The organism is Pandoraea iniqua (assembly GCF_902459685.1).
Lineage (GTDB): Bacteria > Pseudomonadota > Gammaproteobacteria > Burkholderiales > Burkholderiaceae > Pandoraea > Pandoraea iniqua.
Genome location: NZ_CABPSF010000001.1, coordinates 630,842 through 687,752, shown reverse-complemented (window position 1 = coordinate 687,752; position 56,911 = coordinate 630,842). Strand labels below are relative to the sequence as shown.

General features: G+C 64.0%; 55 protein-coding genes (2 of these 55 cut by a window edge). 22 read left to right on the top strand and 33 right to left on the bottom strand.

Features of this window, described 5'->3' with window-relative positions:
* Positions 1–520, top strand: the 3' portion of a protein-coding gene (locus PIN31009_RS03015; RefSeq protein ID WP_150789253.1) for a TlpA disulfide reductase family protein. The gene continues 5 nt to the left of window position 1, outside the view; only the last 520 of its 525 coding nucleotides appear in the window; the start codon falls outside the window, past its left edge; the stop codon is at positions 518–520.
* Positions 521–594: 74 nt separating this feature from the next.
* Here PIN31009_RS03015 and PIN31009_RS03010 read toward each other — a convergent pair whose 3' ends face one another.
* From PIN31009_RS03010 to PIN31009_RS02955, 12 genes are all read right to left on the bottom strand, one after another.
* On the bottom strand, positions 595–1,941 hold the full coding sequence (locus PIN31009_RS03010; protein WP_174996911.1) for a sigma-54-dependent transcriptional regulator: 1,347 nt from the start codon (positions 1,939–1,941) through the stop codon (positions 595–597).
* Positions 1,938–3,923 (bottom strand): sensor histidine kinase, encoded by a 1,986-nt coding sequence (locus tag PIN31009_RS03005; RefSeq protein ID WP_150789252.1) that lies wholly within the window; start codon positions 3,921–3,923, stop codon positions 1,938–1,940. Before PIN31009_RS03005 ends, PIN31009_RS03010 begins: the two co-directional genes overlap by 4 nt.
* 196 nt (positions 3,924–4,119) lie before the next feature.
* Positions 4,120–5,406, bottom strand: a complete 1,287-nt coding sequence (locus tag PIN31009_RS03000; RefSeq protein WP_150682940.1) for a dicarboxylate/amino acid:cation symporter — start codon at positions 5,404–5,406, stop codon at positions 4,120–4,122.
* Positions 5,407–5,450: 44 nt separating this feature from the next.
* Positions 5,451–6,245 (bottom strand): ABC transporter ATP-binding protein, encoded by a 795-nt coding sequence (locus PIN31009_RS02995; protein WP_058377057.1) that lies wholly within the window; start codon positions 6,243–6,245, stop codon positions 5,451–5,453.
* 10 nt (positions 6,246–6,255) lie between these two features.
* Positions 6,256–7,089 (bottom strand): ABC transporter permease, encoded by an 834-nt coding sequence (locus tag PIN31009_RS02990; RefSeq protein ID WP_174996909.1) that lies wholly within the window; start codon positions 7,087–7,089, stop codon positions 6,256–6,258.
* Positions 7,090–7,102: 13 nt separating this feature from the next.
* Positions 7,103–8,071: an ABC transporter substrate-binding protein gene (locus PIN31009_RS02985; RefSeq protein ID WP_150682939.1), complete on the bottom strand. Its 969-nt coding sequence runs from the start codon at positions 8,069–8,071 to the stop codon at positions 7,103–7,105.
* Between the two features lie 380 nt (positions 8,072–8,451).
* On the bottom strand, positions 8,452–9,231 hold the full coding sequence (locus PIN31009_RS02980) for an IclR family transcriptional regulator (protein ID WP_058377054.1): 780 nt from the start codon (positions 9,229–9,231) through the stop codon (positions 8,452–8,454).
* Positions 9,231–10,115, bottom strand: a complete 885-nt coding sequence (locus tag PIN31009_RS02975) for an N-formylglutamate amidohydrolase (RefSeq protein WP_150789251.1) — start codon at positions 10,113–10,115, stop codon at positions 9,231–9,233. The genes PIN31009_RS02980 and PIN31009_RS02975 overlap by 1 nt, the downstream gene beginning before the upstream one ends.
* 493 nt (positions 10,116–10,608) lie before the next feature.
* On the bottom strand, positions 10,609–11,613 hold the full coding sequence (lipA, locus tag PIN31009_RS02970; RefSeq protein WP_058377052.1) for a lipoyl synthase: 1,005 nt from the start codon (positions 11,611–11,613) through the stop codon (positions 10,609–10,611).
* A 23-nt stretch (positions 11,614–11,636) separates the two neighbouring features.
* Positions 11,637–12,362 carry a lipoyl(octanoyl) transferase LipB gene (gene lipB / locus PIN31009_RS02965; protein WP_150789250.1) on the bottom strand — a complete coding sequence of 242 codons (726 nt, stop codon included), beginning with the start codon at positions 12,360–12,362 and terminating at the stop codon, positions 11,637–11,639.
* Between the two features lie 60 nt (positions 12,363–12,422).
* A complete protein-coding gene (locus PIN31009_RS02960) occupies positions 12,423–13,415 on the bottom strand; it encodes a DMT family transporter (protein WP_150789249.1) in 993 nt (330 codons plus the stop codon).
* 183 nt (positions 13,416–13,598) lie between these two features.
* Complete coding sequence (locus PIN31009_RS02955) at positions 13,599–13,919, bottom strand: DUF2917 domain-containing protein (protein WP_176399109.1); 321 nt, start codon at positions 13,917–13,919, stop codon at positions 13,599–13,601.
* Positions 13,920–14,031: 112 nt separating this feature from the next.
* Here PIN31009_RS02955 and PIN31009_RS02950 point away from each other — a divergent pair, with 112 nt between their 5' ends.
* A complete protein-coding gene (locus tag PIN31009_RS02950) occupies positions 14,032–15,072 on the top strand; it encodes a transcriptional regulator GcvA (RefSeq protein WP_087689974.1) in 1,041 nt (346 codons plus the stop codon).
* 96 nt (positions 15,073–15,168) lie between these two features.
* Here the strand turns inward: PIN31009_RS02950 and PIN31009_RS02945 are convergent, their stop codons facing one another.
* The 10 genes from PIN31009_RS02945 to PIN31009_RS02900 form a co-directional block, all read right to left on the bottom strand.
* Positions 15,169–15,441 carry a DUF493 family protein gene (locus PIN31009_RS02945; RefSeq protein WP_150682935.1) on the bottom strand — a complete coding sequence of 91 codons (273 nt, stop codon included), beginning with the start codon at positions 15,439–15,441 and terminating at the stop codon, positions 15,169–15,171.
* Positions 15,438–16,286 (bottom strand): D-amino acid aminotransferase, encoded by an 849-nt coding sequence (locus PIN31009_RS02940; RefSeq protein WP_150789248.1) that lies wholly within the window; start codon positions 16,284–16,286, stop codon positions 15,438–15,440. The genes PIN31009_RS02945 and PIN31009_RS02940 overlap by 4 nt, the downstream gene beginning before the upstream one ends.
* 163 nt (positions 16,287–16,449) lie before the next feature.
* Positions 16,450–17,673, bottom strand: coding sequence for a D-alanyl-D-alanine carboxypeptidase family protein (locus PIN31009_RS02935; protein WP_425495455.1), 1,224 nt, complete (start codon positions 17,671–17,673; stop codon positions 16,450–16,452).
* Between the two features lie 213 nt (positions 17,674–17,886).
* On the bottom strand, positions 17,887–18,516 hold the full coding sequence (locus PIN31009_RS02930) for an alpha/beta hydrolase (protein ID WP_150682932.1): 630 nt from the start codon (positions 18,514–18,516) through the stop codon (positions 17,887–17,889).
* Between the two features lie 145 nt (positions 18,517–18,661).
* Positions 18,662–18,991: a (2Fe-2S) ferredoxin domain-containing protein gene (locus PIN31009_RS02925; RefSeq protein WP_150682931.1), complete on the bottom strand. Its 330-nt coding sequence runs from the start codon at positions 18,989–18,991 to the stop codon at positions 18,662–18,664.
* Positions 18,992–19,034: 43 nt separating this feature from the next.
* Positions 19,035–20,207: a VanZ family protein gene (locus tag PIN31009_RS02920; protein WP_150789247.1), complete on the bottom strand. Its 1,173-nt coding sequence runs from the start codon at positions 20,205–20,207 to the stop codon at positions 19,035–19,037.
* Between the two features lie 13 nt (positions 20,208–20,220).
* Positions 20,221–21,018, bottom strand: coding sequence for an ABC-type transport auxiliary lipoprotein family protein (locus PIN31009_RS02915; RefSeq protein ID WP_150789246.1), 798 nt, complete (start codon positions 21,016–21,018; stop codon positions 20,221–20,223).
* 32 nt (positions 21,019–21,050) lie between these two features.
* A complete protein-coding gene (locus tag PIN31009_RS02910) occupies positions 21,051–22,010 on the bottom strand; it encodes an MlaD family protein (RefSeq protein WP_150789245.1) in 960 nt (319 codons plus the stop codon).
* Positions 22,000–22,932 carry an ABC transporter ATP-binding protein gene (locus tag PIN31009_RS02905; protein ID WP_150789244.1) on the bottom strand — a complete coding sequence of 311 codons (933 nt, stop codon included), beginning with the start codon at positions 22,930–22,932 and terminating at the stop codon, positions 22,000–22,002. The genes PIN31009_RS02910 and PIN31009_RS02905 overlap by 11 nt, the downstream gene beginning before the upstream one ends.
* Positions 22,932–24,053, bottom strand: coding sequence for an MlaE family ABC transporter permease (locus PIN31009_RS02900; protein ID WP_425495454.1), 1,122 nt, complete (start codon positions 24,051–24,053; stop codon positions 22,932–22,934). The genes PIN31009_RS02905 and PIN31009_RS02900 overlap by 1 nt, the downstream gene beginning before the upstream one ends.
* Positions 24,054–24,279: 226 nt before the next feature.
* On the opposite strand from PIN31009_RS02900, the gene PIN31009_RS02895 reads away from it, so the two are divergent.
* Genes PIN31009_RS02895 through PIN31009_RS02885 form a run of 3 tightly spaced genes read left to right on the top strand, consistent with a single transcriptional unit; the run spans position 24,280 to position 27,324 of the window.
* Complete coding sequence (locus PIN31009_RS02895) at positions 24,280–25,290, top strand: biotin--[acetyl-CoA-carboxylase] ligase (protein WP_174996907.1); 1,011 nt, start codon at positions 24,280–24,282, stop codon at positions 25,288–25,290.
* On the top strand, positions 25,287–26,390 hold the full coding sequence (locus PIN31009_RS02890; protein ID WP_246185486.1) for a type III pantothenate kinase: 1,104 nt from the start codon (positions 25,287–25,289) through the stop codon (positions 26,388–26,390). The genes PIN31009_RS02895 and PIN31009_RS02890 overlap by 4 nt, the downstream gene beginning before the upstream one ends.
* 1 nt (position 26,391) lies before the next feature.
* Positions 26,392–27,324, top strand: coding sequence for an SPOR domain-containing protein (locus PIN31009_RS02885; RefSeq protein WP_150789242.1), 933 nt, complete (start codon positions 26,392–26,394; stop codon positions 27,322–27,324).
* A gap of 26 nt (positions 27,325–27,350) precedes the next feature.
* Here PIN31009_RS02885 and PIN31009_RS02880 read toward each other — a convergent pair whose 3' ends face one another.
* From PIN31009_RS02880 to PIN31009_RS02870, 3 genes are all read right to left on the bottom strand, one after another.
* Positions 27,351–28,358: an asparaginase gene (locus tag PIN31009_RS02880; protein ID WP_150789241.1), complete on the bottom strand. Its 1,008-nt coding sequence runs from the start codon at positions 28,356–28,358 to the stop codon at positions 27,351–27,353.
* Positions 28,355–28,846, bottom strand: coding sequence for a D-glycero-beta-D-manno-heptose 1-phosphate adenylyltransferase (gene rfaE2 / locus PIN31009_RS02875; protein ID WP_150789240.1), 492 nt, complete (start codon positions 28,844–28,846; stop codon positions 28,355–28,357). The genes PIN31009_RS02880 and rfaE2 overlap by 4 nt, the downstream gene beginning before the upstream one ends.
* 95 nt (positions 28,847–28,941) lie before the next feature.
* On the bottom strand, positions 28,942–29,826 hold the full coding sequence (locus tag PIN31009_RS02870; RefSeq protein ID WP_058377035.1) for a ferritin family protein: 885 nt from the start codon (positions 29,824–29,826) through the stop codon (positions 28,942–28,944).
* 691 nt (positions 29,827–30,517) lie between these two features.
* Here PIN31009_RS02870 and PIN31009_RS02865 point away from each other — a divergent pair.
* The 3 genes from PIN31009_RS02865 (at position 30,518) to PIN31009_RS02855 (ending at position 32,372) form a co-directional block, all read left to right on the top strand.
* On the top strand, positions 30,518–31,087 hold the full coding sequence (locus tag PIN31009_RS02865; protein WP_174996904.1) for a chalcone isomerase family protein: 570 nt from the start codon (positions 30,518–30,520) through the stop codon (positions 31,085–31,087).
* 155 nt (positions 31,088–31,242) lie between these two features.
* The gene (locus tag PIN31009_RS02860) at positions 31,243–31,680 is read left to right on the top strand and encodes a nuclear transport factor 2 family protein (protein ID WP_150789238.1); all 438 of its coding nucleotides are present in this window, start codon (positions 31,243–31,245) and stop codon (positions 31,678–31,680) included.
* 107 nt (positions 31,681–31,787) lie between these two features.
* Positions 31,788–32,372, top strand: coding sequence for a LysE family translocator (locus PIN31009_RS02855; protein WP_150789237.1), 585 nt, complete (start codon positions 31,788–31,790; stop codon positions 32,370–32,372).
* A 59-nt stretch (positions 32,373–32,431) separates the two neighbouring features.
* On the opposite strand, the gene PIN31009_RS02850 is transcribed toward PIN31009_RS02855, so the two are convergent.
* The 6 genes from PIN31009_RS02850 to PIN31009_RS02825 form a co-directional block, all read right to left on the bottom strand.
* Positions 32,432–33,283 (bottom strand): AraC family transcriptional regulator, encoded by an 852-nt coding sequence (locus PIN31009_RS02850; RefSeq protein ID WP_150682921.1) that lies wholly within the window; start codon positions 33,281–33,283, stop codon positions 32,432–32,434.
* Positions 33,284–33,308: 25 nt separating this feature from the next.
* Positions 33,309–34,619, bottom strand: coding sequence for a patatin-like phospholipase family protein (locus PIN31009_RS02845; RefSeq protein WP_150789236.1), 1,311 nt, complete (start codon positions 34,617–34,619; stop codon positions 33,309–33,311).
* 103 nt (positions 34,620–34,722) lie between these two features.
* On the bottom strand, positions 34,723–35,874 hold the full coding sequence (locus tag PIN31009_RS02840; protein WP_150789235.1) for a PhaM family polyhydroxyalkanoate granule multifunctional regulatory protein: 1,152 nt from the start codon (positions 35,872–35,874) through the stop codon (positions 34,723–34,725).
* A 163-nt stretch (positions 35,875–36,037) separates the two neighbouring features.
* Positions 36,038–36,859 carry an enoyl-CoA hydratase/isomerase family protein gene (locus PIN31009_RS02835; RefSeq protein WP_058377029.1) on the bottom strand — a complete coding sequence of 274 codons (822 nt, stop codon included), beginning with the start codon at positions 36,857–36,859 and terminating at the stop codon, positions 36,038–36,040.
* A gap of 113 nt (positions 36,860–36,972) precedes the next feature.
* Positions 36,973–38,124 carry an ABC transporter substrate-binding protein gene (locus PIN31009_RS02830; protein WP_150682917.1) on the bottom strand — a complete coding sequence of 384 codons (1,152 nt, stop codon included), beginning with the start codon at positions 38,122–38,124 and terminating at the stop codon, positions 36,973–36,975.
* Positions 38,125–38,416: 292 nt separating this feature from the next.
* Positions 38,417–39,403 carry a fumarylacetoacetate hydrolase family protein gene (locus PIN31009_RS02825; protein WP_150682916.1) on the bottom strand — a complete coding sequence of 329 codons (987 nt, stop codon included), beginning with the start codon at positions 39,401–39,403 and terminating at the stop codon, positions 38,417–38,419.
* 163 nt (positions 39,404–39,566) lie between these two features.
* On the opposite strand from PIN31009_RS02825, the gene PIN31009_RS02820 reads away from it, so the two are divergent.
* The 4 genes from PIN31009_RS02820 (at position 39,567) to PIN31009_RS02805 (ending at position 43,277) form a co-directional block, all read left to right on the top strand.
* Positions 39,567–40,481, top strand: coding sequence for an IclR family transcriptional regulator (locus PIN31009_RS02820; protein ID WP_150789234.1), 915 nt, complete (start codon positions 39,567–39,569; stop codon positions 40,479–40,481).
* Positions 40,482–40,679: 198 nt separating this feature from the next.
* On the top strand, positions 40,680–41,822 hold the full coding sequence (locus PIN31009_RS02815; protein WP_150789233.1) for a DUF3108 domain-containing protein: 1,143 nt from the start codon (positions 40,680–40,682) through the stop codon (positions 41,820–41,822).
* Between the two features lie 221 nt (positions 41,823–42,043).
* Positions 42,044–42,838, top strand: a complete 795-nt coding sequence (gene pcaD, locus PIN31009_RS02810) for a 3-oxoadipate enol-lactonase (protein ID WP_150789232.1) — start codon at positions 42,044–42,046, stop codon at positions 42,836–42,838.
* 181 nt (positions 42,839–43,019) lie between these two features.
* Complete coding sequence (locus PIN31009_RS02805) at positions 43,020–43,277, top strand: BTH_I0359 family protein (RefSeq protein WP_058377023.1); 258 nt, start codon at positions 43,020–43,022, stop codon at positions 43,275–43,277.
* Between the two features lie 102 nt (positions 43,278–43,379).
* Here the strand turns inward: PIN31009_RS02805 and PIN31009_RS02800 are convergent, their stop codons facing one another.
* Positions 43,380–43,772 carry a rhodanese-like domain-containing protein gene (locus PIN31009_RS02800; protein WP_150683427.1) on the bottom strand — a complete coding sequence of 131 codons (393 nt, stop codon included), beginning with the start codon at positions 43,770–43,772 and terminating at the stop codon, positions 43,380–43,382.
* Between the two features lie 184 nt (positions 43,773–43,956).
* On the opposite strand from PIN31009_RS02800, the gene PIN31009_RS02795 reads away from it, so the two are divergent.
* From PIN31009_RS02795 to PIN31009_RS02780, 4 genes are all read left to right on the top strand, one after another.
* Positions 43,957–45,072: a homocysteine S-methyltransferase family protein gene (locus PIN31009_RS02795; RefSeq protein ID WP_246185485.1), complete on the top strand. Its 1,116-nt coding sequence runs from the start codon at positions 43,957–43,959 to the stop codon at positions 45,070–45,072.
* A gap of 23 nt (positions 45,073–45,095) precedes the next feature.
* Positions 45,096–47,801 (top strand): methionine synthase, encoded by a 2,706-nt coding sequence (gene metH, locus PIN31009_RS02790; protein ID WP_150789625.1) that lies wholly within the window; start codon positions 45,096–45,098, stop codon positions 47,799–47,801.
* 205 nt (positions 47,802–48,006) lie between these two features.
* Positions 48,007–48,717, top strand: coding sequence for an MgtC/SapB family protein (locus PIN31009_RS02785; protein ID WP_058380039.1), 711 nt, complete (start codon positions 48,007–48,009; stop codon positions 48,715–48,717).
* A gap of 192 nt (positions 48,718–48,909) precedes the next feature.
* Positions 48,910–49,233: a hypothetical protein gene (locus PIN31009_RS02780; protein WP_058377020.1), complete on the top strand. Its 324-nt coding sequence runs from the start codon at positions 48,910–48,912 to the stop codon at positions 49,231–49,233.
* 208 nt (positions 49,234–49,441) lie between these two features.
* Here PIN31009_RS02780 and PIN31009_RS02775 read toward each other — a convergent pair whose 3' ends face one another.
* Positions 49,442–49,765 carry a DUF1840 domain-containing protein gene (locus PIN31009_RS02775; RefSeq protein WP_150789231.1) on the bottom strand — a complete coding sequence of 108 codons (324 nt, stop codon included), beginning with the start codon at positions 49,763–49,765 and terminating at the stop codon, positions 49,442–49,444.
* Between the two features lie 163 nt (positions 49,766–49,928).
* Here PIN31009_RS02775 and argS point away from each other — a divergent pair, with 163 nt between their 5' ends.
* The 6 genes from argS to PIN31009_RS02745 form a co-directional block, all read left to right on the top strand.
* Positions 49,929–51,692: an arginine--tRNA ligase gene (gene argS / locus PIN31009_RS02770; RefSeq protein WP_150789230.1), complete on the top strand. Its 1,764-nt coding sequence runs from the start codon at positions 49,929–49,931 to the stop codon at positions 51,690–51,692.
* A 57-nt stretch (positions 51,693–51,749) separates the two neighbouring features.
* Entirely contained in the window at positions 51,750–52,445 is a 696-nt protein-coding gene (locus tag PIN31009_RS02765) for an SPOR domain-containing protein (protein ID WP_150789229.1), read from the top strand.
* A gap of 298 nt (positions 52,446–52,743) precedes the next feature.
* Positions 52,744–53,442: a thiol:disulfide interchange protein DsbA/DsbL gene (locus PIN31009_RS02760; protein ID WP_150682908.1), complete on the top strand. Its 699-nt coding sequence runs from the start codon at positions 52,744–52,746 to the stop codon at positions 53,440–53,442.
* 45 nt (positions 53,443–53,487) lie between these two features.
* Positions 53,488–54,330, top strand: coding sequence for an SDR family oxidoreductase (locus tag PIN31009_RS02755; RefSeq protein ID WP_150789228.1), 843 nt, complete (start codon positions 53,488–53,490; stop codon positions 54,328–54,330).
* A gap of 299 nt (positions 54,331–54,629) precedes the next feature.
* Entirely contained in the window at positions 54,630–55,949 is a 1,320-nt protein-coding gene (locus PIN31009_RS02750; protein ID WP_150789227.1) for an MFS transporter, read from the top strand.
* A 152-nt stretch (positions 55,950–56,101) separates the two neighbouring features.
* On the top strand, positions 56,102–56,911 hold the 5' portion of the coding sequence (locus tag PIN31009_RS02745; protein WP_150789226.1) for a hypothetical protein. It continues 63 nt past the right edge of the window; the window shows 810 of its 873 coding nt (coding positions 1–810); its start codon is at positions 56,102–56,104; its stop codon lies beyond the right edge, outside the window.

Below are 56,911 nucleotides of genomic sequence, written 5' to 3'. Positions count from 1 at the left end.
CGCATCGACCTCTCGCAAGTCCCCTCTGGGCAAGATTCTCGCCGTCGCGGTCATCGTCGTCGTGGCCGTTGCCGCGTACTTCACGTTTGCCGGTCAGAAACGCGCGCCGCAAGCGACCTTCACGCTGCTGTCGGGTCAGAAGCTGAGCCCCGCGCAACTCAAGGGCAAGGTCTATCTGGTGAACTTCTGGGCGACGAGCTGCGTGACGTGCATGAAGGAAATGCCGACGATGGTGCAGACGTACGAAAAGTACAAAGGCCAAGGGCTGGAATTCGTCGCCGTGGCGATGAGCTATGACCCGCCGATGTACGTCATGAACTACGCGCAGTCGCGTCAACTGCCGTTCAAGGTGGCGATGGATTCCGACGGCAGCGTGGCCAAGCAATACGGCAACGTGCAACTCACGCCGACGACCTTCGTGGTCGATCGCAATGGCCACGTGCTCAAGCAGTACGTCGGTGAACCGGAATACGCCGAACTCGACAAGCTGATCGAAAAGGCACTGGCCAAACAAGCCTGACGCATTTCACGAACGCATCAAACAAAAAGCGCCCTAGGGCGCTTTTTTGTTGCTCGCAGCATCGTGTGAATGGCTTACCGCTCCCCCTCACCCTGCCCTTTCGTCTGCAAACCATAACGCTTGAGCTTTTCGTACAGCGTCGCCTTAGGCACATGCAGCGCCTCGGCCGTCGCCGCGACATTGCCTTTGCTGTGGTCCAGCGCCTCTTGCAACACCGCCCGCTCGAAGCGCTCCACCTGCTCTTTGAGCGGCAACGGCGCGTGCGAATCGTCTTGCGACGCACTCGCCACGCCCAGCACCAGACGGTCCGCGGCATTGCGCAACTCACGCACGTTGCCCGGCCAGTCCGACTGCATCAGCTCTTGGCGCATGCGCTCCGTCACCAGCGGCGCAGGCCGTCCATAACGCACTGCCGCATCCAGCAGAAAGTGCTCGAACAGCGGCACGATGTCCTCACGCCGTTCACGCAACGGCGGCAATGCCAGCGTCACCACATTCAACCGGTAATACAAGTCGCGCCGGAACGTGCCCTCACGCACCAGTTGCTCCATGTCGCCCTTGGCCGCCGCCACCACGCGGCAATCCACGCGAATCATCTGGTTCGAGCCAAGCCGCTCAAGCACGCCGTCCTGCAACACGCGCAGCAGCTTGACCTGCAACGCCGCCGGCATGCTCTCGATCTCGTCGAGGAAAAGCGTGCCGCCCGACGCATGCTCCAGCTTGCCGATGCGCCGCTTGGCCGCGCCGGTGAACGCGCCGACTTCGTGGCCGAACATCTCGCTCTCGAAGATCGCCTCCGGCAACGCACCGCAGTTGAGCGCAACAAACGGCGCGTCACGGCGCCGCGACAGTTCATGCAGACTGCGTGCGACCAACTCCTTGCCCGTGCCGGTATCGCCGTTGATCAGCACCGGTGCATCCGTCATGGCGACGTTGGCAATCAGCGTGCGCATGGTCTCCATCGACGGGCTGCGTCCGATGATGCGTGATGCACGTCCGCCCTGCTCCGCCAGTTCCCGGCGAAGTGCCTGATTCTCCAGCATGAGCTTGCGCGTCTCGAGCGCGCGTTTGGCCGATTCGATAAGTCGGTCCGGCGCAAAAGGCTTTTCGATGAAATCGTAAGCGCCGTCGCGAATCGCCTGCACGGCCATCGAAATATCGCCGTGCCCGGTCACGAGAATCACCGGCACTTCCGGGGCGTGCTGGCGCAGATGCGCGAGCAACTCCAGCCCGCTCATGCCGATGAGTCGAATGTCGGAGACCACGATGCCGGCGAAGTCCGGCGTAATGCGTTCGCGCGCCGCTTCGGCAGACGCGAGTCCGAAAGCGTCCAGACCTGCGAGTTGCAAGCTTTGCAGCGTCGCGCGCCGCACGAGTTCGTCGTCTTCGACGAAGAGAATTTGCAGGTTCTTGTACATCATTCGATTGCCCCGCTGGCGCGAGGTACGCGGCGCAGCGTCACGAGAAATTCCGCACCACCACCCGGCACATTACGGGCGACCAATTGGCCGCCGTTTTCCTGAGCGATGGACGATGAGATGGCGAGTCCGAGTCCCATACCCTGACCACCCTCCTTGGTACTGAAAAACGGTTCGAACAGACGCGGAATATGCGCCTCTGCAATACCGGGCCCGTTATCGCGCACATAAATGCGCACCCACCGGGTATCCGCATCCACGTCGATCCAGATCGACGGCTGCGCCTGCGGTTGCGGCACACTCACCACCGCGTCGATGGCGTTACCCACCACATTGATCAACACCTGCTCGAGCCGCAGACTCTCGCAGGCCACCTGCACGTCGGCGAGCCCTTCGGCAAACGTCTCCGTCACCTGAATCCCTGCCATACGCCCGCGCAACAACATCATCGTGTTATCGAGCGCGCGGCGCACCGATGCCTCGCTGTCACCCCGTCGCGCGCGTCCGGCAAACAATCGCAACTGGCCCGTGATGCGCCCCATGCGATCGGTCAGCGACGCAATCGCCTCAAGGTTCTCGCGTGCCGCGCCGTATTCCTCGCGGTCGAGCAACACGCGCGTGTTATCCGAGAAGCTACGCAGCGCGGAGAGCGGCTGATTCAATTCATGCGTGATACCGGCCGCCATCTGCCCAAGCGCCACCAGTTTCGACGCCTGCACCAGTTCGCTCTGCGCATCACGCAATTCATGCTCGGTGCGCGAGCGCTCCTGCACTTCGGTCTGCAAGCGCTCGTTAGCCGATTGCAGATCAGCCGTGCGTTCGGCCACGCGCTCGCCCAACTCCGCATACGCCGATTGCAGCAACTCGCGGCTCTTCAACATATCGCGAACCCGCTGACGACGCTGGTTCCATGCCACGCCCAGCAAACACGTGAACGCCGCCAGACATGCCGCCGCGACCGCCGCAATACGCGCGTTGGCAATCACCTGATCGAGCGGCGCGAAATACATCAGCGTCCAGTCGGGTTCGCCAAGCTTGCGCTGCACGGCGAGAAACCGCCGCGTCTTACCTGCGCCACGCCCGTCGCGCACGGTCACGACTTCGCCGTCGGCATCCAGCCGCTCGTCGGCACTCCAGTTAAGCGGCGTGACGTGCTGGTTGTAATACTGCCGCGTACTCGCCAGCGCCGCCGTCACCTCCGGGGTCAATGGCGCGAGCGCACGATACTGCCAGCGCGGCTCCGACGACAAAAACACGACGCCGTGATCGTCCGCCACCACCACCGGCTCCGAAGCATCGGCCCCGGCGCGCTGAAACCATTCCAGATTCAGTTTGACGACGACCACGCCCTGAATCTTGCCGTCGACCAGAATCGCCTGCGACACGAAGTAACCCGGCTCACCCGACGTGGTGCCCACCCCGTAAAACCGCCCCAGCCCGCCGCCGATCGCGTCGATGAAGTACGGCCGGAAGCGGTACTCCTGCCCGACGAACGTGGCCTTCTCGCGCCAGTTACTGGCGGCCAGTGCCAGCCCCTTGGCATCGATGACGTACGCCGCCGACGCCTTCGCGCGCTGATTCACATCGAACAGATAGTCGTTGGCGCGCTGCACCACCGCACGGTCCTCGGGGTGCAGCAGCAAATCGTGCACATACGGATGCAGCGAGAGCAGATACGGCAGGAATTCGTAGCGATCGACGGTGCTGCGCAAGCTGCCGGCGTAGCGCTCCACGCGCGCACCGGCGTTCACGCGCAGGTCGGCCACGCCGCGCTGCCAGCTCAGCGCATACGTCAACCAGCAAAACAGCGTGCTCACCACCAGCATGGCGGCGATCCACATCCAACGGCGCATCGGCACAGTCCTCTCGAGTTCGATCGGGACTTCGTCGCGCCGGCGGTCCGCAGGGCTCACGTGCGATGCGATGGCTCCCGGCGGGAGATCGCTCTGACGTGCGCGGATCGAATTGTCTTGCGGGGTGGCCATTGTTGGCGGTATTACGCCTCTTGCATTGCCGGTTCAGGCGATGGCGGCAGGCAGCGCGTATTGCACAGCCTGTCGTCATCGCGGAACCAAAGGACCACCGGGCGGCGAAGCTCAGGCGCTATTGTGCCTGTGCCGCACCGCCCGGTGGCGAATGTTCCCGGTCGCGAGGCAACCTGCCCCCGCCACCGGCTGGCCATCAGGCCAGCTCAGGACCCTTCTTGCCCGACATCGCTTCGGCGAGCTTCTTGCGGTCCAGTTCCTTTTCCCAGGCCGACACAACGATCGTGGCAACGCCGTTGCCGCAGATGTTCGTCAGGGCACGGCACTCGCTCATGAAGCGATCGATACCGAGAATCAGCACCATCCCGGCGACCGGAATCGTCGGAATCACAGCCAGCGTTGCGGCCAGCGTGATGAAGCCCGCGCCGGTCACGCCCGAGGCGCCCTTCGAGGTCAGCATCGCCACGGCGAGCAGCGTGAGCTGTTGGCCCCACGTCAGATCGATGTTCGTCGCTTGTGCGATGAACAGCACGGCCATCGTCATGTAGATGTTCGTGCCGTCCAGGTTGAACGAGTAACCGGTCGGGATCACCAGACCCACCACCGACTTCGAGCAACCGGCCTTCTCCATCTTTTCCATCAGGTGCGGCAGCGCAGCTTCCGACGAGCTCGTACCCAGCACGATCAGCAGCTCTTCCTTGATGTAAGCGAGGAAGCGGAAGATCGAGAATCCGGTGAACTTGGCAATCAGACCCAGCACGACGATCACGAACAGGAACGACGTCAGGTAGAACGTGCCCATGAGCTTGGCGAGCGGCACCAGCGACGCGATACCGTACTTGCCGATCGTGAAGGCCATCGCACCGAAGGCGCCCAGCGGCGCAACCTTGGTGATGATGTGCACCACACGGAACAGCACGCCCGAGACGCTGTCGATCCAGCCCGTCACCACGCGGCCGCGCTCACCGATCATGCCCAACGCGGCACCGAACAGGATAGCGATCACGAGGATCTGAAGAATCTCACCCTTGGCGAACGCATCGGTGATGGTGTTCGGGATCAGGTGCAGCAGGAAGTCGACGAACGTGTCGCCGTGCGCAGCCTTCTCGGCATAGCCCGCGATCGCCTTCGGATCGAGCGTGCTGATGTCGACGTTGAAGCCGGCACCCGGCTTCAGGATGTGCGTCGCCATCAAACCGATGATCAGTGCGAGCGTCGAGACGACTTCGAAGTAGATCAGGGCCTTACCGCCAACGCGGCCGACCTTCTTCATGTCTTCCATGCCGGCAATACCGGTCACGACGGTACAGAAGATCACCGGGCCGATGATCATCTTGATCAGCTTGATGAACGCATCGCCGAGCGGCTTCATCTGCACGGCCAGATCGGGCTTGAAGTGGCCGAGCAGCACGCCGATGACGATGGCGATCAGCACCTGTACGTACAGGATGCGATAAAAGGGTTTCTTGGTCTTCGTTTGCATGTTGTTTCCTCTTCAGGCGGCGGGGCAAGCCACCGCCCTTGTTATTAATCTGCGGTGACCCCGCGGATCTCGCTTTGCGCGAAGCGCATTTGCTCCTCCATCACCATCTGGGCCAGCTCCTTCTTCAATTCATTGAATTCGCTGCCTGCCGTGTCGCGCGGGCGTGGCAATTCGATTGCCATGTCCCGCTTGACCGTGCCCGGCCGGTACGTCATGACGACGACCCGGTCGGCCAGATAGATCGACTCCTCGATGCTGTGTGTGACGAAAATGATCGTCTTCTTGAATTCCTCCCAGATGCGCAGCAGCTCGTCCTGCAACGTACGACGCGTGAGCGCGTCGAGCGCGCCGAACGGCTCGTCCATGAGCATGATCGGGCTGTCGAGCGCCAGTACGCGGGCAATCGCCACACGCTGACGCATGCCACCCGACAGGTCGCGCGGAAACCGCTCGCGGAACTCGCGCAAATTGAGTTTTCCCAGCAGCAGGTCCACGCGCTCGTTGATCTCGGCGCGCTTCATGCCCTTGATTTCCAGTCCGAACGCAATGTTCTGCGCCACGGTCATCCACGGGAACAGCGCGTACTCCTGGAACACCATGCCGCGGTCCGGACCCGGCTCGGCGGCCGCATCGGCGCGGCCGTCGATACGAATCGCGCCCGAGGTGGGCTGCACGAAGCCGGCCAGCGCGTTGAGCAGCGTCGACTTGCCGCAGCCCGAAGGCCCCAGCAGGCAGACGAACTCGCCCGTACCAATCTTCAGGTCGATGTTCTTGAGCGCATCGACGGTGCCGCCGGGAACGGCGAACTGTTTGTTAACGTGTTCGATTTCGATCAGCATGTCGTTCGCCTCACTTGGTTTCCAGACCACGATGCCACTTGAGCAGGTGGTTATTGAGACGATCCATGCCCAGATCGATCACCAGACCGAGCAGGCCGATGGTCAACATGCCGGCGATGATCTTGTCGGACCACATGTACTCGCGCGCTTCCAGAATGCGGTAGCCGAGGCCGTTGTTCACGGCAATCATTTCGGCCACGATCACCACGATGAAAGCGGTACCGATACCGATGCGAATGCCCGACAGGATGTACGGCGTGGCCGCCGGCATGATCACGCGGCGGAAGATCGTGAACTGGCCTGCACCGAGATTGCGGGCCGCGCGCAGATAGATGCCGTCGACGTGGCGCACCCCGGCGATCGTGTTCATCAGCACCGGGAAAAACGCGCCCAGCGCAATGAGGAAGAACGCCGGCGGGTTGCCGAGACCGAACCACAGAATGGCCAGCGGGATGTACGCGATCGGGGGAATCGGGCGCACCACCTGCACCAGCGGGTTGAACAGGCCGTAGACGCGGGTGCTCGTGCCCATGAGCAGACCGAGCGGCAGGGCAATCACCGTGCCGACCAGAAAGCCCATGATCACGCGATAGAGACTGTTGGCCGCATCGGTGAGCAGCTCGCTCGAATGCAGCCATGCGCCGATGCCTTCGGCCATCGTCACGGTCGGCTTGAGGTACTGCCACCACTTGGCCACGACGGCGAGCGGCGACGGAAGAATGATCGGGTTGATCCACCCAAGGCCGGTGACGATCTGCCAGATCACCACGACCGAGAGCGGAATCAACACGCCGCGTAGCACGCGCGACGAGCGCGTGCTGGAAGACGCCAGAACAGCTGCCACTAGTGACCTCGCCTTACTTGATGTTCAGCTTGGTCTTGGCATTGGCGAGCAGGTCAAGCTTGACCCAGTCGTTAGCCTTCGGCACCGGATCTTGCAGCTTGCCCACGCCGTACTGCTTCATCAGGTCGGTGGTCAGTTGCACGTGCTTGGTGCTCAGATCGTAGCTGTACGGCGAGTTGCCGATAGCATCGGTGAAGTCCTGCGTGGTGATCTGGTTCTTGAACATGTCTTCACGCACGTACTTCTCGGCCGCTTGCGGGTTCTTGATGAAGTAGTCGGTCGCTTCGACGAACGCGTACATCAGGCGCTGGGCGACGTCCGGCTTTTCTTTGTAGAGCTTTTCGGTGATCACGAGTGCGCGCACCGGCTCGCCAATGGGCGTGTCGTACGGCTTGAGCACTTCCACGCCGAAGCCCTTGTTGATGGCTTGCGACGCCTGCGGCTCAGACTGGCACATGGCATCGATGCTGCCCGCGGCAAGCGCCTGATTCAGGTCGGCGAAAGCCATGAACATGATCTGCACGTCTTTGCCCGGCTGATCCGACCAAGTGAGGCCGGCTTTGGCCAGTTCTGCGTAGAGAATGAGTTCCTGCGCGCCGCCACGGGCCACGCCCACTTTCTTGCCCTTGAGGTCGGCCACCTTGGTGATCGGCGAGCCTTTCTTGGCTACCAGACGCACGCCGCCCTTGGCGAAACCGGCCACAGCGTAAATCGGCGCCCCCTGCGCACGACCTGCAATGGCGGCGTCAAGCGCGCTTGCCGACACGTCGATCTGACCTGCAACGATCGCCGGCATGATGTCCACGCCCTTCGCGAACATGCGCTCTTCGATCTTCAGGCCGTATTTCGGGCCAATGACTTTCATGTACGACACGGCGCCGTAGTGGGCAAACTTCAGGTTGCCCAAACGCACCAGATCGTCGGCGAAAGCGTGCAGCGAAACCGCGCACAAGGCCGCGGCGGCAAGACATTGCTTGAACATAAGGTCTCCTCTCTTATTAGATCGGCTTGCGCGTTGTCGGGAATCCAGACAACGCAGCAGCACGCGCGTTACAAAGCAATAGTCGTGCCAGCAACTTATGTCTTTGATTTATTTGAGAGAAAGTGTGGAAAACCCGATGGTCGGGTATACGGAAATCCGGAAAATCACGGAATATTGTTTCTGGATTTCCAGAATTTCCGGTGAAATCGGGAAATTGCGCGAGGCGGATGGGGGCAAACCCCGAGGCTGCGGCCGCACAACGGAACGATGAAAAATCCGTCGCGGGGAGATGACGAAACAACGGGCCGACGCGCTTGAAGCGTCGGCCCGTTTAAGACAATGGTCTGGCGGCTATAGCGGCTGTGGCGGCTGTAACGGCCTTAGGCCGAGAGCACTTCCGGCACCTGCACCTGATAACCCAGCTCGGCGGAGATTTCCGCAGCGCAGGTCGACAGGCGCGACGAGATGTCCGGCAGCAACGCGCGGGTCATGCGCGAGGACGGGCCCGACGCCGACAACGATGCAATCACTTCGCCCGACGCATCACGCACCGGCACGGCGACCGAGACGGCCTCGGGGGCCAGTTCGCCGAAGCTTACGGCGCAGTCTTGCGTACGCACGTTGAGCAGTTCCGCCGCCAGCTCGTCACGCTCGATCAGCGTGCCGGCCGTGAAGCGCTTACGCGGACGGCCCAGCACCTGCGCGCGCACGTCGTCCGACGCAAACGCCAGCAGCACGCGGCCCGACGCGCCAACATACAGCGGGCGGCGATTGCCGACCACGCCGTGTACGCGCAGTTCGTGGGTCGACTCCACGCGAGCGACGCACAACGACTCAAGGCCGTCGCGCACACGCAGTTGAATGTTTTCGTTGAGCGCGCGGTTGAGCGACTGGATATGGCGATGCGCCACCTTCACCAGATTCACCTGCTCGTGGCCGGCCACGCCCAGCACCAGCGCTTGCGCACCGAGTACGTAAGTGACGGGGCTGCCCTCTCGCACGACCCAGCGATGCTGTTCGAGCGTCGCCAGCAGGCGAAAGGCACGCGACTTGTTCAGGCCGGCGCGTTGCGCCAGTTCCGTCACACCCAGACCGGGGCATTCCCCGACCAGCGACAGCAGCGAAAGCGCCGTGTCGACCGAAGCGACTGTGTAGTCCATCAAGCTTCCTCGCTATGTTGTTCGGCATACGCGGCGAGCGCCGCCGCAAATTGCCCAAGTTGCGATTGCAGCGACGAGAAACCTTCATGTTTCTCGTCGCGTGATTCATTCATGTAGAGCGCCCGGTTCAGCTCGATCTGCACGCTGTGCCGACGCTCGGCGGGCCGGCCGAAGTGGCGCACGATGTCGCCACCGCGATATGGCGTGTTGTAGGCGACGCGAAAACCCAGTCGCGTGAACTCGTCGACCAGCCATTGCGAGAACGCGGGGTCGGCCGTGGTGCCGTCGTAGTCGCTCACGATCACGTCGGCGCGCGACATCCCCGCATCGGGGTCGAGTGCGCCGCCACGTGAGCTCATGGAGTGGCAATCGAGATGCCAGACCACGCCGTATTCGTTGCGGGCGGCGTCGAGCGCGTCGCGCAACGCCTGACGGTACGGCAGGTAGTAATCGTTGATGCGGCGCTCCACTTCGGCCACGCTCAGGCGGCGGTCGTAGAGCGGCACGTTCGGCGCGGCAAAGCGGTGCAGCAGGCCGACGCCGCGTTCGCTATACGCCTCGGGCCGGGCGTCGTGCGGCCACAGGCTCGCGAGCAACTCGGGGTCGAGGTCGTGGACCGCGCGATTCGGATCGATATAGGCACGCGGAAACAGGGCGGCAACGAGCGTCGCGCCGTGTTGCGTGACGATGGACCACAGTTCGTCGACATAGGCGTCGCCGCACGCGTGAATCGCTGCCGTCGGCGCGATGGTGTCGAAGTCGGGCGGGAACACCTGGCCGCTGTGCGGTGCGTCGAAGACCAGCGGCAGGCGGCACAATTGCCCCCCTCGCCCGGCTTGCGGCGCTTCCACAAAATATCGGCCCTCGGTGACCTGACGGGACATGCCGTCTCCTCGCGTACGTTCGGAACGCTCGCTCACGACTAACGGAATCGCAGAATGGCGAGCCCTTCGTTTTGACCAGCAAAACAAGGTTTCAATATTCTGAAACAACGTCGAGGGGCCGACAAGGTGATGGTTGTTACAACATATTTCGGCGCGGCCGCCGGTGAGTTACCGATGCAGGCGAGTGAATTAGCCGAAGTTGTCAGTAGAACGGCCAGCGTTCGGCAGGTTTTGCCTGCGGTCGCAGGCGTTTCACGAGCGTATTACGTGATGAACCGGGCAACGTGTGTGATGGCTCGTAATGACTTTTCCGGCGCGTGAAATACGCCGGCGCTCGAAATACGACTACCGGCACCTCGCAACACCCGACCCCGCTGCACATGCTATGCGCTTCGCCCAATAAAAAAGCGGACTGTCTGGGACAGTCCGCTGCTTTTTTACTTCAACTGGCTTCGGGTTTTGGCCCGATGGCGCGCAGTCCGCTTCGATCGCGTCAGATAGCGTCGGCCACGCCGGCTTCGTGTGCCTGCACGTCAGCGTGATAGCTCGAACGCACCATCGCGCCCACTGCCGCATGCGTGAAGCCCATCTTGTAGGCCTCTTCTTCGAACATCTTGAAGGTGTCCGGAGTCACATAACGACGCACCGCGAGGTGGTGCTCCGACGGCTGGAGATACTGGCCGATCGTCAGCATGTCGACATTGTGGGCACGCAGATCGCGCATCACTTCCAGAATTTCCTCATCCGTCTCGCCCAGACCGACCATCAGGCCCGACTTCGTCGAAACGTCCGGATGCGCGGCCTTGAATTCCTTGAGCAACGTCAGCGAATGCTGATAGTCCGAGCCCGGACGCGCTTCCTTGTACAGGCGCGGCACCGTCTCGAGATTGTGGTTCATCACATCGGGCGGGGCAGCGTTGAGGATGCCCAGCGCACGGTCCAGACGCGCGCGGAAGTCCGGCGTCAGGATTTCGATGCGGGTCTGCGGCGAGAGCTCGCGCACGTGACGAATGCAATCGACAAAGTGCTGAGCACCGCCGTCGCGCAGGTCGTCACGGTCGACGCTGGTGATCACCACGTACTTCAGGCGCATTGCCGCGATGGTCTTCGCGAGGTTCAGCGGCTCGTCCACGTCGAGCGGGTCCGGACGGCCATGGCCCACGTCGCAGAACGGGCAACGGCGCGTGCACTTGTCGCCCATGATCATGAAGGTGGCCGTGCCTTTACCGAAGCACTCGCCGATATTCGGGCAGCTTGCCTCTTCACACACGGTGTGAAGGTTGTGCTCGCGCAAAATCTGCTTGATCTCGTAGAACCGCGACGTATGCGTCGCCGCCTTCACGCGAATCCAGTCCGGCTTCTTCAACCGCTCGATCGGCACGATCTTGATCGGGATGCGCGCCGTCTTGGCTTGCGACTTTTGCTTGGCGGTGGCGTCGTATTCGCCATCGATCGTGCGAACTTCCTTGCTCGCGGTGTCGTTCACGGTGGTGGTCATGATGGGGCTTTCCAGGCGTCCATTCAGGCGGCGGCGTTCGCGCTGGCCGCCGAGTCTGCGTGGGGCGCAGCGTCGGCGGGTGGCGCGGCATCGGCCGACGCGGGGTGCTGTTCGAGGTGATGGCCGAGTTGCTGCGCCAGTCGCGCGGCCACTTCGTCCCAGCGGGGGGCCACGCCGAGCGTGGCCATGTCTACGGTTTGCAAACCGGCGTAACCGCACGGATTGATCCAGTCGAACGGGCGCAAATCCATCGCGACGTTCAATGACACGCCGTGATAACTGCATCCGTTGCGGATTTTCAACCCGAGAGCGGCGATTTTCGCGCCAGCATGCGCTTCGGTGCCGTCGCCCGGGCTCACATAGATGCCCGGCGCGCCAGCCCGGCGCTCAACAGCGAGATTATACGCTCCAAGGGTATCAATCACCGCCTGCTCGATCAGCCGTACCAGTTCGCGCACGCCAAGCTTGCGGCGGCGCAGGTCTACGAGCAGATAAATCACCACTTGGCCGGGGCCGTGATACGTGATTTGGCCGCCACGGTCGACTTTGACGAGGGGAATGCCGCTATCGGCGATAAGCAGGTGAGCCGGGTCGCCGGCGAGTCCCAGCGTATAAACGGGGGGATGCTGGACGATCCAGAGTTGATCCGGGCCGTGCGCGCCACGCGCATCGGTGTAGGCGCGCATGGCGTCGAACGATGTGGCGTAGTCTTCGGTGCCGCGCCAGCACACTTCGATCGGGGAGGTCATGAACGCGATTTTAACGAAACCCGCCGCGTCTTGCTCGGACCGACGCGGCGAAGTTCACGCTCAAGCCGCACTTGTCTTCTTTGCTGGCGTTGCGCCCAGCCCCCGGGCATAGCATCCGGCCGCGACCAGAATCATCGCGCCGCCCAGCCATTGGGTCGGGTGCAACACGATGCCGAACGCCAGGAAGTCGACGGCCACCGCCACCACCGGATACACGAAGCCGAACACGGCAAGGCTCGACGTCGACGCCTTCTGGAACGCGCCGTACAGCAGCAGATACATGAAGGTCGTGTGGAACAGGCCCAATGTGACGATTGCGCCCACCTGACGGGGGCCGCCCGGGAGGTGCCCGAAATCGGCCATCCACACGAACACCACTGCGCCGATCACCATGTGCAGCGCGGCAATGATCTCCGGCCGAAGGGTGCCGGCCAGCTTCTTAGTGAATAACGTGGTCGCGGCATAGAGCGACGCCGCTGCCAGCGCGCTCGCCACGCCCAGCAGGTAGCCCGCGCCGTGCACGCCGCCCGGCTCAGCCAGAATCACCAGCCCTGCGAACGCCAGACCGAGAAACCCGAGGGTCGCCATCGATGGCCGCTCGCGCGTGATGATGGCGCTCGCCATGACCAGCAGGAACGGCTGAACGTTGTAGACCACCGTCGTGATGCCCACGGATGTGAGCTTGTAAGCGCTGAACAGGAAAAACCAGTTCGACACGAGGGTAATGGCCCCGAGCGTCACGTTCACAATCTGCCAGCGCGCCAGCCGCAAGCCGCGCCAGTAGCCGCGATACGCGCACCACAGGCACAGACTGGCCGCGCCGATCAGGCACCGGAAGAACACCACGTTGAGCGCCGGCTGCCCGGACATCAGCACGAAGTAGCCGATCGTGCCGGAAATCACCATCGCGGCGACCATCAGCCAGCGGCCCAGACGCTCGTCGGCATGGGCGTCCGGTGCGCCTTGCCCCGTGTTGCCGGGCTTAACCGGCGTGGAAGCGGCGAGTTGGGAAGCGACCGGCGTCGTACCAGCCGGCGTAGAACCTTGCGTCATTCAGTCAAATCTCCCGCTATCGCAGCGTATTTTCGTTTGATTATTGCGCGCCTTGATGTGAATTCAATTGACATCAAGTGAATGTTTAAAACGACTCACGCGCTCCGCAGCATCATCTGCCGCGAGAACGCGTGAAGTTTGACGGTTGTGGAAACCCACGAGGGCCGTTGGCCCGCAGGCAAATCAAGCGGCAGATGCGCAGGAATTCGCCTCACGTGCCGCACGACGCCCCGCCAGCCAGCGGCGCAGCTCGCGCACCAGCGGGAAACGATGCGCCACTTCGCGCTCCAGCTCGGCCTCAGCGCCGTCGTCCGACGACACCCAGTAACGGCGGCCCGGCTCCACGGCGAGGCGTTGCCCCGGCATCAGCCAGTAATCGCGCGGATCGCCGGCTCGCGTCACCCAGACTGCCGCACCGCGTGCGACGAGCGTATGCTCATGGTGCAAGTCGAGACTGACGACTTCGCCCGGCCGGATGCCGTAAAAATACTGGACCTTTGTCAAATTGTTTTGCATTTTACGACCCCCACTCAGTGCGAGACAATGACTGAATCATAGGGACTGCCAAGCGCTTAACCAAACGACATATTTTCACGGCCTTGCGAATAAAGCTCACATGGATCTTCGGAGACTTCCCAATCTGAGTGCTCTGCGCGCGTTCGAAGCGGCTGCGCGTCTGGAGAGTTTCTCCCGCGCGGCCGAGGAGCTGTTCGTCACGCACGGCGCCATCAGCCATCAGATTCGCGCGCTGGAGCAGGAACTGGGCACGCAGTTGTTTGCCCGCAACGGCAAGCGCATCAGCCTGACGGCGGCTGGCCGGCAGTACGCGGTGTCGATCCGTGCCGCGCTCGGCGATATCGCGCAGGCCACCCGCAAGTTGCAGGCAGGGACTCGCAGCGAACGGCGATTGGTGCTCACCACCATGCCGTCGTTCGCCAGCCGCTGGCTCACGCCGCGTATCGGGCGCTTCATCGACCGGCATCCCGAACTGGAAGTGGAGCTGCGTTGCAGCGCCGAGCTGATCGACTTCGAGCGCGACGACGTCGACATCGCCCTGCGCATGGGCAAGGGCAACTGGCCCGGCCTGCACATCGAAAAAGTGCTCGAAGACGTGTTCTTCCCCGCCTGCGCGCCGACCTACAACAGCGGGCGCCTGCCCCAGTCGGCGGCGGAATTGCGGCACAGCACGTTGTTACGCTCGGAGGGCGAGCCGTGGTCGCCATGGTTTGCGGCGGCCGGCTTCGATATTCCCGAGCCGACGCAGGGGATGATGTATCAGGATTCGGGGATGCTTTCGCAAGCGGCCATCGTTGGTCAGGGCGTGGCGCTGGTGCGGCGCTCGCTGGCGGTGGGCGACATCATGGCGGGGCGGCTGGTGCGCCTGTCGGATGTCGATACGCCGTGCGAATGGGATTACTACTTCGTGTGTCCGCCGGGGGTGCTGGAAACACAGCGCGTGCAAGCGTTTCGCACGTGGTTTCTGGAGGAAATGGCGGCTTTCGAGGCCGTGATGCATATGCAGCGCCGTCCGGCGCAGGCGAGCCCTGAAGCGCTCGCGGCCGGCATGGCGTCTACCGCAGGCACGCTGACGACGGACGCTCAGTTAGGGCTGGCACCGGCGCTACCGCCGGACGACGGCGCACCGACGCATGCGTGAATGCGGCGTGAATGTCGCCTGAGTACTCCATGAATACCGCACGAGTAACACGCCACCCGCATCGCGCGTGGCGTGTCACCCGACATCTCAACCGCGTTACAGCACGACCTTGACCATCGGGTGGCCGGTGAGTGCGCGATAGATGTCGTCGAGGTGGGCCTTCGAGTGGGCGCGCACCGTGACTGTCAGGCCGAGGTAATTCCCCGAACTCGACGGACGCATCTCGACGGTGGCCGCATCGAATTCGGCATCGAACTCGCGCAGCAGCGCCACGATGGCGTCCGCAAAATCCGGCTGCATCTTGCCCATCACCTTGATGGGAAAGTCGCACGGAAACTCCAGCAGACTTTCTTTGTTCTCCGGCGTCATAGCGCCTCCTTGGCTCGCTGATAAGCCGCATACAGTGCGCGGAAGACAGGGCCCGGCTTGCCGTCGCCCACCGGCTTATCGTCCAGACGCACGACGGCCAGCACTTCCTTGGTTGCCGACGTGATCAGCAGCTCGTCGGCGTTGCGCACTTCCTCTTCGGTCACCGGGCGCTCATGGAACGCCACGCCACATTCTTTGGCAAAGGCTTCGAGCGCGCCGTAGCGAATGCCTTCCAGAATGCGATTATCGCGCGGCGGCGCAAACATTTCACCGCCCTTGATCACCCACACGTTGCTCGACGACGCCTCGGTCAGGTAGCCATCGCGGAATTGCACCGTCTCCTGCACGTCGTGATCGGCCGCATATTGCGCCATCAGCACGTTACCCAGCAGCGAGGTCGACTTGATGTGGCAATTGAGCCAGCGACGGTCTTCGTGGGTCACGGCGCCCACACCGTGCTCGACCTTCTCGCGCGACGGCAGCGTGAGCGGCGTAGCAATGCCGAACACGGTCGGCGTGATGTCCTTCGGGAACGTGTGCTGACGCGGCGCCACGCCACGCGTGACCTGAACGTACACACTGTGCGGATCGGCGGCACACGTGGCCGACAGACGCGCGAAGAGCGCTTCCCATTCGGCACGGGTGTACGGGTTGGCAATGCGAATCTCGGCGAGGCTGCGCTCGAGACGGTCGAGATGCTGCGCCAGACGGAACGGCTTGCCGTGATAGACGGGCACGACTTCGTAAATGCCGTCGCCGAACAGGAAACCGCGATCGAGAACGGAAATCTTCGCGTCACTGAGCGGAATCAGGTCGCCATTGAGCCAGACGGTGGGGTTGTCCATGTTTGCAGGGGGCGCGTGTCGCGCACGACTAAATTGCAAAACGCGCCCCTGGGGCGCGCCTCGCGTTTGCCGGCCTGACCTGACCGGCGAGGCGCCGATCCGTCATGCGGCTCGGCCATACCCCCATGCCCCGACGCGCACGCGTCAGGGCACGGGATCGTCCTTACTTCTTCATGAACATCAGGCGCAGCGCATCCCATGCGCGGCCGATGAAGCTTGCTTGTGCCACGTCGGCCAGCGCCACGACCGGGAATTCGGCCAGTTGCTTGCCGTCGGCCATGACCTTGACGGTGCCGACCTGCGCGCCGTTCGCGATCGGGGCGATCAGCGGCTCACGCAGTTCGAGCTGCGGCTTGATCTTGTCGGCCACGCCCTTCGGCACGGTGATGAACGTGTCTTTCTTCACGCCGATCTTCAGCTCGCTTTCCTTGCCCTTCCACACCTTGGGCGTGGCCACGACCTGATTCGCGCCGTAGACACGCAGCGTGTCGAAGTTCTGATAGCCGTAGTTCAGCGCCGAGAGGCTGTCCTGCACGCGTGCGCGCTCGGTCGGCTCACCCACCACGACCGACAGCACGCGGCGGTTCACACCGGGCGTACCCGGCAGCGGACGCGAGGCCGTCGACACGAGGCAGTAACCTGCTTCCTTCGTATGGCCGGTCTTCAGGCCGTCGACGGTCGGGTCGAGCGACAGCAGGCGGTTACGGTTCGGCTGGCGGATGTTGTTGTACGTGAAGCTCTTCTCCGAGTAGATCTTGTAGTACTCGGGGAAGTCTTGAATCATGTGCGTCGACAGCGTGGCGATATCGGCCACCGTCGTGTAGTGCTGCGGGTCGGTCAGGCCGTCGACGTTGGTGTAGTGCGTGTTCTTCAGGCCAAGACGCTGCGCGGCACGGTTCATCAGTTCGACAAAGCCCGGCTGCGAGCCGCCGATGAGTTCGGCCAGCGCGATGGACGCGTCGTTACCCGATTGAATGATCATGCCGTACACCAGATCGTGCACGGAGACCGGCTTGCCCGCTTCGATGAACGTGCGCGACTCGTCGCGGCCCACCTTGCGCACCGATTCGCCCGGAATGACGGTCTGATCCATCGAAATGCGCTTGTCGCGCAGCGCTTCGAAGACCAGATACGAGGTCATGATCTTCGTGAGCGAAGCCGGCTCCACCCGCGCTTCCGGATCGCCGGCTGCGAGCACCTGACCGCTGGTGACGTCGACGATCGTCCACGCCTTGGCCGACATCGGCGGCGGCGGAATCTGTTGAGCACGGGCCGGGAGTGCAGCAAGCGAGCCACAAGCGACGAGCGCCGCGGCAGCGGCGGCACGGGACAGCGAAGCGTTGAATTTCATTGGCGAAGAGAGAAACGAAGTGAGGCTCAGGGGCATCTGCGCTTGATTGAGCACCGCGCGCACTGTCGCGATTGGAAAAACACGAAAGCGGCACGGTGAAGAGGACAGCGGCACCGAAGTGCCGGTGCCAGGCATGTCGGAAACAATAGACCCGGCATCGCCTGACAGGTTCAGGAACGAATTATACCCGCCGTGATTTGCGTACCCCAGCGTCGGGAGGGTTACCGCCCGAAATCCGCCCGATGTGTGTCAATAGCGCCACGCATCGACCACGATCTGCTTGAGCAGCGGCAGCAGGCCGTGGAAGAAGTGCTCACCACCGGGGATGACCACTACTGGCAGCGTTTGCGGACGCGCCCAGTCGAGCACCGACTGGAGCGGCACTGTGTCGTCCACTTCGCCGTGAATGACGAGCGTGTCGGCCGGCACGAGCGCCACATCCCAGTTGCTCGCGGCGGTGCCGACGAACACGAGACGTTGCGCGGGGGTGCCGGCGTCGGCCAGCGTTTTGGCCACGTGCGAGAGCACGAACGTGCCGAACGAGAAGCCCGCCAGCGCGAGCGGGGGCGTGTCCCAGCCCGGTTGCTGACGCATCCAGTCGATGACGGCCAGCAAGTCGTCGCGCTCGCCAATGCCCTTGTCGTGCTCGCCTTCCGACTTGCCGACACCGCGGAAATTCGGGCGCACGACGGCGTAGCCGAGTTGCACGAAGGCGCGCGCCAGCGTCTGGGCAACCTTGTTATCGAGGGTGCCGCCGAAGAGCGGGTGCGGATGCGCTACCAGCGTGATGCCGCGCAATTCGCCCGCCGGACGGTCGATAGCGATTTCAATGGCCCCGACCGGGCCGTCGATGGTAAAGCGTTCGGTTTGAGCGTTCATGAGTGATGCGTGACGTGAAGCCTGATGAAAGCGGGTGAGTCCGGCAATGCCCGGTCGCGCCGGGATTGCCTCGTGATTCTGGTATCGCCTGATAAGACCCGAACGCGCGCCTGAACGCGCGCCTTAACGCGCACGACGGGCCGCGTCAGTCGATCAGCAGACGTTCGACGATTTCGCCTTGCGCCAAATGCTTTTCGACGATCTCATCGATATCGGTCTCATCGATGTACGTGTACCAAGTCCCTTCGGGGTAGATCACTACGACCGGGCCCAGTTCGCAGCGATCAAGGCAACCGGCCTTGTTCACCCGCACTTTGCCGGGTCCGGCCAGCCCGAGTTGCTTGACCTTCTTCTTCGCGTATTCCTGCATCGCCTGAGCGTTGCAATTCGCACAAGAAGGCCGGTCCGCGCCCGGTTCGCGCTGATTCAGACAAAAAAAGACGTGATGCTGGTAGTACTGCGCCTGAGTGGACATGTCGGTCGCTCTGTGGGGGTTGGCAACGTTGTTGCGGGCCATTCTAACCGACCTTCCCGGTGGTGCGCGCCGGCCCGCGATGGCTCGGATCGAACATCGCCAGCAGGTAAATCAGCACCAGATACGGCCACGTCCACGCGAGCCAACGTGCCAGCACGTTGAAGTGCACATAGCGGCCCTGACGCCACGACTGCAACGCCGCCTCGTAGTACGGGTTGGCGGGCAACAGGTTCACGAAAACCAGCAGAACGATCAGCGCCGCCAGCGCCACAGCACCGCGTAACACGCGCGGTCCGCGCGCCGCCACCATCAGCACGAGCGTGCCGACGATCAGCCCGTAGATCGCGCCGGTCGTCACCCAATCGAACGCCTGCGCAGGCGAAAACTGCCACGCCGAGGCGGCAGCCTTGATCGCGAACGCGCTGATGAACATCGCGCAAAGCAGCGGCACACGCGGTGCGCCGCGCCGCATGGCAAGCGTCGCGAGCAGCCCGGCCAGAATGGTGCCGCTGGCAGTCACCACGGTCTCCCACAGCGCATGACTCGCCACGGCGTCGAGTGCCGACAGATAGTCCTGCAACTGTCCGAGACGCGGCACCCAATCCAGCACGAGATCGGTGATGTCCGGGTCTTGCCAGAGCCAGATCTGACGCACCAGATCGCCGTCGCCGAAGAGAAACTGCTGCGGATATGCCTGCGCCCACGGCCACAACGCCAGCAGCACGAGCAACACGCTCGCATGCCGTTCGAACCACGCGAAGCGCAGATGCCGCAGCCACCCGCGATCGAGCAACGGACTCGTGAGCGGTACCGCGAGCGCACCGCCGATCAGTGCCCCCAGCGCATTCGTCGCGAGATCGACGTTCGAGGCCACGCGTGTGGGCAAATACGTTTGCAACGCTTCCATGCCGCCCGACAGCAGCGTGCCGAGCACAAACGCTGCGAAGACCGCACGCGTGCCGCGCCACGCCGGATGCAACGCCAGCACCGTGAGCATGCCGAGGGGGATGTAACCCAGCACGTTGGTGACGACATCGAACATCGTCATCCAGCGCGGCAATGGCGCGAACAGATAGTCGAACGGGCCGACCACCGCACGCTGGAATTCGAACGGATACAGGCTCGCGTACGCGATAAGCAAGATCAGACAAAGCAGCGCCTGACGCGTAAGCGGCGAGGCACGTCGTTGCCAGGGTTTGATGTCCGGCTCGGGCATTGACGCTGAGGCGCTAGCGGGCAGCGGCCGTCGGCGACGAAACGCCCGGCGTGGTATCCGATCGCGGCACCGTTGCGGGGACCGCACGCGACGTTGGCGTCGAGCGCGTCGTAGTCGACGGCGCCGGCACTCGGCCCGCCAACCACTGGATCAGTTGCGTCTGCACCGCATCGCTCGCTGCGGCAAGGGCACGCGCGCCACCGGCCGCATCGGCCGTGGCTGCGGGTGCCTGCGCGCGCAGTGTCGTTTGCGCGAGCAGCTTCGGCCCGTCGAACAACGTCGCACGAATCTGCACCACACCGTGACTGGTCGACGCACTGTCGAAGTACTGCGCGAATTCGTCGAGTTCGACACGCAACGCCGGTGCCGCTGTCGGATCGCCGGCAGCCAGCACCGGCCGGTCGACCGCGAGCGCGACACGCAGCCGGTCACCGAACAACCGGGCCGGCGACGCGAGCCAACGGCTGTTGGCGTAGACACGCGCCTGATCGCCATCGCTGGCCGGCAAGCGGTAATAAATCAGATCGGAATCCAGCCAGTTCGGCGCATTGACGACGACCTTGAGCGGCGACTGGCGCGCGGCACCCGATGCAGCGGCATTTGCCGTGTTGGCGATGTCGGGCGTCCCCGTGGACGCCCCGGATGTCGATGATGTCGATGATGCCGATGATGCCGCTGGCATCGTCGGCGGGCCGAGGTCGTAGCGAGCCAATGCGCCAGAGGGCGTACTCGTTGCACACCCAGCCACGAGTGCCACCGCACCTGCGGCAAGCACGAGCGTGCGCAGGGCACCACGAATGGATTCAAGCATGTCGGTATCCTTTTGCAATTCGGTCGCGCCTCTCATCGGCCCGCTCCACCGGGCCACACGAAGCCCGACTCACCCGGTCCGGGCGGTGGCGGCGACGTGCCGAAGAGCAGCGCGCGCGGATTGCGATTGATCGTCTCGGCGGCTTGCCCCACCGCCTGCGTCGTCGTGCGCAGATCGTCGGACAACGTGTTCAAGCGCGGCAATGCCTCTTGTTGCAGCGAGCCCTCGAAGGTCTGCGTGGTCGCCTGAAACGCCGCCAGACTCGACGCCGCCTGATCGGCCGCGCGTCCCACACTATCGAGATTGCGCACCAGCGGGCCCTGCGGGTCGGTCAATTGGCCCGCCAACTTGTTCGCGCCGGCCAGCGTGCCGTTCAGCTCACGCACGGTCTCAGGCAGTTGTTTGGTCACCGGCTCCAGTTGTTGCGCCACGCGATTCACGCTCTGCGCGGCCATCTTCACGCTGTTGACCGAGTCGATCACGGCCTGCCGATTATCGGCAGACAGCAATTGATTCACAGACGAACTCGCCTGCTCAAGCTGGCGCACGAGCGTGTTGCCGCGGTTCTGCAATTCGTCGATAAAGCTCGGACGCAAACGCAACTGCGCGACCTGCGTCTCCGAGGACGGCAGCAACGTCCGGTCGCGGCCATCGTCATCGAGTTGCACGAAAGCCAGCCCCGTCACGCCCTGATAACTCAGCGTGGCGTACGTCGACTTGGTCATCGGCGTGCCTTCGTTCACGAGAATACGAATCAGGATCTGCCCCGGCGTGCGCGGATCGAACTTGATCGAATCGACCTTGCCCACGGCCAGACCGCGATAGCGCACGGCGGACTCGGGATTCAGACCGTTCACGTTCGTGCGAGAGACCAGATCGTAGGGCACGCGCACACGATTGTCGCGGTTGAACCAGTACACGGCCGCCGCGACCGCCGTGAGCAACACCAGCGTGAACAGGCCCGCCATGAAGGCGTGCGATTTATTTTCCATCGTCGAGTAACTCCGAAATCTTGTGACGCCGCGCAGCGGGCAAGGCCAGCAACGCGCGTCTGCCGCGCTCACCGAGGAAGAAGCTATGAATGAAGGGATGATCGACGCGCACTACGTCTTCGACAGGCGCGTTGATGAGCACCTTGCGATCGGCCAGCACCGCCACCCGCGTGGCAAGCATCATCACCGTATCGAGATCGTGCGTGACCATCACCACGGTCAGTCCCAGCGAGCGGTGCAGGCCGCGAATCATGTCGACGAATTCGTCCGACGCCTGCGGATCGAGCCCTGCCGTCGGCTCGTCGAGAAACAACAGCTCAGGCTCCAGTGCAATCGCGCGCGCAATACCGACCCGCTTGATCATCCCGCCCGACAACTCGGACGGCATCCGGTTCGCCATGCGTCCCGACAGCCCGGCCATCTCGAGCTTGTACATCACCACATCGCGGATCAGATCTTCCGACAGCGTATGCAGTTCGCGCAGCGGCTGCGCGATGTTGTCGAACACTGTCATCGCCGAGAAGAGCGCACCGCGCTGGAACAGCATGCCCGAACGGCGGCGCAGCAAATGCGCCGTGCGCCGGTCGATCATCGTGATGTCGTGGCCGAAGACGCTGATATGACCGCTGGTCGGCGCCTCCAGCCCAATGATCTGGCGGATCAGCGTCGTTTTCCCCGACCCTGAACCGCCCACCAACGCGATGATCTCGCTCTGACGCACGGTTAGATCGAGATGCTCGTGAATCGTATGCGTGCCATAGCGCTTCGTGAGATCGCGCACTTCGATGACAGGCTCGGCGTCGCCAGCCAACGTGGCCGCAACCGGCGGACAGCCGGCCGTGCCGGGGCGTGCCACATCGGACAATTCCGTCGCGCTGGCGCCCGACGCCTTTGAGAGATCGCGGATCGTGGATTCGCTCATCAGCCGATCCCCACGTTGCGGAACAGAATCGCGAACACCGCGTCGGCCAGAATCACCACCGTGATCGACGTCACCACCGACTGCGTCGTGCCCTCGCCCAGACTCTGCGTATTCGGTTTGACGCGCATGCCGAAGTGGCACGCGACCAGCGCGATCAACATGCCGAACACCACGCCCTTGCCAAGGCCGATCCAGAGGTTGGCGATGCGCACGGCGTTAGGCAGCGTCGTGAAAAAGTAGTGCAGGCCGATCCCGAGTTCGTACTTCGCGGCCAGTGCCCCGCCGAGCAGTGCAACGACGTTCGTCCACATGACCAGCAATGGCATCGCAATGGCCAGCGCAATGACCTTGGGCAAGATGAGGCGAAGGCTGTGCGAGATGTCCATCACGCGCATGGCATCGAGTTCTTCGGTCACGCGCATGACGCCGAGTTGCGCCGTGATTGCCGAGCCCGAGCGCCCCGCCACCAGAATGGCCGAGAGCACCGGCCCCAGCTCGCGAATCACCGACAGGCCGAGAATGTTCACGATGAACGTGCTCGCACCGTACAACTTCAGTTGCTGCGCGGACAGATAAGACAGCACGATGCCGATCAGAAACGCCACCAGTGCCGTAATGCCGAGCGCCTTGGCGCCGGCGCTGTAGATATTGGCGGACATCTCGAGCCACGGCGCGCGCATCGGGTGCCGCACCACGCGTCCGAGGTCGATGACGAACCGGCCGAACATCGAAATACCGCCGCGCAGGTGATCGCCGAGCGAAAACAGCGAGTAGCCCAACCGGCTCACCGGATCGACATAGCGCGTCGGCACCGGGCTCTGCCGCGTACGATCGAACTCGGCAAGGTGATCGAAGAGCGCGCGCTGCGTCGGCGTGAGCGCGATCTGCTTGGGGAAGCGGCGATTCCAGTACCGCCACAAGGCCTGTGCCCCCACGTGATCGAGACGCTCGACGCAGGTGAGATCCCACGCGAGTTCGCCACTGGGCAGCGCGTGGACGAGTTGAAGCAACATCTTCTTGCGCTGTGAGAGCGCAAGCGCTGTCCACAGCCCGCGCAGCATCACCACCGGGCCTTGCGGCGTGGGGGACAGCTCCAGGGTGGGCACGGCATCGAGATTCAAAACTGGGGGTCTCCTGACGACAGGACCAAATAGGACCAAACAGGACCGGGCGGAATCCGGCAAAACGCGGTCATTGTACGGTACAGGCGCTACCGGTCGATGGCAACCCGATGGCGGCCGAAAACGTGCCGGAATCGGCCGAGTTTCGACTCGGATGATGCCGAAAAATGCCCGTGATTGCAGGGCACTGCGGCGCGGCGCAAGCCCCGCCGTTACAATAGCAGCCATGAATAAAGCCGCCATCCATGCCACCGACACTGCCGCCCGCCGTCTTGATCGGGACGGCGTCCGAGCGCGCCTTGGCGCGGCCTGCCGCGACTGGCAAATCGAAGTGGTCGACACCACTGGCTCCACCAATCTGGACCTGCTCTCCCGCTTGCGCGAAGACGCCTCGAGCGCGCCGGTGGTGCGTGCCGCCATGGTGCAGACGGCCGGACGCGGCCAGCGCGGTCGCGCATGGCAGAGCCTGCCCGGCGACAGCCTGACGTTCTCACTCGCCTATGTCTTGCCGGGCGGCCCCGCCGAGTTGGCCGGCCTGTCGCTGGCGACGGGCGTGGCGGTTGTCGAAGGTTTGTCGGACCTGCCGCTGTCGGCGCCTCAGGCGCTCGGCCTGAAGTGGCCCAACGATGTGCTGCTTCGCGGCGGCAAGCTTGCCGGCATTCTGATCGAAACCGTGCCCGCCGGCCCGGGCCGCATTGGCGTCGTCATCGGTATCGGCGTCAATCTGCGTCAGGCGAGCGACGTCGCGGCGCGCATCGATGGCGCCTCGGCAACTTCGGATGACAAGACCGGTGCCGCACCGAGCCATGCGCCGTCCTCCACGACCTCCACGACCTCTACGGCCATCCCCGCCACACCGCCCGCAGCCCTCGAATCGATTCTTCCCGCCCCTGACATGACATCCGTGCTTGCCGCACTGATCCAACGGCTTGCTGCCATGCTCGACCGTTTCGCCGAGCAAGGTTTTGGCGCCTTCCGCGAAGACTGGGAAGCCATGCACGCGTACAGCGGCGCCTCGATTCGGGTCATCGAGCACGGGCGCGACCTGCTGCACGGCGTTGCGCTCGGCGTCGATACGCAGGGCTGCCTGCGTGTGGCGACCGATGGCGGCGAGCGCGCCATCGCCAGCGGCGAGGTCTCCGTGCGACTTATCAATACGTCTGCCGATGCCCCAACGGCTACCGATGCCGATGCTGATGCCGATGCACCGTCAGCCTTGCGAGGAGGCCGCCGATGAACGCATCGAAGACGGCCAAGGACACGGCGGCGACGTCGATGACTACGACAACGACGGCACAGACACCTTCGCCAACGCCCACTGGCGCTTTAGCGAAAGCGCCATGGCTGCTGGTCGACGCCGGCAATAGCCGAATCAAGTGGGCACTCGCACCCGCGGAGCGTCCGGACGACTGGCGGGCGGCCGCGCCGGCGTTTCTCGCCAGCGGTGCCGTCGACCACGCCGAATGGCGCACGCTCGCGACACAGATTCGCGCTGGGTGGTCGGCATTGGCGAACGGCGCATCCCCACGCACATCGGACGCCCCCCACTTCGCACCCAACACCGCACCGCTCGCCATTGGACAAGGCGGGCAGGACGACGGCTTCATTTGTCCGGAGCCCGCTGGCGTGTGGCTAGCCAATGTCGCCGGTGAGGCGGCCGAGCAAGCCGTACGCATGACACTGCAAACGCTGTGGGGGATGGCGTCGTCCGACTGGCTACAGGTCTTGCGCGCGAGCGAAACGCGCGCCGGGGTGCGCAACGGTTACGACACGCCGACGCAGTTGGGCAGCGACCGCTGGGCCAGTCTGATTGGCGCGCACGCGGCATGGCCGGGGGAACACCTGTTGATCGTCACGCTTGGCACGGCAACGACCGTCGAAGCGTTGCGCGCCGACGGTGACTACCTCGGCGGCCTGATCGCCCCGGGGCCGGCGCTGATGTTGCGCTCGCTCGCGCAGGGCACCGCCCAGTTGCCGACGCTGGACGCCACCATGCCGAGTGGCGGCCAAGACTTCGCGCGCAACACGACCGACGCGATTCTGCGCGGATGCCTCGCTGCGCAAGCTGGGCTCGTCGAACGGAATCACGCGCAACTGCAAGCCCGACTCGGCGCACCGGTACGGTGTGTGCTGTCCGGCGGCGCGCGTCAGGCGCTGGCGCAAACACTCACCCTGCCGTTCACCGAACACGATCAACTCGTGCCCGCCGGGTTGTACGAGGTCGCGATTCGCGCGGCCGCCGACGCGGCATCGCTCACAGGTTCAGTGCCTTCGCCATCGGCCAAGATGACCCCACAAGATTCGCGCCAAACCCGACGTGCGCCCGGAGGTGCCTGAGATGCTGCGTGCGTTGCTGCTGATTATGTTTCTGGCCGCCAACGCGGCGCTGGCTGCCGTGCAATTCGGATGGCTGAAGTGGCGCGACATTCTGCCGACCACGGGGCGCGAACCGTCGCGCATTACGCAACAGTTGGAGCCGGGACGCATTCGTCTCGCGGGCGCGCAGATCAGCGGTGAGACGGTCGTGGCGGCGAAAACGGGGAATGCTCCCGGCGTCACCGATTCAGCGGCAACACCGGCAGGCGGTGCCAACAAGGGCGGCGGGAACGACACCGCTTCCGGTGGGAGCGCCGGGGCGCCAGCCAATGCCGCTTCAGCACCGTCGGCCCCGTCTGCAATCAATGCCCCCGATGCTGCGGCCAGTCAGGCCATGGCAGCGACCGCGCCCGCAGCGGTCTCGGGAGACGCCGCAGCAGCGTCGCAGGCCGCAGCGGCAGCGGCGGCTTCCACGTGTCTGGACGTCGGCCCGTTCGCAGCCGACGACGCACAGCAGGCGCGCGGCTTATTGCTCGCTGCGTTGCCGTCGGGTCAGGGGGATATGCAGTCCGTCGCTGTCGACAAGCGCTACTGGGTCCATCTGGATCCGGTGCCGAACAAGGCCGCGGTGGACAAGCAAGTTGCGCTGCTGCGCTCGGTGGGGGTGACCGAATATTCGCTGCTCAACGGCGATGGATCGAATCTGGTCGTCTCGCTCGGCTTGTTCAACGATCGCGAGCGCGCGGTGCGCCTGATGGCGATGGCGCAGAAGAAGGGAATCACGCCGCAATTGAGCGAGCGGCCAAACGCGAAGAGCCGAATCGTCTACCGGATTGGTGGCATCAACGCGAATGCGGCCGCGCAGATTCGCGGCGTCGTGACGCAGCAGTGGTCCGCGCAGTTGGTGAAGGCGTGTCCGGCACCCGCAGGCAGCCCGCCTACGGGTGCGCACTGAGCGTAATTCTCCGGAACCCGGAACCCTCAAGCCACTCGCTTAAGCTGTACCACCGGACGCACAACGCCCGTCTGAATACCGCGCGCGTTCTTGATGGTCGGCTCAACCCACGGTGCAAGGCCGGTGGTTTCCGGCGCGTCGACAAGCCCAAGCGCCTTGAGCACCGCAACCGCTGCGGTATAAAGCGCGCGCATGTTGCCATCGACCACCTTGATGGCGATGCCCAAGCCCGCCGAACGCACACCGATGGTCTGCACACCATCTGCGCCGATCTTCGCGACCCAGTCACCCGGCGCCATCCGCATGAATGCCAGATCGTTGCGGGCCGTGCCGGACACCATCTCCGGTTGCTGCGTCATCGCTGCGAACAATGTCGAGAGCGCGGCATCGTCGCTCGCGGACAACTTCGCATAAGCCGCTGCCAGCTTCTCAAGCGGCAAGGCGTAATTCGGTGCCGAGCAGCCGTCGATGCCGAGGGTCAGCGCATCGCCCGAAACACCCACCACATCACCGACACGCGCCCGAATCGCCTGCTGCAACGGGTGTGCGGGATCGAGATACGTCTCCAGCGGCAAGCCATGCTGCGCGCAGTACGCCAAAAACCCGGCGTGCTTGCCCGAACAGTTGTGATGCAGCGCCGTCGGCTTCAGATCGGCCGGTGCCCGCTTGCCGGTGGCGGAATAGAACGTCGGCGTGTGGCAGCCACATTGCAGGTGGTGCTCGTCGCAACCGGCCTTGTCGAGCAGGCTTTTGACGCCCTCAACGTGGAATGCCTCTCCCGAGTGGCTTGCGCACAGCAACGCCAGTTCGGCTTGCGTCAGGCCGAAATGCGCGACGCCATCGCCCTCGACGAACGGCAGCGCCTGAAAGGGCTTGAGTGTCGAGCGCGAGAAAGTGAGGAACGACGGATCGCCTGCGGCATAGCGCAACTGGCCCGTCGCATCGACCACGGCAACGGCGCCGTAGTGAATGCATTCGACCGTATCGACGCCATTCGCGCCGCGCGTGACTTCTACCAGCGGGGCGAGACTCATGATTGTCGAACCTTCTTGAGCAGGGCCGTCGTCGAGCGTTGATGTTCGAACGGAATGGCCACTGCCTTGCCGCCCCAGCCGCGCACCAGCGCCGATTCGGGCAGTTTGTTCATATCGTAGTCGCCGCCCTTGACGAGAATGTCGGGGCGCACGGCGGCGATCAGCGCTTCAGGCGTCGATTCGCCGAAGGTCACCACATAGTCGACGCTCTGCAAGGCAGCGAGCAGCGCCGCGCGGTCGTTTTCGTTGTTGATGGGACGGTCGTCGCCCTTGCCGAGCGTACGCACGGACACGTCGGTATTCACAGCAACGATCAGGCAGGCACCCAGCGCGCGCGCTTGCGCGAGGTAGGTGACGTGACCACGATGCAGGATGTCGAACACGCCGTTGGTGAATACCAGCGGACGCGGCAGTCGGGGGGCGAGTGCCACGAGGGCATCTCGGGTGAGGACTTTGGCCTCGAAATCGGGAGCTTGGGCGAGTTGCATGACTGTCTGTCAAAAGTGAACGCGGTATTGTCCCATGGCGGCCCGCAGGCAACAAAAAAGGGGCCGAAGCCCCTTTTTTTGCGCAATGCCGAAGCTTACGACGGTGTCGCCACCGCCGGTGCTGCCGGCGTCGCCACTGCCGCCAGACGCGAGGTGATTTCCTTGCGATAGCGGTTCAGGTCCGTTGCCGTCGCAAACGTGCGCTCGAACAGCAGCGACATGTTGTGCAGAATGCGCTCGACCACCTTCTTTTCCCAGCTGTCGTCGAACTTGATCTGTTCGTCGAGCCAGTGTTCAAGCCATTCCGGTTCCGGCAGGCGCGATTGCACCGTGTCGTTCGGGAACAGGTCCTTGTTCACGTGAAGGTTAGTCGGGTGCAGCGGCTTTTCGGTGCGACGGGCCGAGGCCATCAGCACGCCGATCTTGGCGAACGCGGCACGTGCGTTATCGCCAAAGCTCGTCAGTGCCTTCTTCATGTAGCGCAGATAAGCGCCGCCATGACGGGCTTCGTCACGCGAGATGATTTCGTAGATGGCCTTGATCACCGGCTCGGTGTGCCATTCGGCGGCACGGCGATACCAGTGGTTGAGGCGGATTTCGCCGCAGAAGTGCAGCATCAGCGTTTCGAGCGGCGGGGCCGGGTCGAACGGGAAACGCACAGCGTGCAGCTCGGCTTCGCTCGGCACGAGGTCCGGGCGGAAACGGCGCAGGTATTCCATCAGCACCAGCGAATGCTTCTGTTCTTCGAAGAACCACACGCTCATGAAGGCGGAGAAATCGCTGTCGTCGCGATTGTCACGCAGGAACATCTCGGTGGCCGGCAGCGCCGCCCATTCCGTGATGGCATTCATCTTGATGGTGCGCGCCTGATCGTCGGTGAGTTGGCTCGCGTCGAACTTGTCCCACGGAATGTCCTTTTCCATGTTCCAACGCACTGCTTCCAGCGACTTGTACAGTTCGGGATACAGCATTTCGTTCATTTCAATTACCCCCAAGGTCGCGAGACCTTACACCAGGACTCAAGATAGTATTGTGAAAGTTTACGCCGAATTTCAACAGACAAAACGGTGACCGCGATACGAACGGCCCCCGCCGTCCGGCTTCACGTCTTGAACCCCTGCCGTCGCTGAAGGACGGCGATGAAGCGCCTGTAACTTGGCCGCGTCCTGGCGATATGGCTAGAGCGACCCTACTAAAATATGGGCAAACTCTTGAATCATAACATAAAAGCCTTTCAAAACCGTACGCGCGGCACCTCACATGACGGTAATGCGGCGTAATTTTGACGACGGTCAAAATGTCACGCACAGCCCCTAAGATCAAGGGGCAGCGGGTATCCGGCACGACGTATTGCCAACGTAGCGGCAAAGCCCTCGGCCCACTGCAAACGGTGGGCGAAAAGAAGTCGATGCCTACTGCGGTGCGTCAGGGTTTGTCCTTGTGCGATGGGGTTCAGCAGCGCCCCCGGCATGGTCTAGGCTGAAAGCAGTCGTTCCGTGCTTGTGATCCCGATCGGGGAGGCGTCTGACAACGCAGCCACCGATGGCAAAGAGGACTCTCGGTCGCATTCACGCAACAAGCTGTACCGGCCGGCGTATCGAGCGAACGACTCGCGCGCTGCCGACGGGCCCACCAACTCGACTGGATCCTTGGACCGGAAAGGAGCCGAGCATGGCAACTCGTCCTGCTTTGGCAGTGTGGCTGCGCGCCGCATGCCTGTTCGCCGTAGCGTCTGCTGCTGCGGCAGCCCCGAGCGCCCACGCGTTCGATGCCGTGCAACTGGCCTCGCAAGAAGTGCCGGCCGCGCGCCTCGTCGGTCACGGCTCGTTCACCCGCATGGGCTTTCATCTTTACGACGCTGAATTGTTCTCGGTCGCCGATCGCGTCAGCGCGAACTGGGGTACGCATCCCTTGGTGCTCGACCTGCGTTACGCCCGCAGCTTCAAGTCGCATACGCTGGTGCAGCGCACGCTCATCGAAATGACCAAGCTGCAAATGGCGACGGAAGCCGAGCGCCAGCGTTGGGCGGATGAACTCGCGCGCATCCTCCCCGATGTGTCGGAAGGACAACACCTGACGGGCGTCTACCGGCCGGGCGACGGCACGCGGTTCTTCTCGGACGGCAAACCCATCGGCCAGATCACCGGCGACGCCTTCGGACGTGCCTTTTTCGCGATCTGGCTCGACCCGCGCACAAGCGCACCGGATCTCCGGGCCGACCTGATCAGCGACGCGCACTGACGCTTTCCGATACCGGCCGGGGGCCGCCGGGCACTGTCTCATCCGCGCCACGCCGATGCACCGGCGCGGTGCGCGCGACACCCCCGGCTGGTAACTTATGGCAAGGCTCCCCTGCGCTATGCGCCCCGCTGGCGCACCCCACGCGAGACCGTGCCATGGACATCGATCATGCTGCTGCGCTCACCCGCCTGACGCGTTACATCGAAACGCTCACCCGGCAGAGCGTCGCCAATCTCGGCGAGTTCTACACACCGACGGTCTACTTCAAGAGTCCGCTGCATGAGGTACGCAGTGCAGCCGAACTTGCCGCGCTTTTCGATCGCCTGTTCGAACGCGTGGATGTCCCTCGCTTCGAAATCACCGCGACGCTCCTCCAGCACAATCAGGCACTCCTCGTCTGGAATCTTCACTTTCACGCGAAACGCTGGATCGATGACGAACAGGTAATTCACGGGGCGTCCCATCTTCGACTCGCCGTCGTTGGGCGCATCGCCTACCAACGCGACTACTGGGACGCCACCGAAGACATCTACGCGAAACTGCCCGTCATGGGCCGTGTGCTCGCGTGGCTGCGGCAACGGCTACTGCCCTGACGCCTGCCGCTGCGCACATCCGCCTGCAACATGGGCAGTTTTCTGCAATACACGCCCCTCCCCCCCGCCTACATTCGGAACCTCTGCGCTTTTGCTCAAGGTCTCCAATGACACTCTTCTACTCGATGGCCGCCTTCGCGCTCGCCGCCTCCATCACCCCCGGGCCCGTCAACGTGGTGGCGCTCGGCTCGGGCGCCCGCTTCGGCCTTTTGCCTAGCCTGCGCCATGTCACCGGTGCCACAGTCGGATTCATCATCCTGCTCGTTAGTGTGGGGTTTGGTGTGTACGAACTGCTGCAACGCATGCCTGCTTTGATGCACGCCATCCAATGGTTTGGCGTCGCCTTTTTGCTCTACATGGCCTACAAGCTCGCGCGCGATGACGGAGAGTTGGGCGACGCCAACCCGCAACGCGGCCCCACGATGCTCAATGGCGCCGTCATGCAATGGCTGAACCCCAAGGCATGGCTCGCGTCGTTGGCGGGAATGGGGGCGTACACCGCAGGCGAACCCGCACGCATCTGGCAGTTCGCCGCGATCTACTTCGTCGTGTGCTGGCTTTCCGTCGGATGCTGGGCCGTCGCCGGTGCCATGCTGCGGCAACATATGCGCGACGCTCGGCGCGTACGACGCCTCAATCGCGTCATGGCCGCTCTGCTCGCCGCAAGCGCGGTGTATCTGGTGGCAAGCTGATCGCGTGAAGGGGCTCGGGAGTGAAGGTGTGACCGCGCGTTGCGTGGTGTTAGGCCACGCTACGCAGCGCGACGTGTCTCGGACGCCCGGTAATGCCCCGGCGTCGTCGCGAGCAGTTGCTTGAAGGTGCGCTGGAAATGCGCCTGATCGGCAAAGCCTGCATCGAGCGCAACTTCCGCAATCGCGTGGCCGCGACGTAACCGCGCCCGCGCATATTGAATGCGCTGATTCATCACGAACGCGTGCGGCGTCAGTCCGTATTGCGCCCGAAACGCGCGCGTCAGGTACGACGCCGACAGCCCCGCCGCCGCGCAGATTTGCGCCAGCGTCAACGCCTCACGGCAATGCGCCCGGATGAAATCGGCGGCCTCGCGCAACTTGCGCGGATCGTCACGCATCGCCCGTGGCGCCGGGTTCAACCGCTCATGCGCATCGACAAAAAACTGCTGCACGACGCTCTCGCGCGCCAATTGCTCGCTCGCGGGATCGCTGCAAACGTCGTAAAGCCGATTCAGGCCCGCGTACAGCGTGGCGTCGGTCGACGACAGCGGATCGAACAGATGCAGATCCTGTCCGTCGCCAAAGCCCAGCTCGCGCTGCAATGCGCCCAGCCACGCGGTGTCAACAAACAGCATGCGATACGCCCACGCCTCATCCCCCACGGGATTGCAGGCGTGCACAGCATCGGGGTTCATCACGACGACGCTGCCTTCGCCCACGGTCTCTCGCGCGCGGCCATTGAGATAGGTGCTGCGCCCGCCCGTCACCACACCGATCGAGAACGTTTCGTGGCTGTGCAGCGCATAGCAGACACGCCGCCCGTCGAGCACCTCGCGGGCTTCGATGAACGGCAACGCCGGATCGCGCCAGAACGTCGACGGATACGGACAAGGAACAGTGGCTCGGGACATAGGCGTCGTCAGTTCGGTGAAACCTTTATGCGGCGTCGCCGCCCACGGCAGGCTGATCGGCATCGTCGGACGTGGATGGCATTGATGCAATCGATGCCATTGGTGAATTGGCCGACATATCGACGCTGCCCACCGCCCCCGCTTCCACGCTGTCGAGCGGACTCGTGCCATCGGCTTCGGCCACCAGCCACGCTGCAATGGCGTCGCGCTGTGCGTAGGCATCGGCCTCGCCCAAGGCGATCAACTCCTGCGTGTACGACGATTCGAACAGCAGATAGCTTGCGAACGCCGCGCCACGTGCCTCGTCTGCGCCAATCGCGCCCAGCATGGTGCGCACGGCGCGCGGCAATTGTTGCAGATGCCGCGACGCAATCGGCTCCAGCCGCTGACTCGGCGAAATCACCAGCGTCTCGATCGGCCGCCAGCCGCTCGATTCGCGCTGCGCCGCCGGCACGTGCCGCAGCACGTTGTTGATGTGTTGCAGACGTTCGAGATCGGCGGACAACCCGTCGATGAACACGCTCGCGAGTGCCTGACCGCCAATCTGCGCGAGACTCGGATAACCCGCGATGCGCTCGCCACTGCTGTCGAGACCGTACTGCCCATGCGCCGCACCGATGATCAGGATGCGCGTGGCCCCCAGATGAATCGGCGGGCTGAGCGGTGCGATCTGACGCATCGAGCCATCCCCGAAATACTCGGGCTGGCCGTCGAGATCGAGTTCGATGGCAGGAAAGAGAAACGGGATCGCACTCGATGCCAGCAAGTGCTCGACGGTGAGCGGCACAGCACGAGCGAGCCGCAGCGAGCGCTTCCAAGGCTGGATCGGCTCACCGCTCTGGTAGAACGTGACGTGCTTGCCCGACGAATACGACAACGCGGTCACAGACAGCGCCGATAACGCACCGCTGGCAAACACCTCGGGCAACCGTTCGAGACGGATCGCGTTACGCAGCATCTCGGCGAGTGGCGACCAATCGAACAGCGAGCGTGGCGACCGGCGCAACGCCCAGCCCAGCGACAGCGCGGCGAGCCAGCGCGCGCCGGTGCCTGCCATGCCGAGCGAGTCGGCGCGAAACACCTGCCCCGCGTGGAACTGGCGCCACACGGCGTCGAGTTTCATCACGCCATGCTGAAAGTCGTCGGCATGCGAGGCCAGCGCCGCCGCGTTGATTGCGCCTGCGGAGGTGCCACAGACGATCGGAAAAGGGATCGCGCGTCGCGACGGCAGTACTTCGCGCTGGATGGCGGCGATGGCCGCGAGCACACCCACCTGATACGCGGCGCGCGCGCCGCCCCCCATCAAGACGAGTCCGGTGCGTTCGCCTGAAATCATGGGGTGCCTCCCTGTTGTTGTTATCCCGCCCGACGGTGGGTGTCTGCCCGACGCCGCATGCCCGGTCTAGGCGGTCTAAGCGATCTACCCGATCTACGCGCTCTCACCACGCCCACGGCGTGGTTTTACCCGCGCGTTTCGACCGTGCCTTGGCGGTGCTCTTGGCCGATGTCCGGGCCTCGGCCGATTTCACCGCCGGAGGCGCTTTGCCCGGCGTTTGACTGGTTTTGGCCGACGGCGTCGACTTGGCCGCTTTCGCCGACTTGGCAGACTTGGCCGGTGCCTTGGCCGAGGTCTCTGCACCGCCCGCGGAGGCGGTCTGCTTCGACGACTTGCTCGCTGCTGTCTTGCCGGTCGCCGCCTTGTCAGTCGTCTTCCCCGTGGTCTTGCCGGCCGTCTTGCCGGCTGCCGACGTGGTGCGGCCCGACGCTGCCTTCGCGGCATCAGTCGCGGCCTTCGTTGCGGCCTTCGTCGCTGCCTGAGTTGCCGCTTGCGTCGCCTTCGTCGCGCTGGCCGCTGCTTCGGACATCTGCGCTGCGGCCGCTTCGGTCATATTCGTGGCCGATACGCCAGCAGCCTGCGCGGCCGCAGCGATCTGATCGAACTGCGCACGCATGGCGTTGAACCACATCGACGGGTCGAGCGCACCGTAAGCGCTGCTCGCCTGCGCAAAGGGCGATTCGGCGCCAGCGGCACCCTGCCCACCCTGCCCACCCTGTCCACCCTGCTGCGGTTCGTTGGCCGCATCGGGCGCTTCGGGTTCAGGTTCAGGTTCCGGCTCGGGTTCCGGCTCAGGGGCATGCGCCTGCGACTCGACGTCTTGCGCGGGTTCCGAGGCAGCAAACGGGGAACGCCAGAAGTTGCCACCCGCTTGCGCGAATTGCGAGAAGGCCGACGCGGCCTGCTCCGCGCCTGCCGCGCCGGCAGCCGCCTGCGCGAAGCCAGCGGGCTCGCCCGACGGTGCGGCGGCGCCGAATCCGCCGTTGCCGAAGGCCCGCAGCGTGGCGTACGTCGCGCGCTGCACTTCGAAGGCCTGAATCGTCGAGCGCAGCACGTTCAGGTTGAGCGTGAGCCATTGCTCGACGGCGCGCATTTCGGCAATCCGGTTTTCGATCTCGTTCGGATCGAGCAACGGCGCGGCACTCTGCATCAACTGCGTGAGCGGCGACGTAAAGGTCGCGGGCGGACTGAACGCCTCCCACATCTTCTTGAGAATGTCGAAGCCGTTGGGCATGGCACTCGTCGAATCGCTCATCTTGATCTCCGGTCACGGTCGGCGGCAGAACCACTTGCACCGCGCTGTCAGGGTCATGAAGCAGGTAAATCCGGCAGGCAGGCGGCAAGCCCGCGCATTTACCGCGTGTTGTTATGGATCATACGCCGAGCCTGCGTGAATCGTATGTCAGGCTCGACCCGATTCAGAACGGTGCATCGCCGCTGTAATCGGGCGCACGGCGCTCGCGCAGGGACGCAATGCCCTCGCGCACGTCGGGCCCGGCAAAGCCCATGAATTCCAGCGCGAGCGACGCATCGAACGACGGCCCCGCGCTGCGCAACCAGTTGTTGAGCGCGTACTTGGTCCAGCGAATCGCCGTGGTCGAACCGCGCGCGAGCTTGTCGGCCACTTCGAACGCCTTGGGCAACAGGTCGGCCTCGTCCACCGTCAACGACACCAGCCCGATACGTTCCGCTTCTTCGCCGGAAACGGGTTCGCACAGCAACAGGTAGTACTTTGCCTTTGCCATGCCGCACAGCAGCGGCCAGACGATCGCCGCATGGTCCCCCGCCGCCACGCCCAGACGCGTGTGACCGTCGATGATGCGCGCGGTCTTTGCCGCAATCGAGATGTCCGCCAGCAGCCCGGCCACCAGCCCCGCGCCCACCGCCGGGCCATGCATCGCCGAGACGATGGGCTTGCTGCAATTGATCACGTTGTAGACGAGATCGCGCGCCTCGCGCCACACGCGGGCACGCACGTCGAAGTTGTCGGCCATGTCTTCGACGAGTGACAGGTCGCCACCGCCCGAAAAGCCCTTGCCTTCACCGCGAATCACCACGGCGCGCGTGTCGGGATCGCGATCGATATCGCGCCACACGTCGGCCAGTTCGCGATGCATGTGATGGTCGGCGGTCGACAGGCCGCTCTTGTTCGCGCCCGCGCCCATGATGACTTCGAGCACGCCGTTCGGATGCCGCTTGAATTGCAGCGACGAGTAGTGTTGATACGGGTCTTGCGACATGGTCTACCGCTCCAAAAAAACATCCCCGCACAGGCGGGGATTGGAAAAACGACGGCATCGGGCGAACCCGGCACCGCCGACGGTCATCAATGCTTTTCAGGTCAGCGCGCCGGTCACTGTGCCAGCAGCCACTTGCCGTTTTCGATCTTGACCATCACGCGGGCGCGCTGATCGAGCCCCAAGTGATCGGTCGCGCTCATGTTGATCACGCCATTCGTGACATGCACTTCCTTGCTCTGTTCGAGCGCGTCGCGCAGTGCCTTGCGGAATTCCGGCGTGCCCGGCTTGGCCTTTTGCGCTGCGATCGGAATCGCGCGTTGCAGCAGAATGCCGGCGTCCCACGCATACGAACCGAACGCCGCCACGGTGCCCGCACCGTACTTGGCCTCGTACTTCTTGATGTAGTCGAGGGCGACGGTCTTGGCCGGGTGATCGGCCGGCAGTTGCGACGCCACCAGCACCGGGCTGGCCGGCAGGTAGGTGTTGTTGCAGTCCTTGCCGCAAACGCGCAGGAAGTCGTTATTGCCCACGCCGTGGTTGTGGTACACGAGGCCCTTGTAACCGCGCTCGGCCAGCGCCTTGGGCGGCAATGCGGCCGGGGTACCGGCAGCACCGACGACGACGGCGTCAGGGTTGGTTGCCATGATCTTCAGGATCTGGCCCGTCACGCTCGGGTCGGTACGCGCGAAACGCTCGTTGGCGACCATCTTGATCTTTTGCAGCGCGGCGAACTTGGCGACTTCGTCATAGAACGCCTCGCCCAGCGCGTCGCCCTGACCGATGAAGGCCATCGTCTTCACGCCATGGCGGCTCGCATGCTCGGCAATGGCGGAAGCCATCTGCGCGTCGGTTTGCGGCGTCTTGAACATCCAGTAGCGCTTGGCGTCGACCGGCTCGATGATGCGTGCGGACGACGCGAGCGAGATCGTGGGCGTGGTGCCGCTGGCGATCACGTCGAGCATGGCCAGCGTGTTCGGCGTGATCGACGAGCCGATGATGGCGTCGACGTGGTTCTCGGAGATGAGCTTCTTGGTGTTCTGGACGGCGGTCGTGGTGTCCGACGCGTCGTCGAGAATGATGTAGTCGACCTTCTGGCCACCGATTTCGGTCGGCAGCATGGTGATGGTGTTGCGCGCGGGAATGCCGAGCGAGGCGGCCGGGCCGGTGAGCGAAATGCTCACGCCGATCTTCACCTGAGCGGCGGCACCACCGGCCAACGCCAGCAACATCGCGCCCAGCAGTGCAGTGCGCACGGGGTTTCGCATGAAAAGTCTCCAATCCAATTCTGGTCGAGCCCGCGCTGTGTTGTTTTCTTGCGTAAAGCGCCCGGGACGGACACCTCGCGCCGCGCCGGCGAAAGTCAGAGCCGGCCCGTTATCCCAGTAGGGGTACGAACCGACTCAAGGAGACAAAGAATAGCGGAGCCAGAATTGCCAGCCATATCCGGGTTCACCCTATGCCGGTGACTTTCGACGCGTCGGGATGGGCCGGCGAGCGCGCTGCGGCACCGGCCGACACGCGCCGACACCTGCCCGAATGTCATCGGCCACCCGCGAATTACTCGTCGAGCGGCGCCACTGCCTGATCGATGGCCCCGAAGATCGACTTGCCCTGCGCGTCGAACATTTCAATGCGGACACGATCGCCATAACGCATGAATTGCGTCTCGGGCGCGCCCTTCTCGATGGTCTCGAGCATGCGCTTTTCGGCAATGCACGCGCTGCCCCGGCTGCGATCTTTGTTCGAGATCGTGCCCGAGCCGACGATGGTGCCCGCGCGGGCGTTGCGCGTCTTGCACACGTGCGCCACCAACTGGCCGAAGTCGAACACCATGTCTTCGCCACATTCGGGGGCGCCGTACTTCTTGTCGTTCCACTTCACCGTCAGCGGACGATGAACACGCCCGCCGCGCCACGCGTCGCCCAGTTCGTCGGGCGTGATGGCGACCGGCGAGAACGCCGTCGCGGGCTTGCTCTGGAAGAAGCCGAAACCCTTGGCCAGCTCGGCCGGAATCAGGTTGCGCAGGCTCACGTCGTTGACCAGCATCAGCAGGCGCACGCCTTCGAGCGCGCGCGCCGGGCTGGCGCCCATCGGCACGTCGGACGTGATCACGGCAACTTCGGCCTCGAAGTCGATGCCGAAGTCTTCCGACGCGCACACGATATCTTCCGTCGGCCCGATGAAGTCGTCGCTGCCGCCTTGGTACATGAGCGGGTCGGTCCAGAACTCGGGCGGCATTTCGGCACCGCGTGCCTTGCGCACCAGTTCGACGTGGTTCACATAGGCCGAACCGTCCGCCCACTGATACGCGCGCGGCAGCGGTGCCATGCACTCGGCCGGATCGAACGCGAAGGTGTTGCGGGCGCGGTGGTGATTGAGCGCGTCGTACAGCGCTTGCAGTTGCGGCGCGTAGAAAGTCCAGTCGTCGAGCACGCGTTGCAGCGTGGGGGCCACGGCGTCGGCAATGCAGGCGCTCGACAGATCGCGCGACACGACGATCAGTTGACCGTCGCGCGTGCCGTCCTTACGGGTAGCGAGTTTCATGTGATGGTGTCTGCGGGCGGTCTCAGGCCCGATAGAATGGCGCGTGAAGCCGATGATTCTACCTGAGGGCATCGCCCGCGCCGCCCCTCGAAAATCCGGGGAAATCGCGCGGGCAGCACCGGTGGCCACCTCGCACAGCCACCGCGACGAGGAAAACAGAGACATGAAAACCAAGACTGCGGACACCCGTAGCGCCAAACGCACTGACCTTGCCGACGACGTCGATCACGCGGATCAGGCCGATCACGCCGACGACACGAGCGCCGCCCCCGAAGAGGAGAAGGCGCGCTCGGGCATTCAATCGATCGAAGTGGGCTTCCGCCTCATCGAGGTCCTGACCGAAGCCTCGAACGCGATGATGCTGCGCGATCTCGCTCACGCGGCCGACATGAACCCGGCCAAGGCACATCGCTATCTCGTGAGCTTCCAGCGGCTCGGCCTCATCGTGCAAGACCCCGTGAGCGGACGCTATGACCTTGGCCCGTTCTCGCTACGCATGGGGCTCGCCCATCTGGCCCGCATCGACGCGTTCAAGGCGGCGCGCTTTGCGCTGGGAGAATTGCGCGACGCCATCGACCAGACCGTGGGCATCGCCGTCTGGGGGAACTCCGGACCGACCGTCGTGCATTGGCTCGATTCGACGTTCCCGATGCGCGTACCGCTGCGCTTGGGCGATGTGATGCCGATGCTCGAATCGGCCGCGGGACGCCTGTTCGCCGCCTATTTGCCCGCGCGTCAGACGGCACCGCTCATCGATACCGCGCTGGCCACGCTGCAACACGCGTCGCGCCATCATCTGCCTGCCACACGTGCGCAGTACGATGCCGTGCTCGACGATGTGCGCGCCCACCGGGCCGCCCGCGTGGAGGGCACGGTGCTGCCGTCGGTGAACGCCTTCTGCATGCCGGTGTTCGACGCGACCGGCCAGTTGGTGATGGGCCTCATGGCGCTGGGCCCCGAAAGCCGCTTCGACGCGAGCTGGGGCGGCCCGATCGACACGGCCCTGCGCACGCTGGCGCAACAACTGTCGGCCGATCTCGGGCAGGCGCACGCGCCCCGGCACCCGGCCGGCGCTTGATCGGAACCTGAACGGAACCTGAACCGAACTTGAACCGAACCTGACCGGCACGATGGCGGGCAACCAACGCACGGTAATCATCCAGAACCCGCGGCGGACGCATCGGTCGAACCAGATGCAACGCAATATGAGATGCTGACGCCCTGACTTCCTGACTTTCCGCCGCTCCGTCACTCCGTCGTTCCGGCCTACTGATTCGTGTCATTGCCTGCCAACCGCCCGCCTCGCCAAGCTGCGCCCGATGCCTCTGCCGACGCCGCCTCCCGGGCGCCCGCTGGCCCGACGCCGCCTGCGCGGCCCCGCAGGCGCTGGCTGTTGTGGGTGTCGGTGGTGCTGGCGGTGTTTGCCGTGCATGTGCTCATCGCCTTCTGGGTGGCCGTGCATCGCACGACACTCGACGACACGCCGATTCCGAGCATTCCGATCACGCTGATTCCGCTCAAGCCCGTGGCGCCGCCTGCACCGCCTGCGCCACCCGAGCCGAAGCCCGCCCCCAAACCGCGCCCGAAGCCGGCCGCACCGCCCGTACGCCCCGACACGCTTGCCGCCCCGGAAACGACCGACGCCCCGGGGCCGCAAGCCGCGTCCACCACCGAAGCCGGCGAAGGCAACACGCCCGGCGCACCGGCCAGTGGCGCCAGCGCCCCGCAACCGCCCGGCCCGGCACTGACGGCCGCCGCCGCCAACGGCGACAAGTTCGACCCGCCTCCCTCGGTCACGCTCACGTACGACGCCCTCATGAACGGCGTGCGCAACCAGACCGGCGAACTGCATTGGGTCAACAACAACGGCCACTATCAGTTGCGCGTCGCGGTGCCGATCATCTTCTTCGGCACGTTTGAATTCATCAGCGAAGGCGGTTACGACGTCAACGGCATCGCCCCGTCGCGTTATGTGGAAAAACGCGGGCGCCGCGCCGTGTACACCACCGATTTCCACCGTGACGGCACGCCTACGCTGTCGTTTTCGCGCTCGGGCCAATCGGTGCCGCTGGCGCCCGGTGCGCAGGATCGCTTCAGCGTGATGATGCAATTGGCCGCCTACGCACGCGGCAACCCCGAGCGCTACACGCAAGTCGGTGTTACGCACGAGTTCACGGTTGTCGATACCGACAGCAGCGAGGTCTGGCCGGTGCAGTACGTCGGCAGCGAGACGCTGCAAACGCCGCAGGGGTATCTCGAAACCCGCCACTTCACGCGACTGCCGCGCCGCGATGGCGACGGGCGGCGCGTCGACATCTGGCTCGCCCCGTCGCTCGACTGGCTGCCCGTACGGGTGAAGCAGGTCGAGCCCTCGGGCAACGAGTTCGAACTGATCTTCACGCAGAAGACGCAGCCCTGACACGCCCATTCGCGCCCGATCGCCCCAGATCGCCCCCGGCATTCGCGACACTTCGTCCCAAACTGGCGACTCAATATTGTTTAGATCGTCGAGTGATCTAGGATTGATGCGGCTTGGCGGGATATCTGTTGCCGCACTGCTACGATTCGATGAGCATAAGTTCAACGTTCCTGACATAATCAGAAACATCCCACGGGGTTGACGATAAAGGGCCGAACACGATGAAAGTAAGTGCTAACGGCGTATCGCTTCATTACGCGGTGGACGGCCACGGACCTTGGCTGACGCTGGCGCATCCGTTGGGTGCGGACCTCACGGTCTGGGACGACCTCGTGCCGACCCTCGCCGCGCACTTCCGGGTCCTGCGCTACGACAGCCGCGGCCACGGCCAGAGCGACGCGCCGCATGGCCCTTACACCATCGCGCAATTGGCCGCCGATGCGGCCGCCCTGCTCAATTCGCTGGAAATCCCGAGTACGCATTTCGTAGGCATCTCGATGGGCGGTGCCGTCGCGCAGCAGCTTGCGCTAGACGCCCCCGAGCGCATCGACAGCCTCACGCTGATCGATACGACGTCGGGCTACGACAAGGCCGACGCGGCGCTCTTTCGGGAACGCGCATCCAAGGCCCGCGACGGCGGCATGAAGGCGCTGGCCGAAGGCACGATGGAGCGCTGGCTCGGCAAACGCTTTCGCAAGCACGAACCGGAAGTGACTGAACGCATCCGTCATCTGGTCGCCCATACCAACCCGGAAGGCTTTGCCGCCTCGTGCGAAGCGCTCGCCGCGTTCGATGTGCGGGCACGCCTGTCGGAAATCGCCCTGCCGACACTGGTCATCGTCGGCGAGAACGACCCGAGCACGCCGCCCGCCGTGGCCCGCCGCATCGCCGAAGGCATTGCGGGAGCGCAGTTGGAGATCGTGCCCGACGCCGCCCACCTATCGATCGTGGAGCAGAAACAGTTAGTAACTAATGCGGTTGCAACGTTTTTGCAGGGGGCCGCATCTAACGTTTGAACCTGCACAAAGCAGGGGACTTCCTGAAATTGTGGAACTTGTCGATAAGGAGGACCAAAACCATTGAATTCGTCAGCCGGTGTGCCGATAAGCGAATCATGGGGTCATACCTCTTGAAATCGCGCCGCGTCGCCCCTATGTGGGTTACCAAGGACCATGCAGGAACACCAGGAGAGTTGCCATGCTCATGATTTACAACAGCCCGAATTACTATGTCGTCGAGTTTTCAGCCGATAACGGCAGTCACTCGCTGTCTGCGGGTGGGTATGAAATCGTGGACAAAACCGCTGGCCGTGAAATTTTTCTCGACGGCTCGCTTGCCCGGCAATTCCGTGAAGAAGTGCAGAAATTGATTGCCAGCGAACCTTCCGAGGACGAAGTCGATGAATTCCTCGGTCAGTTCGACACCTTCATGACGAACCCGGTCGTGCTCCACTGACGCAAACACCGTACGCGGTGCCGCCAGACGAAAAACCCTCGCGATGCGAGGGTTTTTTCATTCCGGCGAAGCTTGCTGCGATGTCAGGCTTTCATCATCACTTCAGCACTGCTCCCACGGCAGCCCGTCGAAGCGCCAGCCGTTGACGGCATTGCGATGATGGGTGGCGTTCAGATCGCCCTCGAAGCCGTGCAGCACGCCGTAGACGTTCAGGAAACCGGCCGCTTCGAGCGCCTCACCCGCGGCCGAACTCCGGTTACCGCTGCGGCAGATCAGCACGACGGGCCGGTCGCCGCCGGCGCCTGCCAGCTTGCGCACGCTTTGCACGAAGTGCGGGTTGATCTCCCAGTCCGGGCCGTCGTTCCAAGCCACGTGGATGGCCCCTGCCGGATGTCCGACAAACAGGTACTCCATCTCGCTGCGGCAGTCGACGAACAGCGCATTGGCGTTGGCTTGCAGAAACTTGTTGGCAGCACTCGGGAGCAGGAATTCCATGTCGTCGGGGTAGAGGGTCAATGTTTCAAGTCGCCTTGCGGGCAGAAGCTCAAGTCACCGCAAGGGCGTGTGAGAGGCATGTATGAGGCGCCTGGCGCCCGCCCGGCGCGGCCCGCGAGCAAGCGGGATGCGCCAAAACCATTACAATTATAGGTTTTCCGGCCACTCCAAGGCGACGCTCGTCATGACCACCGCTTCCCCCTCCACCGCCAACGCTGGCGCTGGCACCACGCCGGCCGCCACCCTGCAGCCGCCGAAGCTTCGCTATACCCGCGGGCAAGCACTGCCGGCGTTGCTCGAATCGCGCATCCTGATTCTGGACGGCGCGATGGGGACGATGATCCAGCAGTACAAGCTGGACGAAGCACAGTATCGCGGCGAGCGCTTTGCCGACTTCGCGCACGACGTGAAGGGCAACAACGAGTTGCTCTCGCTCACGCGCCCCGATGTGATCAGCGAGATTCACCGCAAGTACCTCGCCGCCGGCGCCGACATCCTCGAGACGAACACCTTCGGGGCGACGACGGTTGCGCAGAGCGACTATCACATGGAGCATCTGGCCAACGAGATGAACCGCGAGTCGGCGCGTCTGGCCCGTGAAGCCTGCGACGCCTTCAGCACCCCGGACAAGCCCCGTTTTGCCGCCGGCGCCATCGGCCCGACGCCCAAGACCGCGAGCATCAGCCCCGACGTGAACGACCCGGGCGCACGCAACGTCGACTTCGACCAGTTGCGCGACACCTACTACGCGCAGGCCAAATCGCTGTTGGAAGGCGGCGTCGACCTGTTCCTCGTCGAAACGATTTTCGACACGCTCAACGCCAAGGCTGCGCTCTTCGCGATCGACGAGCTGTTCGAAGACACCGGCGAAGTGCTGCCGATCATGATCTCGGGCACCGTCACCGACGCTTCCGGCCGCATTCTGTCGGGCCAGACGGTCGAAGCGTTCTGGAACTCGCTGCGCCACGCCCGCCCGCTCACGTTCGGCCTGAACTGCGCGCTGGGCGCCACGCTCATGCGTCCGTACATCGCCGAGCTGGCCAAGCTGTGCAATACCTACGTGTCGGTGTATCCGAACGCAGGGTTGCCCAACCCGATGAGCGACACCGGCTTCGATGAGACGCCGGACGTGACCTCGGGCTTGCTCAAAGAATTCGCGCAGGCCGGTCTCGTGAATCTGGCCGGTGGCTGCTGCGGCACCACGCCCGAACACATCGCCGAGATTGCCAAGGCACTCGCCGACGTCAAGCCGCGCCGCTGGCCGGCGCAGTACCGCAATGATGAGGATGATGCAGCATGAGCCAAACGCCCAACGTGCAACCGATGCGCCTGTCCGGCCTCGAGCCCTTCAATATCGGCGAAGGCACGCTCTTCGTGAACGTCGGTGAGCGGACCAACGTCACCGGCTCCAAGGCGTTCGCGCGCATGATCCTGAACGGCCAGTTCGACGAAGCGCTCGCAGTGGCCCGTCAACAGGTCGAGAACGGCGCGCAGGTCATCGACATCAACATGGACGAAGCCATGTTGGATTCGAAGGCGGCCATGGTGCGCTTCATGAATCTGATCGCCTCCGAGCCCGACATCGCGCGCGTGCCGATCATGATCGACTCGTCGAAATGGGAAGTCATCGAAGCGGGTCTGAAGTGCGTGCAGGGCAAGGCCATCGTCAACTCGATCTCGCTCAAGGAAGGCAAGGAAGCGTTCCTGCATCACGCGAAACGCATCCGCCGCTATGGCGCCGCCGCGGTCGTGATGGCGTTCGATGAGAAGGGTCAGGCCGACACTTACGCGCGCAAGACCGAAATCTGCGAGCGCAGCTATCGCGTGCTGGTCGACGAGATTGGCTTCCCGCCCGAAGACATCATCTTCGATCCGAACATCTTCGCGGTCGCCACCGGCATCGAAGAACACAACAACTACGCGGTCGACTTCATCAACGCCACGCGCTGGATCAAGGAACACCTGCCGGGTGCCAAGATCAGCGGCGGCGTGTCGAACGTGTCGTTCTCGTTCCGGGGCAACGACCTCGTGCGCGAGGCGATTCACACCGTGTTCCTGTATCACGCGATTCAGGCCGGCATGGACATGGGCATCGTCAACGCCGGCCAGCTCGGCGTGTACGAAAACCTCGATTCCGAACTGCGCGAACGCGTGGAAGACGTGGTGCTCAACCGCCGCGAAGACAGCACCGAGCGCCTGCTGGAAATCGCCGACCGCTTCAAGGGCGGCGCGCAAAAGCGCGAAGAGAATCTCGAATGGCGTAACCAGCCGGTCGAAGCCCGTCTGGCACATGCGCTGGTGCACGGCATCACGACCTTCATCGTCGAAGACACGGAAGAAGTGCGCCAGAAGATCGAGGTCGCTGGCGGGCGTCCGATTCAGGTCATCGAAGGCCCGCTCATGGACGGCATGAACGTGGTCGGCGACCTGTTCGGCGCCGGCAAGATGTTCCTGCCGCAGGTGGTCAAGAGCGCCCGCGTGATGAAGCAGGCCGTCGCGCACTTGGTGCCGTTCATCGAAGAAGAAAAGGCGCGCATGGCCGCTGCCGGTGAAGACGTGCGCTCGAAGGGCAAGATCGTGATCGCCACGGTCAAGGGCGACGTGCACGACATCGGCAAGAACATCGTGACCGTGGTGCTCCAGTGCAACAACTTCGAAGTCGTGAACATGGGCGTGATGGTGCCGTGCGCCGAGATTCTCGCCAAAGCGAAGGCGGAAGGCGCGGACATCATCGGCCTGTCGGGCCTTATCACGCCGAGTCTCGAAGAGATGGCCTACGTGGCCTCGGAAATGCAGCGCGACGAGTACTTCCGTCTGCGCAACATTCCGCTGCTCATCGGCGGCGCCACGACCTCGCGCGTGCACACCGCCGTGAAGATCGCGCCGCACTATGACGGCCCGGTGATCTACGTGCCGGACGCCTCGCGCTCGGTATCGGTCGCCTCGAACCTGCTGTCCGACGACGCCGCCACCAAGTACCTCGCCGACGTGAAGGCCGACTACGAGCGCGTGCGCACGCAACACGCGAACCGCAAGGCCACGCCGATGGTGTCGCTCCAGACCGCGCGCGAGAACAAGTTCAAGGTCGACTGGTCGGCCTACGTGCCGCCCAAGCCGAAGTTCATCGGCCGCCGCGTGTTCAAGAACTACGATCTGGCCGAACTGGCGCAGTACATCGACTGGGGTCCGTTCTTCCAGACATGGGATCTCGCCGGCCCCTACCCCGCGATTCTCAACGACGAGATCGTTGGCGAATCGGCGCGCCGTGTGTTCTCCGACGGCAAGGCGATGCTCAAGCGTCTGATTCTCGGCCGCTGGATCACCGCCAACGGCGTGATCGCCATGCTGCCCGCCAACGTGGTGAACGACGACGACATCGAGATCTACACCGACGAGTCGCGCAAGGAAGTCGCCTTCACGTGGCACAACCTGCGCCAGCAAAGCGAGCGCCCGGTCGTGGACGGCGTGCGTCGCCCCAACCGCTCGCTGGCCGACTTCATTGCCCCGAAAGACAGCGGTGTGGCCGACTACATCGGCGTGTTCGCCGTGACCGCCGGTCTGGGTGTGGACGCCAAGGAAGCGACCTTCCTCGCCGATCACGACGACTACAGCGCGATCATGCTCAAGGCGCTGGCCGACCGTTTGGCCGAAGCCTTCGCAGAATGCATGCACACGCGCGTGCGCCGCGACTTCTGGGGTTATGCGAGCACTGAGACGCTCGACAACGACGCGCTGATCAAGGAAGAGTACGTGGGTATTCGTCCGGCACCGGGCTACCCGGCCTGCCCGGAACACTCGGTCAAGGGGCCGATGTTCCACTACCTGCAAGCGCACGAAATCAACATGAGCGTGACCGAATCGCTCGCCATGTTGCCGGCCGCGAGCGTGTCGGGCTTCTACCTCTCGCATCCGGACAGCACGTACTTCAGCGTGGGCAAGATCGGCCCCGATCAGGTCGAGGATTTCATGGAACGCACGGGCGTGGACGAAGCCACCGCGCGGCGTCTCCTTGCCCCGCAATTGTCGTAACGCGTCATCCCGTCTGCATGGTCTGCATGACATAATCGCGGCGGCGTGCCCCGGCTCATCGATCTGTCGCATCGACCCGGGTGTCACGCCGCTGTCGCAACTTGAGCGTAGTGTCGCGCCCGATCAGGTTGCCGCATACCGGCCCTCTCGCCCCGCGCGGAGGGCCTGCACCGTGACCGTCATTTCGAGACGTCCCATGCACGCACTGCAAAACATCCAAAATTTCCAGCTCTATCCGCTGCTCAATACCCTGCTCTCGCTCACGGTAGCGTTTGTGCTCGGCAGCATCATCGGTGTCGAACGGCAGGTGCGCCAACGCACGGCGGGCCTGCGCACCAACGTACTGGTGGCCGTGGGCGCCGCCGCGTTCGTCGACCTGTCGATGCGGCTGATGCCGGGCGACACGCGGGTGATCTCGTACGTCGTGTCGGGGGTCGGCTTTCTCGGCGCGGGCGCGATCATGAAGGACGGCGCCTCGGTGCGTGGCCTGAACACGGCCGCAACGCTCTGGGGATCGGCCGCCGTCGGCGCGGCGGCCGGCGCCAGCATGCTGTTCGAAGCGGTCATCGTCGCGGCCTTCGTGCTGGCGGCCAACACGCTGCTGCGCCCAGTGGTGAACCGCATCAACCGCGCGCCAATCAACGAAGCCACCGCCGAAGCCACTTATGCGCTGTCGGTCATCTGCGCGCGCACGACGCAGCGCGAAGTGCTCGACAAGGTCGAAGCGTGGCTCGAAGCATCGAACTACCCGGTGCGCGCGCTCGACATCCACCCGTTTGGCGAAGCGGAAGTCGAAATCGAAGCGCTGCTGTTGCCCACAGCCGTCAAGGCGGGCGAACTCGATGCGCTCACCGACCATCTCGAGACGCTGCCGGGCGTCAATCAAGTCTTCTGGTCGAGCCGTTCGGACGACTGACGACTCCTCCCTTGCATCGCAATCTCCCACGCGAATTGCGGCCTTCTCGTGGGAAAAAGCCGAATTACAAACGATTACAAAGCCTTACAGCACCGTGGTTTGCGGACTCTTAGACTGAAATCTCACTAACGCAAGTGAGCCCTGCACCCAGTATCCCTACGATGTGCAGTGCAACGCAAAGGAGTCCATCTGATGAAGAAGCTGATCATTTCGGTTGCTGCCCTGACCCTCGCCGGTGCCTCGGCACTGAGCTTCGCCCAAGGTGCCGGCGGCGGCGGTGCAGCCGGCCCTGGCGGCGGCAGCACGACCGCCCCGACGACGCCGATGCCGAGCCGGGCCGATCCGACTTCGCCGGCAGCGCCGACGCCGGGCGCACAGACCATGACGCCGTCGAACCCCCATCCGAATTCGCATGCGCAGCAGCCGCGTCACAGCACTAAGAAGACGCCGAACAACGGCAACACCGGTAACGGTGCCACCAACGCGCCGGATAACGCACCGGGCAAGGCCCAGTAAGCGTGGGGCGCACGGACATCCAAGCGCCCCGATGCTTACGGCCGGTCGAGCGTCACCACTGCATCATTGCTACCCTCGCCCGGGGGTGACGTCTTCCGGCCGGGCATAAAAAAAGCAGGCTCACGATTCGTGGCCTGCTTTTTTTCGACTTCGGTGACGCGTTGGTACCGCGTTGGTGCCGCGTTGATGACGGGCTGGTGCTGGGTTATCAGTTGCCGGTTTCCCACATGACGGCGACATTGAGCTTGTTGGCTTCGCGCAGCATGTCGAGCAACGGATACGCGCGTTGTGCGAGCCGCAGGCGGTTGTCCTCATCGCGCTCGTCGGACTTCTTGCCCTCGCTTTCTTTCTTCGCGGCTTCGTTGTCTTCCGCAATCGCGGCTTCGAGCTTCGCGATCGCACCGCCGGTTTCGTCATCCCCGATCGCCCCGCGTTCGCCGAGCTTTTTGCCGACGACACCGAGCAGATACTGTGCGAGATTTTCCAGCATGGTGATATTCGGTGACGCTTTCGACTTGAACGTTACCAGCATGGTTGCCTCCTTATTCGACTTATCCCCACTGCCACTGCGCCCCCATGTCACGTAATGTGCGGGGCCGCGGGCACCGTGGAATCATCATACACCTGTTAAAATCCGGTGCTGACGATTCAATTGCCTGTCTGGACGCCGTCCGGACGCACCCGAAACACCCGCCATGCTACCCGCCCAAAAGAATGCTCTCGTCGCGCTGATCGGCGACGTCGTTACCGGCCTGCTGCCGACTGACGGCACCGCACCGGCCGCGCCGACGATCCTGCTGGAACGCCCGAAAGTCGCCGCTCACGGCGATCTGGCCTGTAACGTCGCGATGCAACTCGCCAAGCCGCTGCGCGCCAACCCGCGCGAGCTGGCGCAGAAGATCGCCGACGCGATTCTCGCCGACGCACGCGCCAAAGGTCTGGTCGACGCCGTCGAAATCGCCGGCCCCGGCTTCATCAACCTGCGTCTGGCCAATGCCGCCAAACAGTCGGTGGCCAGCGCCATCCTGACCGAAGGCGCCGCGTTCGGCCGCCGTGCCGCCAGCAACGAAGCCGCCCCGGTGCTCATCGAGTTCGTCTCGGCTAACCCGACCGGCCCGCTGCACGTCGGTCACGGCCGCCAGGCCGCGCTGGGCGACACCATCTCGGCACTGCTCGACACGCAAGGCCGCCCGGTGCACCGCGAGTTCTACTACAACGACGCCGGCGTGCAGATTCAGACGCTGGCGACGTCGGTGCAGGCCCGTGCACGCGGTTTCAAGCCGGGTGACGCCGAGTGGCCCGAGTCGGCCTACAACGGCGACTACATCGGCGACATCGCGCAAGATTTCCTCGCCGGTAAGACGGTGCAGGCGTCCGACGGCGAGCCGGTCACCGGCAGCGGCAACGTGGAAGACATCGACTCGATCCGCGCGTTTGCGGTGGCGTATCTGCGCCGCGAGCAAGACATCGATCTGCAAACGTTCGGCGTGATCTTCGATCAGTACTATCTCGAGTCGTCGCTGTACGCCGACGGCAGCGTCGAGCGCACGGTACAGGCGCTCATCGATGCCGGCGTGACGTACGAACAGGACGGCGCGCTGTGGCTGCGCACGACCGACTACGGCGACGACAAGGACCGCGTGATGCGCAAGTCCGACGGCACGTTCACGTACTTCGTGCCCGACGTGGCATATCACACGCGCAAGTGGGACCGCGGTTTCCACCAAGTCATCAACGTGCAGGGCTCGGACCACCACGGCACCATCGCCCGCGTGCGCGCCGGTCTGCAAGCGCTCGGCATCGGTATTCCGAAGGGCTACCCCGACTACGTGCTGCACAAGATGGTCACCGTCATGCGCAACGGCGAAGAGGTGAAGATCTCCAAGCGTGCCGGCAGCTACGTGACCGTGCGCGACCTGATCGAATGGTCGGGCGGCATCACGGCCGAGACGCCGATCACCGACCCGGCTGCCCGTGAAGATGCGCTGCGCCGTGGCCGCGACGCCGTGCGGTTCTTCCTGATCTCGCGCAAGGCCGACACCGAATTCGTGTTCGACGTGGATCTCGCGCTCAAGCAGAACGACGAGAACCCGGTGTATTACGTGCAGTACGCACACGCCCGCATCTGCTCGATCCTCACGCAGTGGGGCGGTGACGAGGCGCAACTCGCGAATGTCGATCTGTCGCCGCTCGACAGCGAGCGCGCCCTCGCGTTGCTGCAACTGCTCGCCGAGTATCCGGACATGCTCACGCGTGCCGCCGAAGAACTGGCCCCGCACGCGGTGGCGTTCTATCTGCGCGATCTCGCGGGTGCGTTCCACTCGTTCTATAACTCGGACCGCGTGCTGGTCGACGACGACACCGTCAAGCATGCGCGCCTCGCGCTGCTCGCGGCGACGCGTCAGGTGCTGCGCAACGGTCTGGCCGTGCTGGGCGTGTCTGCACCGGCCAAGATGTAACTCCAACCACTCCGGACCGGAAACGCAACGGAACTCTGTAAGGACGGAATCGACTCGATGGCAAACAAACGTCGTCAGCCCCGCCAGCGGGGCGGCACATTCCTGGGCATCGTGCTCGGCCTGATCGTTGGGCTGGCCGTTGCCGTCGTTGTTGCGCTCTACATTACGAAGACGCCGACCCCGTTCGTCGAAAAGACGCCGCCGCGCCCTGCCGACAACTCGCCGGCCGCGCAGCCGCCCGATCCGAACAAGTCGCTCCAGCCGCGAACCCCGCTGCCGGGCGCGGCCCCGGGTACTGTGACGCCGGACACCGCGTCGCAGCCGGCCGTCACGTCGCCGCTCGTCCCGGGCACGACTGTTACGCCCGCCACACCTGAAACCACGGCCCCGGCCGTGCCGGCCACCCCGGCCACCCCGCCGGCCAAGCCCTCGCCGGCCGACATCCTGAACGGCAAGTCGACCGTCCCGGTCGCACCGCCGACGACGCCCCCGGCCAGCGCCACGGATAACGCCAGCACGGGTTATTACCTGCAAGTGGGTGCGTTCAAGTCGCAAAACGACGCCGAACAACTGCGTGCCAAGCTGGCCCTGTCGGGCTTCGAAGCGAAGGTGACGCAGCGCGACGCCAACGGCCTCACGCTGTTCCGCGTGCGCCTTGGCCCGTACGGCAAGCTCGACGAGATGAACCACGTGCGTCAACGCCTGCAAGACGGCGGCTACGACACGGCAGTCATCCGTTTCACGAAGCAATGAACGAACGCAAGCGGCGTTGCGCCTGTCGCAACGCCGCTTGTTTTCCGATCGCCGAAGTCATTTGCCGGGCCGGTCGCGAGCGCATACCGGTACAGCAAGTCGTCGCAAAATGCCCCATCATGCGGGGGGAATTTGGCACACTCGACACACGCAACGCGTTGAACCCGGCGAATGCCGCCCGGTCATACGCAGTGGCGAATGTGCCTCAGGGCCTGTTCCCCCTAATTCCGGGCTATGGTTTCGCAGAAGCGTCGCTACACCAGCGCTGGCGCGCCTGCTTCACTCCTAAACAACGATCATGAAAAAACTTCTTGGTGCCGTTCTGATTTCTTTCGGGTTTCTCTCGGGTGCGGCCGTTGCCTCGCCTGAAGCGCCGGTCGCGGGGACCGACTACGTGACGATTCCGCAGCAACCGCTCACCGCGGGTGCCGGCAAGATCGAAGTGACCGAATTCTTCTGGTACGGCTGCCCGCATTGCAATGCGCTCGAGCCGACGCTTGAAAAGTGGGTCAAGGCGCAGGGCAAGGACGTCGTGTTCAAGCGCGTGCCGGTGGCCTTCCAAAGCCGCTTTGAGCCGCACACGCGCATGTTCATTGCGCTGACTGCGCTGGGCAAGGAAGCCGAACTCACGCCGAAGGTCTTCAATGAAATTCACGTCAAGCACAACTACCTGCTGACCAAGGAATCGCAAGCCGACTTCCTCGCGCAGTTCGGCATCGACAAGACGGCTTACATCAACGCCTACGACGCCGCTGGCAAGCCTGCCATGATGCGCAAGGAAACGCCGGTCGAACTGGCCAACAAGGCGTGGCAGGACTACAAGATCGACGGCGTGCCGACGATCGCGATCCAAGGCAAGTACCTCGTCTCGCCGGCCACCTCGGGCGACGCGCTGCAAAAGGCCGGCAAGCCGGCGACGACCGAGCAGCAGACGTTCGACGCGGCCCTCAAGACGGCCGATTCGATCATCAATCAGATCCGCGCGAAGAAGCTCTAAGCTTCGCGCCTCACAAAGCCCGGCTCCGGCCGGGCTTTTGCGTTCATGGCGACACATACTGCATCACCGAAGGTCTTCATCACGGGCGCCTCCAGCGGGCTGGGCGAGGCGCTCACGCGGCACTACGCCGCCGAGGGCGCCATTCTCGGGCTGGTTGGGCGGCGCGGCGACAAGCTCGCCGATCTGGCCGCCACGCTGCCGCATCCACACGCCGTGCATTGCTACGCACTCGATGTGCGTGACGCGATCGCGCTGCGCGCCGCCGCCGAAGACTTCATGTCGCGCCACGGCACGCCGGACATCGTGATCGCCAACGCCGGTATCAGCCACGGCGTGAACACCGAAGACCCCGCCGATCTGCCGCATTTCGCGTCGGTCATGGACACGAACTGGATGGCGATGGTCGCCACCTTCAGCCCGTTTGTCGGTCCCATGCGTGCGGTCAAACGCGGTGCGCTCGTGGGTATCGGTAGCGTGGCGGGCGTACGCGGTCTGCCGGGGCACGGCGCGTACAGCGCGTCGAAAGCCGCAGCGATGACGTATCTGGAAAGCCTGCGCGTGGAATTGCGCGCCGACAAAGTCGCGGTGGTTACGATCGCGCCGGGCTACATCCGTACGCCGATGACCGACGGCAATCCGTTCCCGATGCCGTTCCTGATGGATGCCGGCAAGTTCGCGCGCAAGGCCGCCAGCGCCATTGCACGGCGCAAGCGCTTTGTCGTGCTGCCGTGGCAGATGGGCGTGGTGGCCTGCCTGTTGCGACGCCTGCCGCGCTGGCTCTATGACATGGCGTTCGCCAAAGCCCCACGCAAGCCGCGTATGGCAGATCGTCAGAAAGCGGCCGACGGCACGCAAGCCGCGTCGAAAACGGACACCGATCCTTCCTGAGCCAGCGCTCACACCCGGGCGCCGCCCATACGCGGCGTGGCGCCCGTCCCCTGCCGCCTCCCGCGTCTCATCCCTGAAACGACCTCCCGCCAGCGGAATATTGACCCGTTGTGGTGCGTTGCGTACCTGCGCTAGAGTGGATAAGTCACTCAAACAGAGGTCACACAGACAGCGCACACAAGACGCACACACGTCACTGACGGTTTTGCCGCCACCAGAGAGAAGGCCATGCCGGCGCGCGGTTGCTGCCGGGTGAGGCTTCCAAGTGCGGCGCTCCCAACCAAGAGCAGGAGAGGCACATGCAGGCAACCCCCACCGGCACGCCGGTTATCGATCCGGCACTGCGACGCAAGGCTGTGATCGGGTCTACGCTGGGCAACGCATTCGAGTGGTTCGACTTCACCGTCTACGGTCTGTTCGCCGTCGTCATTGCAAAACTGTTCTTCCCTGCCGTCGATGAGACCAACTCGCTGCTCGCGAGTGTGGCGTCGCTCGGTGTCGCATTCTTCTTCCGTCCCATTGGCGGTATTGCTTTCGGTCTCTATGCCGACCACGCGGGCCGTAAGTCGGCGCTGTCGGTCATGGTGCTGCTCATGGCGCTGGGTACCGGCCTGATCGGTATCGCCCCGACCTACGCGACCATCGGCTTCGCGGCACCGCTGCTGATTCTGCTGGCGCGGGTGATTCAGGGCTTCTCCGCCGGGGGCGAATTCGGCGGCTCGACGGCCATGCTGATCGAGTTCTCGCCGCCGCACCTGCGCGGCTTCTACGGCAGCTTCCAGATGTGCTCGCAAGCGCTGGCCGTCGCGCTCGCCGGGCTGTGTGCGTATCTGCTCAATACGGGGCTGACGAAAGAAGCGCTGGAATCGTGGGGCTGGCGTCTGCCGTTCCTGTTCGGGATTCTGATCGGCCCGGTAGGTTTCTACATTCGCCGCCGCATGACGGAATCGCCGGAGTTCCTCGCCTACGCCGCCGTGCGTGAACCCACGCGCCGCACGCCGCTCGCCGAAGTGTTCGCGAATCACTATCGCTCGCTGATCGCCGGCTTCGGCCTGACGGTGGCTGCGACGACGTCGTTCTACGTCACGCTGATCTACACGCCGATTTACGCAGTGAAGCAACTCGGTCTGTCGCAAGGTGCGGCGAGCTTGTCGACGTTTGTCGCCGCCATGCTGATCGCGTTCATGTGCCCGCTCGCGGGCTGGATCTCGGATCGCGTGGGCCGCAAGCCGCTGATCCTGCTGTTCGTGCTGCTCTATGGGCTGGCGTCGTTCTGGATGTTCACGCGACTGCATGGCGCACCGTCGATGGGCAACCTGCTGCTCGCGCAGATTCTGCCGGCCGTTTGCATGGGCTTCGTGTGGGGCGCGTTCCCGACGGCCGTCACCGAGGTGTTTCCGGTAGGGGTGCGCTCGACGGGCGTGTCGATTCTCTACAACGTGTCGGTCATGCTCTTCGGCGGTCTGGCGCCGTTCTGGATCACGTACCTGATCAAGGCGACGCAAAACGAGCTGGCCCCGGCGTACTACATCCTGCTCACCGTGGCGATCAGCCTCGTCACGTACGGACTGCTCGGCCGCGATGGCCGTCACATTCCGTCGGCAGCGCAGCACGCTTGATTGCCAACAACGCGATGCCAGCGCCGCCACTGCGATGACTGACATGCGTTGCCGACCCGATACCGATACCGGTACCCCGCTCTCGCGCCCGCGACAGCGGGGTTTTCTTTTTGGCCGCCGCAACGGCGCCCGGCACTGAGACGTCTGCCCCCATGTTCGAGTATCAGGATTGGCTGCCCTTCAAGTTTGCGTCGGCACGACTGGACGGGAAGGTTCACGAGCGCACCGCCATCTTCATCGAGGCAACACTGGCCGCGACCGGTCAGCGGGTGCGCTTTCAATGGGATACGGGGGCGCCGGCGAACCTGCTCTATGGGCGAGCCGCCGGGCCGGTGTTGGGCGTGGCTGACGAGGCGTTGCCGACGTCGTCCGCTTCATCGGCCTCGTCCACGCTGCCCACTGAAATGGCGTTGATTTTCGACAGCGGACTGCGCATGCAAGTCCCGTTCGAAGCTCGGCCCGCGTTGGGAACTGTGCCGCGCTCGCCGGATGAGCCACCGTTGATCGGCACGCTCGGCTACGCGTTCACGCGCGGGATGGCCATTGCGATCGACTACCGGGAGCAACGCATCTACTGGCTGAACCCGGAACAAACGGACGCGTTGAGCGCGCGATGGCCGGCGCATTTCTCGCGCTATCGGGAAAGCGCGGGCAACCTGCGCGACAAGATTCTGGTGGACTACGCCGCCCCGGCGTTCAGCGGGCTGGCGATTTTCGACACGGGGAGCAGCATGTTCGAGCTGGTGGTGCCGCCCGACCAGTGGGCACTCATCCCGGACACCGCCACGGCCGACGACCGCCCCGCGCCGATCACAGTGCCCGCTTTGGGAAACCCGCTGGTGATGCTGCCCAAACGCACCGACCTTGCACTGACGGTCGGCGGGCAACCGGTGCATGTGACGCTGGCCTACACGTTGCGCGACGACGATCGCATGGCGCCGACGATTGGCAACGCGCCCTTC

Coding starts and splice junctions, on each gene's coding strand:
- PIN31009_RS02855 (WP_150789237.1), top strand. CDS start 31,788: ATGACACTCTTCTACTCGATGGCCGCCTTCGCGCTCGCCGCCTCCATC.
- pcaD (WP_150789232.1), top strand. CDS start 42,044: ATGAAAGTAAGTGCTAACGGCGTATCGCTTCATTACGCGGTGGACGGC.
- PIN31009_RS02905 (WP_150789244.1), bottom strand. CDS start 22,932: ATGAGCGAATCCACGATCCGCGATCTCTCAAAGGCGTCGGGCGCCAGC.
- PIN31009_RS02840 (WP_150789235.1), bottom strand. CDS start 35,874: ATGAGCGATTCGACGAGTGCCATGCCCAACGGCTTCGACATTCTCAAG.
- PIN31009_RS02765 (WP_150789229.1), top strand. CDS start 51,750: ATGGCAAACAAACGTCGTCAGCCCCGCCAGCGGGGCGGCACATTCCTG.
- PIN31009_RS02985 (WP_150682939.1), bottom strand. CDS start 8,071: ATGTTCAAGCAATGTCTTGCCGCCGCGGCCTTGTGCGCGGTTTCGCTG.
- PIN31009_RS02820 (WP_150789234.1), top strand. CDS start 39,567: ATGAAAACCAAGACTGCGGACACCCGTAGCGCCAAACGCACTGACCTT.
- PIN31009_RS02920 (WP_150789247.1), bottom strand. CDS start 20,207: ATGCCCGAGCCGGACATCAAACCCTGGCAACGACGTGCCTCGCCGCTT.
- PIN31009_RS02950 (WP_087689974.1), top strand. CDS start 14,032: ATGGATCTTCGGAGACTTCCCAATCTGAGTGCTCTGCGCGCGTTCGAA.
- PIN31009_RS02780 (WP_058377020.1), top strand. CDS start 48,910: ATGAAGAAGCTGATCATTTCGGTTGCTGCCCTGACCCTCGCCGGTGCC.
- PIN31009_RS02910 (WP_150789245.1), bottom strand. CDS start 22,010: ATGGAAAATAAATCGCACGCCTTCATGGCGGGCCTGTTCACGCTGGTG.
- PIN31009_RS02885 (WP_150789242.1), top strand. CDS start 26,392: ATGCTGCGTGCGTTGCTGCTGATTATGTTTCTGGCCGCCAACGCGGCG.
- PIN31009_RS02750 (WP_150789227.1), top strand. CDS start 54,630: ATGCAGGCAACCCCCACCGGCACGCCGGTTATCGATCCGGCACTGCGA.
- PIN31009_RS02890 (WP_246185486.1), top strand. CDS start 25,287: ATGAACGCATCGAAGACGGCCAAGGACACGGCGGCGACGTCGATGACT.
- PIN31009_RS02760 (WP_150682908.1), top strand. CDS start 52,744: ATGAAAAAACTTCTTGGTGCCGTTCTGATTTCTTTCGGGTTTCTCTCG.
- PIN31009_RS03005 (WP_150789252.1), bottom strand. CDS start 3,923: ATGGCCACCCCGCAAGACAATTCGATCCGCGCACGTCAGAGCGATCTC.
- PIN31009_RS02870 (WP_058377035.1), bottom strand. CDS start 29,826: ATGAACGAAATGCTGTATCCCGAACTGTACAAGTCGCTGGAAGCAGTG.
- PIN31009_RS02865 (WP_174996904.1), top strand. CDS start 30,518: ATGGCAACTCGTCCTGCTTTGGCAGTGTGGCTGCGCGCCGCATGCCTG.
- metH (WP_150789625.1), top strand. CDS start 45,096: ATGCGCCTGTCCGGCCTCGAGCCCTTCAATATCGGCGAAGGCACGCTC.
- argS (WP_150789230.1), top strand. CDS start 49,929: ATGCTACCCGCCCAAAAGAATGCTCTCGTCGCGCTGATCGGCGACGTC.
- PIN31009_RS02930 (WP_150682932.1), bottom strand. CDS start 18,516: ATGAACGCTCAAACCGAACGCTTTACCATCGACGGCCCGGTCGGGGCC.
- lipA (WP_058377052.1), bottom strand. CDS start 11,613: ATGACCACCACCGTGAACGACACCGCGAGCAAGGAAGTTCGCACGATC.
- PIN31009_RS02805 (WP_058377023.1), top strand. CDS start 43,020: ATGCTCATGATTTACAACAGCCCGAATTACTATGTCGTCGAGTTTTCA.
- PIN31009_RS02895 (WP_174996907.1), top strand. CDS start 24,280: ATGAATAAAGCCGCCATCCATGCCACCGACACTGCCGCCCGCCGTCTT.
- PIN31009_RS02935 (WP_425495455.1), bottom strand. CDS start 17,673: ATGCCCCTGAGCCTCACTTCGTTTCTCTCTTCGCCAATGAAATTCAAC.
- PIN31009_RS02960 (WP_150789249.1), bottom strand. CDS start 13,415: ATGACGCAAGGTTCTACGCCGGCTGGTACGACGCCGGTCGCTTCCCAA.
- PIN31009_RS02775 (WP_150789231.1), bottom strand. CDS start 49,765: ATGCTGGTAACGTTCAAGTCGAAAGCGTCACCGAATATCACCATGCTG.
- PIN31009_RS02800 (WP_150683427.1), bottom strand. CDS start 43,772: ATGGAATTCCTGCTCCCGAGTGCTGCCAACAAGTTTCTGCAAGCCAAC.
- rfaE2 (WP_150789240.1), bottom strand. CDS start 28,846: ATGCAACTCGCCCAAGCTCCCGATTTCGAGGCCAAAGTCCTCACCCGA.
- PIN31009_RS02795 (WP_246185485.1), top strand. CDS start 43,957: ATGACCACCGCTTCCCCCTCCACCGCCAACGCTGGCGCTGGCACCACG.
- PIN31009_RS02860 (WP_150789238.1), top strand. CDS start 31,243: ATGGACATCGATCATGCTGCTGCGCTCACCCGCCTGACGCGTTACATC.
- PIN31009_RS02845 (WP_150789236.1), bottom strand. CDS start 34,619: ATGATTTCAGGCGAACGCACCGGACTCGTCTTGATGGGGGGCGGCGCG.
- PIN31009_RS03010 (WP_174996911.1), bottom strand. CDS start 1,941: ATGATGTACAAGAACCTGCAAATTCTCTTCGTCGAAGACGACGAACTC.
- PIN31009_RS02925 (WP_150682931.1), bottom strand. CDS start 18,991: ATGTCCACTCAGGCGCAGTACTACCAGCATCACGTCTTTTTTTGTCTG.
- lipB (WP_150789250.1), bottom strand. CDS start 12,362: ATGACCTCCCCGATCGAAGTGTGCTGGCGCGGCACCGAAGACTACGCC.
- PIN31009_RS02940 (WP_150789248.1), bottom strand. CDS start 16,286: ATGGACAACCCCACCGTCTGGCTCAATGGCGACCTGATTCCGCTCAGT.
- PIN31009_RS02825 (WP_150682916.1), bottom strand. CDS start 39,403: ATGAAACTCGCTACCCGTAAGGACGGCACGCGCGACGGTCAACTGATC.
- PIN31009_RS02915 (WP_150789246.1), bottom strand. CDS start 21,018: ATGCTTGAATCCATTCGTGGTGCCCTGCGCACGCTCGTGCTTGCCGCA.
- PIN31009_RS03000 (WP_150682940.1), bottom strand. CDS start 5,406: ATGCAAACGAAGACCAAGAAACCCTTTTATCGCATCCTGTACGTACAG.
- PIN31009_RS02850 (WP_150682921.1), bottom strand. CDS start 33,283: ATGTCCCGAGCCACTGTTCCTTGTCCGTATCCGTCGACGTTCTGGCGC.
- PIN31009_RS02980 (WP_058377054.1), bottom strand. CDS start 9,231: ATGGACTACACAGTCGCTTCGGTCGACACGGCGCTTTCGCTGCTGTCG.
- PIN31009_RS02995 (WP_058377057.1), bottom strand. CDS start 6,245: ATGCTGATCGAAATCGAACACGTTAACAAACAGTTCGCCGTTCCCGGC.
- PIN31009_RS02835 (WP_058377029.1), bottom strand. CDS start 36,859: ATGTCGCAAGACCCGTATCAACACTACTCGTCGCTGCAATTCAAGCGG.
- PIN31009_RS02755 (WP_150789228.1), top strand. CDS start 53,488: ATGGCGACACATACTGCATCACCGAAGGTCTTCATCACGGGCGCCTCC.
- PIN31009_RS02975 (WP_150789251.1), bottom strand. CDS start 10,115: ATGTCCCGTCAGGTCACCGAGGGCCGATATTTTGTGGAAGCGCCGCAA.
- PIN31009_RS02830 (WP_150682917.1), bottom strand. CDS start 38,124: ATGCGAAACCCCGTGCGCACTGCACTGCTGGGCGCGATGTTGCTGGCG.
- PIN31009_RS02880 (WP_150789241.1), bottom strand. CDS start 28,358: ATGAGTCTCGCCCCGCTGGTAGAAGTCACGCGCGGCGCGAATGGCGTC.
- PIN31009_RS02945 (WP_150682935.1), bottom strand. CDS start 15,441: ATGACGCCGGAGAACAAAGAAAGTCTGCTGGAGTTTCCGTGCGACTTT.